The sequence below is a fragment of the bacterium genome, from assembly GCA_041649255.1.
In the GTDB taxonomy this organism is placed as follows: domain Bacteria; phylum Hydrothermota; class UBA3073; order JACQXS01; family JAQTXJ01; genus JAQTXJ01.
Genome location: JBAZNK010000014.1, coordinates 1 through 57,671, shown reverse-complemented (window position 1 = coordinate 57,671; position 57,671 = coordinate 1). Strand labels below are relative to the sequence as shown.

General features: G+C 38.8%; 51 protein-coding genes, 1 tRNA gene and 1 rRNA gene (1 of these 53 running past the window's edge). 31 read left to right on the top strand and 22 right to left on the bottom strand.

Features of this window, described 5'->3' with window-relative positions; translation table 11 throughout:
* From WC614_10190 to WC614_10120, 15 genes are all read left to right on the top strand, one after another.
* Positions 1-606: the 3' portion of a right-handed parallel beta-helix repeat-containing protein gene (locus tag WC614_10190; GenBank protein ID MFA5033376.1), read on the top strand. The gene continues 1,080 nt to the left of window position 1, outside the view; the window shows 606 of its 1,686 coding nt (coding positions 1,081-1,686); its start codon lies off the left edge, out of view; its stop codon occupies positions 604-606.
* Positions 607-736: 130 nt separating this feature from the next.
* Complete coding sequence (locus tag WC614_10185; GenBank protein ID MFA5033375.1) at positions 737-1,828, top strand: ABC transporter substrate-binding protein; 1,092 nt, start codon at positions 737-739, stop codon at positions 1,826-1,828.
* A gap of 2 nt (positions 1,829-1,830) precedes the next feature.
* Entirely contained in the window at positions 1,831-2,553 is a 723-nt protein-coding gene (lptC, locus tag WC614_10180) for an LPS export ABC transporter periplasmic protein LptC (GenBank protein MFA5033374.1), read from the top strand.
* 333 nt (positions 2,554-2,886) lie between these two features.
* Positions 2,887-4,947 (top strand): T9SS type A sorting domain-containing protein, encoded by a 2,061-nt coding sequence (locus tag WC614_10175; protein ID MFA5033373.1) that lies wholly within the window; start codon positions 2,887-2,889, stop codon positions 4,945-4,947.
* Between the two features lie 104 nt (positions 4,948-5,051).
* The gene (locus WC614_10170) at positions 5,052-5,933 is read left to right on the top strand and encodes a hypothetical protein (GenBank protein MFA5033372.1); all 882 of its coding nucleotides are present in this window, start codon (positions 5,052-5,054) and stop codon (positions 5,931-5,933) included.
* Positions 5,921-6,643 carry an LPS export ABC transporter ATP-binding protein gene (gene lptB, locus WC614_10165; protein ID MFA5033371.1) on the top strand — a complete coding sequence of 241 codons (723 nt, stop codon included), beginning with the start codon at positions 5,921-5,923 and terminating at the stop codon, positions 6,641-6,643. Before WC614_10170 ends, lptB begins: the two co-directional genes overlap by 13 nt.
* Positions 6,640-7,989, top strand: coding sequence for an RNA polymerase factor sigma-54 (gene rpoN, locus WC614_10160; protein MFA5033370.1), 1,350 nt, complete (start codon positions 6,640-6,642; stop codon positions 7,987-7,989). The genes lptB and rpoN overlap by 4 nt, the downstream gene beginning before the upstream one ends.
* Positions 7,990-8,318: 329 nt before the next feature.
* Complete coding sequence (locus WC614_10155) at positions 8,319-8,984, top strand: rhomboid family intramembrane serine protease (protein ID MFA5033369.1); 666 nt, start codon at positions 8,319-8,321, stop codon at positions 8,982-8,984.
* Between the two features lie 57 nt (positions 8,985-9,041).
* Positions 9,042-11,861: a hypothetical protein gene (locus WC614_10150; GenBank protein MFA5033368.1), complete on the top strand. Its 2,820-nt coding sequence runs from the start codon at positions 9,042-9,044 to the stop codon at positions 11,859-11,861.
* Between the two features lie 19 nt (positions 11,862-11,880).
* Complete coding sequence (eno, locus tag WC614_10145; GenBank protein ID MFA5033367.1) at positions 11,881-13,152, top strand: phosphopyruvate hydratase; 1,272 nt, start codon at positions 11,881-11,883, stop codon at positions 13,150-13,152.
* Positions 13,153-13,314: 162 nt separating this feature from the next.
* A tRNA-Trp gene (locus tag WC614_10140) sits at positions 13,315-13,385 on the top strand.
* Positions 13,386-13,573: 188 nt separating this feature from the next.
* The gene (locus WC614_10135; GenBank protein ID MFA5033366.1) at positions 13,574-13,888 is read left to right on the top strand and encodes a septum formation initiator family protein; all 315 of its coding nucleotides are present in this window, start codon (positions 13,574-13,576) and stop codon (positions 13,886-13,888) included.
* A gap of 45 nt (positions 13,889-13,933) precedes the next feature.
* A complete protein-coding gene (coaD, locus tag WC614_10130) occupies positions 13,934-14,413 on the top strand; it encodes a pantetheine-phosphate adenylyltransferase (GenBank protein ID MFA5033365.1) in 480 nt (159 codons plus the stop codon).
* Between the two features lie 83 nt (positions 14,414-14,496).
* Positions 14,497-15,318: a PHP domain-containing protein gene (locus WC614_10125; GenBank protein ID MFA5033364.1), complete on the top strand. Its 822-nt coding sequence runs from the start codon at positions 14,497-14,499 to the stop codon at positions 15,316-15,318.
* Positions 15,319-15,561: 243 nt separating this feature from the next.
* A complete protein-coding gene (locus WC614_10120) occupies positions 15,562-16,320 on the top strand; it encodes a class I SAM-dependent methyltransferase (protein ID MFA5033363.1) in 759 nt (252 codons plus the stop codon).
* A 307-nt stretch (positions 16,321-16,627) separates the two neighbouring features.
* Here WC614_10120 and WC614_10115 read toward each other — a convergent pair whose 3' ends face one another.
* The 12 genes from WC614_10115 to rpsF form a co-directional block, all read right to left on the bottom strand.
* Positions 16,628-17,068 (bottom strand): hypothetical protein, encoded by a 441-nt coding sequence (locus WC614_10115; protein ID MFA5033362.1) that lies wholly within the window; start codon positions 17,066-17,068, stop codon positions 16,628-16,630.
* Between the two features lie 67 nt (positions 17,069-17,135).
* Complete coding sequence (locus WC614_10110) at positions 17,136-17,969, bottom strand: hypothetical protein (GenBank protein MFA5033361.1); 834 nt, start codon at positions 17,967-17,969, stop codon at positions 17,136-17,138.
* Between the two features lie 367 nt (positions 17,970-18,336).
* A complete protein-coding gene (rpmJ, locus tag WC614_10105) occupies positions 18,337-18,450 on the bottom strand; it encodes a 50S ribosomal protein L36 (GenBank protein MFA5033360.1) in 114 nt (37 codons plus the stop codon).
* A 91-nt stretch (positions 18,451-18,541) separates the two neighbouring features.
* Positions 18,542-18,772, bottom strand: a complete 231-nt coding sequence (gene infA / locus WC614_10100) for a translation initiation factor IF-1 (protein ID MFA5033359.1) — start codon at positions 18,770-18,772, stop codon at positions 18,542-18,544.
* Positions 18,739-19,371: a nucleoside monophosphate kinase gene (locus WC614_10095; GenBank protein MFA5033358.1), complete on the bottom strand. Its 633-nt coding sequence runs from the start codon at positions 19,369-19,371 to the stop codon at positions 18,739-18,741. Before WC614_10095 ends, infA begins: the two co-directional genes overlap by 34 nt.
* Before the next feature lie 2 nt (positions 19,372-19,373).
* On the bottom strand, positions 19,374-20,684 hold the full coding sequence (secY, locus tag WC614_10090; protein ID MFA5033357.1) for a preprotein translocase subunit SecY: 1,311 nt from the start codon (positions 20,682-20,684) through the stop codon (positions 19,374-19,376).
* Positions 20,685-20,749: 65 nt separating this feature from the next.
* Positions 20,750-23,182, bottom strand: a complete 2,433-nt coding sequence (locus tag WC614_10085) for an ATP-dependent Clp protease ATP-binding subunit (protein ID MFA5033356.1) — start codon at positions 23,180-23,182, stop codon at positions 20,750-20,752.
* On the bottom strand, positions 23,179-23,655 hold the full coding sequence (locus WC614_10080; GenBank protein MFA5033355.1) for a bifunctional nuclease family protein: 477 nt from the start codon (positions 23,653-23,655) through the stop codon (positions 23,179-23,181). The genes WC614_10085 and WC614_10080 overlap by 4 nt, the downstream gene beginning before the upstream one ends.
* A gap of 131 nt (positions 23,656-23,786) precedes the next feature.
* Positions 23,787-24,239: a 50S ribosomal protein L9 gene (gene rplI, locus WC614_10075; protein ID MFA5033354.1), complete on the bottom strand. Its 453-nt coding sequence runs from the start codon at positions 24,237-24,239 to the stop codon at positions 23,787-23,789.
* 2 nt (positions 24,240-24,241) lie between these two features.
* Positions 24,242-24,502 carry a 30S ribosomal protein S18 gene (gene rpsR / locus WC614_10070; GenBank protein MFA5033353.1) on the bottom strand — a complete coding sequence of 87 codons (261 nt, stop codon included), beginning with the start codon at positions 24,500-24,502 and terminating at the stop codon, positions 24,242-24,244.
* Positions 24,468-24,893, bottom strand: a complete 426-nt coding sequence (locus WC614_10065) for a single-stranded DNA-binding protein (protein ID MFA5033352.1) — start codon at positions 24,891-24,893, stop codon at positions 24,468-24,470. Before WC614_10065 ends, rpsR begins: the two co-directional genes overlap by 35 nt.
* Before the next feature lie 19 nt (positions 24,894-24,912).
* Positions 24,913-25,257, bottom strand: a complete 345-nt coding sequence (rpsF, locus tag WC614_10060; protein ID MFA5033351.1) for a 30S ribosomal protein S6 — start codon at positions 25,255-25,257, stop codon at positions 24,913-24,915.
* Positions 25,258-25,319: 62 nt separating this feature from the next.
* Between rpsF and WC614_10055 the strand changes: the two genes are divergently transcribed.
* From WC614_10055 to WC614_10025, 7 genes are all read left to right on the top strand, one after another.
* Positions 25,320-25,463, top strand: a complete 144-nt coding sequence (locus WC614_10055) for a hypothetical protein (protein MFA5033350.1) — start codon at positions 25,320-25,322, stop codon at positions 25,461-25,463.
* A gap of 369 nt (positions 25,464-25,832) precedes the next feature.
* Positions 25,833-27,143, top strand: a complete 1,311-nt coding sequence (locus tag WC614_10050; GenBank protein MFA5033349.1) for a T9SS type A sorting domain-containing protein — start codon at positions 25,833-25,835, stop codon at positions 27,141-27,143.
* A gap of 130 nt (positions 27,144-27,273) precedes the next feature.
* Positions 27,274-28,251, top strand: a complete 978-nt coding sequence (locus tag WC614_10045; protein MFA5033348.1) for a PorV/PorQ family protein — start codon at positions 27,274-27,276, stop codon at positions 28,249-28,251.
* Between the two features lie 154 nt (positions 28,252-28,405).
* Positions 28,406-29,236 carry a hypothetical protein gene (locus WC614_10040; GenBank protein ID MFA5033347.1) on the top strand — a complete coding sequence of 277 codons (831 nt, stop codon included), beginning with the start codon at positions 28,406-28,408 and terminating at the stop codon, positions 29,234-29,236.
* On the top strand, positions 29,237-33,772 hold the full coding sequence (locus WC614_10035; protein ID MFA5033346.1) for a C25 family cysteine peptidase: 4,536 nt from the start codon (positions 29,237-29,239) through the stop codon (positions 33,770-33,772).
* A complete protein-coding gene (locus WC614_10030) occupies positions 33,772-34,713 on the top strand; it encodes a hypothetical protein (protein MFA5033345.1) in 942 nt (313 codons plus the stop codon). The genes WC614_10035 and WC614_10030 overlap by 1 nt, the downstream gene beginning before the upstream one ends.
* A 37-nt stretch (positions 34,714-34,750) precedes the next feature.
* Positions 34,751-35,614, top strand: a complete 864-nt coding sequence (locus WC614_10025) for a methyltransferase domain-containing protein (GenBank protein MFA5033344.1) — start codon at positions 34,751-34,753, stop codon at positions 35,612-35,614.
* Positions 35,615-35,799: 185 nt separating this feature from the next.
* On the opposite strand, the gene WC614_10020 is transcribed toward WC614_10025, so the two are convergent.
* The 6 genes from WC614_10020 to WC614_09995 form a co-directional block, all read right to left on the bottom strand.
* Positions 35,800-37,305, bottom strand: a 16S ribosomal RNA gene (locus WC614_10020).
* A 114-nt stretch (positions 37,306-37,419) separates the two neighbouring features.
* Positions 37,420-38,241 carry an FAD/NAD(P)-binding protein gene (locus tag WC614_10015; GenBank protein MFA5033343.1) on the bottom strand — a complete coding sequence of 274 codons (822 nt, stop codon included), beginning with the start codon at positions 38,239-38,241 and terminating at the stop codon, positions 37,420-37,422.
* An 11-nt stretch (positions 38,242-38,252) separates the two neighbouring features.
* Entirely contained in the window at positions 38,253-38,660 is a 408-nt protein-coding gene (locus tag WC614_10010; protein MFA5033342.1) for a hypothetical protein, read from the bottom strand.
* The gene (locus WC614_10005; protein ID MFA5033341.1) at positions 38,657-39,670 is read right to left on the bottom strand and encodes a 4Fe-4S dicluster domain-containing protein; all 1,014 of its coding nucleotides are present in this window, start codon (positions 39,668-39,670) and stop codon (positions 38,657-38,659) included. The genes WC614_10010 and WC614_10005 overlap by 4 nt, the downstream gene beginning before the upstream one ends.
* Before the next feature lie 120 nt (positions 39,671-39,790).
* A complete protein-coding gene (locus WC614_10000) occupies positions 39,791-41,659 on the bottom strand; it encodes a T9SS type A sorting domain-containing protein (protein ID MFA5033340.1) in 1,869 nt (622 codons plus the stop codon).
* Between the two features lie 52 nt (positions 41,660-41,711).
* Positions 41,712-41,927: a hypothetical protein gene (locus tag WC614_09995; protein ID MFA5033339.1), complete on the bottom strand. Its 216-nt coding sequence runs from the start codon at positions 41,925-41,927 to the stop codon at positions 41,712-41,714.
* 89 nt (positions 41,928-42,016) lie between these two features.
* On the opposite strand from WC614_09995, the gene WC614_09990 reads away from it, so the two are divergent.
* The 9 genes from WC614_09990 to WC614_09950 all read left to right on the top strand — a co-directional run bounded on the left by WC614_09990 (position 42,017) and on the right by WC614_09950 (position 54,082).
* A complete protein-coding gene (locus WC614_09990; GenBank protein ID MFA5033338.1) occupies positions 42,017-43,540 on the top strand; it encodes a PQQ-binding-like beta-propeller repeat protein in 1,524 nt (507 codons plus the stop codon).
* 249 nt (positions 43,541-43,789) lie between these two features.
* A complete protein-coding gene (locus tag WC614_09985; protein MFA5033337.1) occupies positions 43,790-45,271 on the top strand; it encodes a PQQ-binding-like beta-propeller repeat protein in 1,482 nt (493 codons plus the stop codon).
* Between the two features lie 262 nt (positions 45,272-45,533).
* Positions 45,534-46,106 carry a hypothetical protein gene (locus WC614_09980; protein ID MFA5033336.1) on the top strand — a complete coding sequence of 191 codons (573 nt, stop codon included), beginning with the start codon at positions 45,534-45,536 and terminating at the stop codon, positions 46,104-46,106.
* A 36-nt stretch (positions 46,107-46,142) separates the two neighbouring features.
* Positions 46,143-47,012, top strand: a complete 870-nt coding sequence (locus WC614_09975) for a FlgD immunoglobulin-like domain containing protein (protein MFA5033335.1) — start codon at positions 46,143-46,145, stop codon at positions 47,010-47,012.
* Positions 47,013-47,067: 55 nt separating this feature from the next.
* Positions 47,068-48,369 carry a T9SS type A sorting domain-containing protein gene (locus WC614_09970; protein MFA5033334.1) on the top strand — a complete coding sequence of 434 codons (1,302 nt, stop codon included), beginning with the start codon at positions 47,068-47,070 and terminating at the stop codon, positions 48,367-48,369.
* Positions 48,370-48,496: 127 nt separating this feature from the next.
* Positions 48,497-49,966 (top strand): PQQ-binding-like beta-propeller repeat protein, encoded by a 1,470-nt coding sequence (locus WC614_09965; GenBank protein ID MFA5033333.1) that lies wholly within the window; start codon positions 48,497-48,499, stop codon positions 49,964-49,966.
* A 167-nt stretch (positions 49,967-50,133) separates the two neighbouring features.
* The gene (locus tag WC614_09960) at positions 50,134-50,481 is read left to right on the top strand and encodes a hypothetical protein (GenBank protein MFA5033332.1); all 348 of its coding nucleotides are present in this window, start codon (positions 50,134-50,136) and stop codon (positions 50,479-50,481) included.
* Between the two features lie 274 nt (positions 50,482-50,755).
* The gene (locus WC614_09955; GenBank protein ID MFA5033331.1) at positions 50,756-52,819 is read left to right on the top strand and encodes a two-component regulator propeller domain-containing protein; all 2,064 of its coding nucleotides are present in this window, start codon (positions 50,756-50,758) and stop codon (positions 52,817-52,819) included.
* A 12-nt stretch (positions 52,820-52,831) separates the two neighbouring features.
* Entirely contained in the window at positions 52,832-54,082 is a 1,251-nt protein-coding gene (locus WC614_09950) for a YCF48-related protein (GenBank protein MFA5033330.1), read from the top strand.
* Positions 54,083-54,325: 243 nt separating this feature from the next.
* Here the strand turns inward: WC614_09950 and WC614_09945 are convergent, their stop codons facing one another.
* The 4 genes from WC614_09945 to WC614_09930 form a co-directional block, all read right to left on the bottom strand.
* Complete coding sequence (locus WC614_09945; protein MFA5033329.1) at positions 54,326-54,838, bottom strand: hypothetical protein; 513 nt, start codon at positions 54,836-54,838, stop codon at positions 54,326-54,328.
* A 78-nt stretch (positions 54,839-54,916) separates the two neighbouring features.
* Entirely contained in the window at positions 54,917-55,681 is a 765-nt protein-coding gene (locus tag WC614_09940) for a hypothetical protein (GenBank protein ID MFA5033328.1), read from the bottom strand.
* 78 nt (positions 55,682-55,759) lie between these two features.
* Positions 55,760-56,266, bottom strand: coding sequence for a hypothetical protein (locus WC614_09935; protein MFA5033327.1), 507 nt, complete (start codon positions 56,264-56,266; stop codon positions 55,760-55,762).
* Between the two features lie 42 nt (positions 56,267-56,308).
* Positions 56,309-56,857, bottom strand: coding sequence for a hypothetical protein (locus tag WC614_09930; GenBank protein ID MFA5033326.1), 549 nt, complete (start codon positions 56,855-56,857; stop codon positions 56,309-56,311).
* Positions 56,858-57,671: the final 814 nt, after the last annotated feature.

Below are 57,671 nucleotides of genomic sequence, written 5' to 3'. Positions count from 1 at the left end.
GTGGGAGAGCATATAAATTTAATAATGGACCACAGTTTAATTTATATATCGGGAAACAGCGAACAGCTGGAGGTTGGAGGAACAAGTTATGATTCTACGGATATGGAGACCGGAGTTCTTGGGAGCGGGAATCTTTGTCGGGCGCCGTTATTCAAGTCACCTGCATGGGGCAGTGATGGGAATTATCATTTACAAGTTGGAAGTCCGGCAATAAATAGCGGGACATCTTTGGATGTGCCGGCGTTTGATTTAGAATATTTTGGACGACCATACGGAAGCGCTTATGATATGGGATGTTATGAGTATCACCCCGTTAGTGTAGAAGAAAATGCAAAAATCAAAAATCAAATATCAAAATTAAAGATACTGAAAAACCCATTTTTTAGTTCGACTTCTATTCGTTATTCCGTTCCTGAATACACAAATACCAGACTGACGATTCACGATTTAACCGGAAGGACGATAAAGACAATCGTTAACGGAAAGAAAGAAGCAGGAAATTATACTGTTGGTTTAGATGGCAAGGAATTGTCGGCAGGGATTTATTTTGTAAGGTTTGTTGTGGGAGATTATAAAGAAACCCATAAACTAATATTGGTGAAATAAACATAAGCTGTAATTAACCTGTTACGACTGCCGTTTCCTACGAAGACAAGAAGATAAATACAATACAATAAAATTATTGTTGCAAATATTGAGAATCAGATATAATAACAAAATAAAGAGGAATGTGTTTATGAAAAATATAAAATTGGTACTCATAGTCTTGCTGTCGGTGGCAGGTATAACTTACGGACAGAGCATAAAAGTTGGAGTAGTTCTTCCTTTGACGGGAGCTTTATCGGAATACGGGAACGGTTGTCTGAACGGGATGAAACTTGCGGCAGATGAGTTGGTAATGGAAGATAAACATATTATATTGAGCGTGGAAGATGATTCCGGGAATCCATCCGCTTCGGCATCTGCAGTAAGAAAACTTTTTTACGGGGGATGCAAAATCATAGTAGGTCCTCTTACGAGTTCCGCGGTAATGGCGGTTGCCCGTTTAATAGACAGCTTGAATGTTCCGCTGATTGCGCCTGCGGCTACTGCGCCGAGTGTTACAATAATGTCTTCCCGTATATATCGTTTATGTTATAGCGACACAATGCAGGGGAAAGGAATGGCTGAGTTTATCCGTTATGCTATGGGGAAAACAAAAGCAGGAGTATTGCTTGACTATGATAATATTTATTCCAAGGAACTTGCATCGGCTTTTGAGAAGAGGTTCCAGGAAATAAACGGAGAGATAGCAAAAGAGGCGGTTTATACTTCAGGAGATACGGATTTTAGAACTCAATTACAGGCATTAATCGTAAAAAACGTTGACTGCATATTTGTTGCAAGTTATTATAAAGAAGCGGAAAATATAATCAAACAGGCAGCGCAACTTGGAATAACCTGCCCTCTTATGGGTGGCGACGGGTGGGATTCGCAGGAACTAATAAATATGACAAAAGAGTATAACGGGTTTTATTTTTATTCTTCTCATTTTTTCAAGAACGATGTTAAGGCGAAGAAATTCAGAAATTCTTATATGAATGCAACTTCGATGGAACCGACGAGTTTCGGCGCATTGGGATATGATGCGATTCGTTTGATAGGAACGCTGAAATTGAATGATACCACAAGCGCAGGGATAAGAGATGAGTTGAGGAAAGTGGATAACTTTACCGGAGTTACGGGAAAAGTAAGTTTTAAGAACGGGCGCGACCCGGTAAAAGAAGTTACGATTCTCAGGTTTTTCAAAGGGAATTCATCTTTACAGCAAAAGTTTATACCAAAATAAATATGATTAGATATTTTAATATCCTTATTTTGTTGCTTTTAACGGCAGGATGCAAGGGGCAGAAAAAACACGATTCGGTTTCCGATTTTGAAAAAAACCTGCCTGACGGCAGTCAGGTAATAATGAATTTCAACTTGACCGAATGTGCGAATGGGGAGACGAGTTTCAAGCTGGCAGCATCAAAAGCAATTGTATATTCGGAGACGACACTGGTATACAGGATAAAACTTAATTTCTTTAAGAAAGGCGCTTTTTATGGGGAGTTGTTGGCGGACAGCGGAACGCTTTTTACGGAGACTGATGATATGGAAGCATTTGGAAACGTGAAAGTTACGGGGATAGAGGGGGCAGTACTCGAGTCAAATGAACTGAAATGGTCAAACGCTCGCCAGAAAATATACACGGAAGAACAAGTTTTAATTACGACAAAAGACAAAAAGATTTCGGGGAAGAACTTTGAAAGCAACCCGGATTTAACTAATATAAAATTAAAAGAGACTTCCGGCAGTGGAGTGGGGACGTTAGGAAAGATTGACAGTATAGGAGTGAGCAAGCCTCCCTCTCAAGCGGAACAGAAGAACGAGATGAAAAAAGAATCGGAAATTGGGGGAATGAAAATAAGGGAATACACGACAAGAGCTGTGGCTAAAAAAGATACGATAATAAGAAAAGAAATACCGAATACAAAAACAAATACGGAGACTGAGAAGGATACGGTGAAGTGAGAAAAAGAGTTTTTCACCGCAGAGTCGCAGAGTACGCAGAGGAAAGAAAAACAGAGGGGAAATGTTGAACGAGACAAAAAGATTTAAAACAGGTGACCACAAAAAATAGGAAATTATAAAATGTGGGCACCCATAAAAGAGGGTATCAGAATATCAGCAAATCAGTGAGCAGGGAACAGAAAATAAAACATAGAAAAATAGGACATACCAAAAAGACTGGCAGGCAGGCAGGATAAAAAAGAGATAAAAGCAGGGGGAAATATAAAAAAACTAAATATATTAATAGCGGTTGTAGTTACAATACTGAATCAGTGTGTATGGGCGAAGGTATCGGTGGTTGACAGTATATTATTAAGACCGCAAGCAGGAAATGGAAAGTACCCGACTGCGGTAGCGGTGAACCCAACAACAAATAAGATTTATGTAGCAAATTCCGGGAGTGATAATATTTCGGTAATTGATGGAACAAATGATTCAGTTATTGCCACAATAAACGTCGGGTATTCTATTAACGCCATCTGTGTAAACCCGACAACAAATAAAATCTATACGGCAAATTGGAGCAGTAATACTGTTTCCGTAATTAACGGGGGGAACAATACAGTTGATGCTACAATAAGTGTTGATTCTTGCCCTTCCGGTATTTGTGTAAACCCGACGACGAATAAGATTTATGTGACAAATTATTATCGTAATAATGTTTCAGTAATTGATGGGACAACTAATTCCGTAGTTGATACAATACCTGTCGGGTATTATCCCCGGAGTATTTGCTTAAATCCAACAACGAATAAAATTTATGTAGCAAATAATGGGTGGGATGATATTTCAGTAATTGATGGAAATAACAATTCCGTAATTGATACAATATCTGCCAAGTTTGGTCCTTCCGGTATTTGTGAAAATCCAATAACAAATAAAATTTATGTAATATATAGTTACGATACGGTTATTTCTGTAATCGATGAGATGACTGCCTCAATAGTTGATACAATACCTATCGGATATTTTCCTAAGAATATCTGTGTAAACACAACAACAAATAAAATCTATACGGCAAATTCCTCATTTGATAATGTTTCAGTGATTGACGGAACAAATAATTCCGTAATTAATACTACAATCGTTGGACATTATCCTTCCGGCATATGCGTAAATCCAACAACAAATAAAATCTATGTGGCAAATAGTTATAGTGATAATGTTTCAGTGATTGAGGGAGTAACTAATTCAGTAGTTTCTACGGTAATTGTCGGGGCTAGTCCACGTGGGATATGTGTAAATACTGCCACCAATAGGATTTACGTAGCAAATGCAGGACAAAATAACGTTTCTGTAATTAACGGAGCAAATAATTCAATTGTTGCTACTATACCTGTCGGATTTTACCCTATAATTATATGTGTAAACCAAACAACAAATAAAATTTATGTGACAAATGGGATGATGAATAGTATTCCAGTAATTGACGGGACAAGTAACACCGTTGTTGCTACATTACCTATTATTGGAAGTATGCTGGGGTTGATTTGTGTAAATCCGACAACAAATAAAATTTATGTGGCAGATGATATCTCTGGCAATCTCTTAATAATTGACGGCGCAAGTAATTCATTAGTTGATAGTATCGTTGATTGTTATCCAAATAAGATTTGCGTAAATCCAATAACAAATAAAGTTTACGTATCGACCCTAGACAGTAGTGTTTTAGTGATAGATGGGGCAAGTGATTCAGTAATAGATTCAGTATTCGTTGAGTCTTGGCTTTCCGGTATCTGTGTAAATCCGACAACAAATAAGATTTATGTGACAAATTCTATAGATAAAACTATTTTAGTAATTGACGGAATAAATGATTCAATTGTTGCTACGATACCTATCGGGTTTTCACCCTTGCAGTTTGCTGTAAATTTTACAACAAATAAGATTTATACGGCAGGTCTTGGTAGTATTTTCGTAATTGACGGAGCAACTAATTCCGTAATACAAACGATGCAGGTAGGACAAAGTCCGGGGTCTATTGCAGTTAATCCGCAGGACAGTTTGATGTATGTAAGTTGTAGCGAAGCAGGCGGGGTTTGGGTACTTAAGGATGATGGGACAGGAGTGGAAGAAAATGCGGATTTTGGATCGCGGAATGCGGAATTGAAAATAAGTAAGAATCCGTTTGCTAAATCAACAGTTATTAGTTGCCAAATACCTGCTAAAAGTAACGTTTCGTTAACGATTTACGACTTGTCAGGTCGATGCATAAAGACATTAGTTAATGAAGAAAAACCGGCAGGAACTTATAGTATTTCATTAAATACAAAAGGGTTGACATCGGGGATTTATTTTGTGAGACTAACTGCAGGCGCATCCGAAACGACAAAGAAGATTACAATTATAAAATAGAAATTAAACAGTGATCTGAAGAGACGTTAAGAGACAAGAAGAAGAAATGAAAGTAAAGATGAGATTCTTCGTTACACTCAGAATGACAGAAAAAAGAAAGAAAAATGATAATATTTAAGATAATATTTTTGGTGCTTATTTCGGATTCGTTGCATTATAAAGAGGCAGATAAAAATATTGTAAAAGGAATGATAAGCAAAAGTGCCGTAAAAGATACGACGGACACCACTACAACAGACACAACAAATGCGCCTCGTTCTTATACGGTTAAGTCGGATAGTTCCAATCTTATGGATTCAACAGTCTACCTTTACGGGAACGTTCAGTTCAAATATAAAGATTTGATAATTAACTCTAACACCGGAATTATCACTACCGAAAAAGTTATTGCAAGAGATTCCGTTCATATAACAAAAGGAGATTCGCTTAAAGCGGTGAACATAGATTGTAATTTGAGTGAATATTTCTGGGATAGAGACATTAACATTTATAACGGGTTTAAGGCATATAGAGGAAACGAAACCCTGACAGGGGATATGTGCAGATACCTTGATGACAGCATGTGGATAAATAAAAATATGGTTTACTTAAACAACAAAGAAAAAATAAGAATTAGCGGGAATAAAGGATTTTACCGGGCTGACGTCAGCAAAGGTAATGTAAGGGACAGCGCCGTGTTCTATTCTTTTTCGGATTCTATGGAGATTACGGGAGATACGATTAAATTCGAAAGCGACACACTAAAAGAAGTCAACAAGACTGAAGTAATCGGTAACGTAGTAATCAAATTAGACAGCACCAATTGTTACAGCGGTTACGGCATATACTTTCCCAAAAAAGACATTGCGGAGCTTTATAATAATCCTTATGTTGTTTCAAAAGAAGACAGCATTATGGGGGAAAAGATAAAAATTTTATTGACTAATAGAAAAATTAAGCAACTAATAATAAGTGGAAATGTCAGAGGAAAAAGATGGCAACTTTAAGGGCAGAAGCGTTGGTTAAGGCTTATAAAAAGAGACGCGTAGTAAACGAAGTCAACATCGAAGTAAAAAACGGAGAAGTAGTCGGACTGTTAGGACCAAACGGGGCAGGAAAGACTACGACGTTCTATATGGTAATAGGTTTTATCCCGCCCGACTCCGGAAAAGTTTATCTTGATAATGACGCCATAACTTACGAACCAATGCATTTGCGCGCGAGGCGGGGAATCGGGTATCTTCCGCAGGAAGCATCCATATTCAGGCAATTAACAGTCGAACAAAACATACTTGCGGTGCTGGAGTTCGTTGAGAAAGACCGTACCGTAAGGAAAGAAAGATTAAAAGAAATAATGGGGATGCTTGGCATAGAGCGGGTAAAAGACCATTTAGGGTATCGGCTTTCCGGCGGAGAGCGGCGAAGAGTTGAGATTGGAAGAGCATTAGCGATAAAGCCGAGTTTTTTATTACTGGATGAACCATTTACCGGGATTGACCCGATTGCGAGAGCAGATATTCAAAACATACTAAGAAGTCTAAAGGCTCATAATATAGGCATTCTTATAACTGACCATAACGTAAGAGAAACGCTTGAAATAACAGACCGCGCCTACATAATATACGAAGGAAAGATATTAATATCGGGAAGCGCGAACGAACTGGTAAATGACCCACAAGCCCGTGAGCTCTATTTAGGCGAAAAATTTAAGCTATGAGACTTGAGCAGAATTTACAAACCAGATTAGAATTATCGCACGTTTTATTACAAAGGTTAGATTTATTACTTCTCCCATTACTTGATTTAAGACAACTTGTAGAACAAGCCATCGAACAGAACCCGGTGCTTGAGAATGATACGGAAAAAGAGAACGAGGAAAGCACAGAAAAAGAAGAACCCAAAGAAAAGGAAGAACCGACCGAAGACGTTGAGGACTGGGATACTTATCCTAAATTATCGGAAACAGCCGAAAAGAAAGAAGAGATGCCTGTTCCCGCGCCGCCACCCACGCTCAAGGAATCATTGATTTTGCAATCAAGGCTTACATTCACGGAGGAACGACTTCTTAAAATAAGCGAATGCATAATTTATGAATTAAACGAAGATGGGTTTCTTACTTCTTCTACCAAAGGGATTGCAGAAATATTGAACGAAGACGAGGAAACGGTGCTGTCGGTTCTGCGGAAGATACAGACTTTCGACCCGGTTGGCGTAGGGTCAAGGGACATAAAAGAATATTTACTTATACAACTGCACTTAAAAAATGATACTCCCGAAATAGCTTTTGAAATAATAGAAAAGCATTTTGAAGATTTAGTGCACAGCAATTACGAAAAGATATTAGAGAGTATGAACACAACTCAAGCCGAACTGGACGAAGTAATCGCACGTATAAAGTTATGCAATCTCAAACCCGGCGCCGGCATGGGCGGGGAAATAAGGTATGTGCTACCGGATTTAACGCTACAAAGAGTAGACGATAACGGGCAGGCAGTATGGATTGTTTATCCTAACAACGAATGGATACCGAAACTTAGGTTATCAAAGTTGTATCTGAATATGCTACACAATCAGGATAATGCAATAGATAAGGATGCGGGAAAATATTTACGCCAGAACATCGCTACTGCAAAATTATTAATCGAGGGCATTGAAAAAAGACGGGAAACAATAAATAAAATAGCCGGGTTTATTAAGGATTCCATACTGGATTTTCTAGATAACAAGACAAGGAATTTTAACTTTGTTACGCTGGAAGAAGTAGGTGCGGCAATAGGCAGGAACCCGTCTACGGTTTCAAGGGCAATACAGGACAAGTGGATACAAACGCCTTACGGGCTTCTTACGTTAAAAAGCTTTTTTTCTATGCATAAACCCAAAGCTTATACGGAAGTCACCAAGCGGCTGCAGGAAGTAGTGAGCGGGGAGGATAAAAAACATCCCCTACGAGACGACCAGATTTTAAGCATACTACAGAACGAGGGGTTCAAGCTTGCGCGAACGACGGTCGTAAAATACAGGACGTTACTGGGCATCCCGCCCGGGCACAAGAGGAAGCAGTAGGTAGTAGGTAGGCACAGAAAATAGATAATTTTTCACCGCAGAGACGTCCCGCCCAAGCGGGATAAACTCCGCTCGCAGAGAAAAAAAGAACAGAAAACAGAGAGATTACCACTAAAGACACGAAAAAAAAGAAAACCTACCAAACAAAACGTTTATTAGGGTAGGGAACGCATATATGCGTTCCCTACCAACAAATACAAAGCGGTCAGTCTAGCGGAAAAGCGCCCCTATAATAGAAAAAAGATAAGGCATCTTCGTAACAATTTACCTAGAATTATCAAATTAAAAAATGCTTGCATTAAATTTGGGCTAGTATATAATAGCGGGAAATGTTTCCATTAAGAACGGATATTAATTCAAAAAGATTCCCATTTTTTACTTATTTTCTTATACTGGGAAATATATTTTTATTTGTTTATTCTTTTTTTATGCCGGGGGGATTTGAAACGGTTCTTCGTAAATATGGATGCATCCCAAATGAACTTATATACGGGAAAGACATTGCACCTTATATTGATTTTCCCGTTTATTTAACAAGTATTACGTCTATGTTTTTTCATGCTTCGTGGATGCATTTAATAGGAAATATGTTATTTCTGTTCGTATTTGGAAAAAACATTGAAGATTGGTTTGGACACTGGAAGTTTTTGGGATTCTATATAGGATGTGGGATAGCAGCATGCATTGTACAGATATTGCTCTCGCCATTATCCAAAATACCTATGGTAGGAGCATCAGGGGCAATTGCGGGCGTTATGGGAGCATATTTTTTATTGTATCCTTCATCAAGAGTATCAACGTGGATACCGGTTTTTTGGGTAATAGAAATACCGGCGTTTTTATGGCTTGGGATATGGATAATCGAACAAATAATATCGTCAATGGGTGGGCCCGGGGGAAGTCCCATTGCATTTTTTGCTCATATAGGGGGATTTTTTGTAGGGTTATTCTGGGTTAAGAATTTAAGAGAAAAGAAAACGGGAAGCTGGAAGTGAAACGTTTTTTACTTGACTTAATTAAAAGGGGTTATAAAGAAAATTATTGATATAACTATGCACATATTTTCTCAAATAAAGAGAAGTTTCTGTCGGAACAGGGAAACCGTCAATCTTGACAGGGGATGGGTAATAGCGAACCATATATTGGTTTCCTTCCACGTAGCTTTTATTTCGTCAATTCTCTCTATTGCCAGCAATATAGCAAGCAGAGGAGAAGTTTTAAAGTTTATGTTTTTCAGTTATGAGACACTGATTTCCCTTTTATTTTTATATATAACATTCCATACGGGTATAGCCTTACATGAGGTGGCACACTACCTAAAAGCAGTTAAGTTAAATGCCCTGAACGAAACACTATTGCCGTCTGCCCAGGCAAAAATGGAACAAAACATTTTTGGAAAAATTTTCTGGTATCTGGAGATGTATTTTAAAATTCCATTAGGTTTATTCAAAGGTGTTACTAAAACAGGATTAGACTATCATCCTGATGCGCCTTATAATTTAGCAGTTGCGGCAGCCGGTCCGATTGGCAGTAGAAATTTGGCGATATTATCTTTACCTGTTGCCATTTTTTTACTCATTTTAGGATTAACAAAAGACGTCAGGTTCGCAGTATACGCAGGAAGATTATTCTTAGGATTAGGTTTAGTGGGATTACTTGATTTTCTGTTAGCGGACCCGGGAAAATACAAAGAATTCAATGAAAGAGAAGCAAAAGCAAAAAGGGCATCAGCTAAAATATCTTCGACCAGAGCAGTAAAAAGCAAGAAATGGGCAGACCGTGTAAAGAGAGTAAAGGACCTTATGATTTACACACGAATGGAAAAGATTATTCTTCCTGACGGGAGGGAGAAGTGGGCTCCATGGGAATTTCGAAACTGTGGTATGGGAGGACGGCATACGGAAAAAGAGTTTCCCGAAAGTAATATCAGCCCCCAGGAGAGCATGTTTGTTCCTTTAGGAGCAAGGGATTACGAGAATGCCCAGGAAATGACGGTTAATTTGCAAACCAGGCTAAAAGAAATAATAGAAAACGCGGAAGGTTGTGCAGTAAAAGGTATTGGAACGGAGGGAGGGATAGCGGCTTATATAAAAAAAGAAAAAGGAGATACGTTATCCGTGCAAAGGTTATGGAGAATGCAAAAACAAGCCATTCTGGATTGCGGTTATGTGCCGGGAAAAGACGTAGCAATAGCTCTTGACCCTGCGGCAAGCGAGCTGGAAAACGCTTATAAAGAAGAGAAGGGGTTATCCGGAGAAGAAGCGATAGGGATGTATCTTGATTGGAGAGACAAGGACAAAAAAATATTAAGCAGAGATGAGCTTCTTGAGATTTACAGAAGAGCAATGGATGAGGACGAGCTTCCGATAATCTCCATTGAAGATGGTTTTGCAGAAGACGATGATACCGGGTGGAAGTTATTGATGGAAAAGTTGGGGGACAAAATTCATATCATCGGGGATGACAATATTACGACCAAAGATTCATCAATAGAAGAGAAAGCGGATAAACGGCTAATTAATACAGCGCTTATAAAGTTAAATCAAATTGGCAGTGTAACCGAGGGAGTATTAGCTTTGCTTACTGCCATAGGAAAGGGGCTTCAAACCGTAGTTTCGCACCGGTCAAAGTCCCCGGTTGAGGATTTTGAAGCGCATATAGCTCTTGCTGCGCATTCATTAGGGTTAAAAGCGGGCGGAGGTTCCAACTCGGAAAGATTATTTAAGTATGAAGCCGTAGTAAAAGTAATGAAAGAAGCGATACATAACATATCAAAAGAGAAAGGGAGGCAGGTTATAACCGACAAAGAGGCGGAAAGATTAGCCGAGGATTTTATAAATAAAATTTGTATAACCAAGATTGTAGCACGTGAAGCATCAACAAATGCGGGGATACCGACGGTAGCCGTTGAAATAAAGGCAGGAATAGCGGGGAGTGAAAAATACGAGAAGCTTCTTGTATTTGAGGGAGCAACGCCTTTAGGAACATCCGCCGGGACGGACGAAGCAATTCATCTTATTGATAAAATTATTCCGGCAAGTTCTCCAATTGTAAAACAATATCCCGAATTCTTCCTTGAGCAAGAGGACAAAACTTATTTATTCAAAAAAGGATTAACCGAAACGGACATTGCGGGAAAGAACAGTCCCGAACTTTTAGAGATTTGGCAAAGAGCAATTCGATACAATGGAAAAGGGTGTCTTAATGCCGTTGACAACATTAACAACATCATATCCAAAGCATTTCTCGGCAAAAAAGTCTCAGAACTTCCGGAATTAACAGAATTGGATAACGTATTACTAAAGATTGAGAGGGAAACAGCCATACAAAGAGGCGTATTGGCTCCGAATGCTCCTGTGGAGGAATGTATAAAAATAATGCAACGGAAAGCTAATCTCGGGATGAATTCGATTCTTTCATTATCTTTAGCTCTTGCAAGGTTAAAAGGCGGTATAAAAGGCAAAGAATTATATGAAGTAGTGGAAGAGCAGATGGTTTCGACTATGGCAAAAGTATTTGCTTTTAACGGCGGAATAGATTTATTAGGGCAACTGGAAGAAAAAATAATTTTCAACAAGCTGAATGTATTAAGGTATGAGAAAGTTGCAAAACGCGGGAAAGAAAGGATATTTGATGTCGGGATGGAGGAGGTTTCTCTTTCTTCGGAAGAGAGGGCATCAACTACAGAGAAAATAACGCATACTATAGAAAGAATAAAAAGCGCAGGGGGGGAATTATGGGAAAGTTTGGCAAAGGAATTATCCTTTGAAGAATTAAGCATAGGTTTACAAATAGTAAATGAATACAGGAAAAAAGATATACCGTTGTACAAGTTAATAAGGGAACAACTACCCGTTTACAAAATCGATTAAATTTAATTGGAGGTAAGAAATGAGTAAAATTAAAGATATTAGGGCGAGAGAAATTTTGGATTCCAGGGGAAATCCCACAGTTGAAGTAGAATGCGAGCTTGAGTCGGGTTGTACAAAACGTGTTGGTGTTCCATCGGGAGCATCGACCGGGGCGCATGAAGTATATGAATTAAGAGACGGAGACGCGAAAAGGTATGCAGGAAAAGGTGTTTTAAAAGCAGTCAACAACGTAAACACGAAAATTAAAAAGGCGCTTATTGGGCTTGACGCAACGAACCAATGTGAGATTGACGATGTTTTAATTAAGCTTGACGGCACTCCGAACAAATCAAATCTCGGGGCAAACGCTTGTGTCGGGACATCTCTTGCGGTAGCAGTCGTACAGGCGAGAGAAATAGGGACTCCTTTATACAAATGGATTGGCGGAATACATGCGCATGTTCTTCCCGTTCCGATGTTTAACATTATAAACGGCGGCGTTCATGCTTATAATAACGAGCTTGACATCCAGGAGTTTATGTTAGTTCCTGCGGGCGCGAAAGATTTCAGTTCTGCTTTAAGAATGGGCGCAGAAATTTTTCATATATTGAAAAACGTACTTCATAAGGATGGTTTTTCATCCGGAGTTGGAGACGAGGGAGGATTTGCTCCAACGCTGCCTTCCAACCAAGCAGCGTGTGAATATATTATTAAGGCTATTTCCGAAGCAGGATATGTTCCCGGGAAAGACGCTTTTCTTGCACTTGATTGCGCGGCTTCCGGTTTCTATAATGACGGGAAATATACAATTGAAGGGAAGAAACTTTCTCCTGCAGAGTTGTCTGATGTTTACTACAAATGGATAGACAAATTCCCCTTAGTTTCAATAGAAGATGGTTTTGCGGAAGATGACTGGGAAAGCTGGATTAAGTTTACGGAGAAGGTTGGGAAAAAGATACTAATAGTTGGCGACGACATTTATGTTACGAACATCGCCCGTTTACAAGAAGGGATATCAAAGAGCGCAAGCAATGCAGTTTTAATTAAGCCCAACCAGGTAGGAACTCTTACGGAAGCGCTTGCGTGTATAGAAAAAGCAAAAAGCGCAGGATACAAGTGTGTAATTTCGCATCGTTCAGGGGAGACAACGTCTACTTTTATATCACATCTTGCGGTAGCAACAAACGTAGGGTTGATAAAGTCAGGTTCTTTATCCAGATGTGACAGGGTAGAAAAATACAATGAACTATTGCGAATAGAGGAAGAGCTGGGGAAAGCGGCAAGTTTTATGGGGAAAGGAATATTTCGTTAATCGGAAAGCCGGATAAAAAGATTAGAAAACAGTTGTTTTGGGGTCAAGGGAATAGGATGTTTTTCTGATTATGTTCGTTTGAATATTTTCTGACGGGCAACAAAAAATAGTGGACAAGTGAAGATTTGGGTGTTAAGAAAGGATAGTGTTTTTATATAAAATGGGCCTGTATGTCAATGGTAGACTATCGGTCTCCAAAACCGACTATGAGGGTTCGATTCCTTCCGGGCCCGGATTTTTAAAGAGGAGTAGAGTGGGTTAAGTAAGTAAAGTAGGTTAAGTAAGGGAAAAGAAAAAAGTAGGGAGTGGAGTAAAAACTGAAAAAGAACAAAAGAACAGTTCAGAAATTAAACCACAAGATTTCACACGATTTACACAAGAAACAAGGAAATAAAAACAGATTATAGCCGCATAAGATATTATGGAATACGGGGCAGAAGAAGAAAGGGACGAAAGGCAGGAAGAGAGAAGGGGTGTAGACAGTATTTTACTCCGGCTTAAAAAGTTTAGAAAAATAGGAATATTATTGATTGTTTTGTTGGTAGGATATTTATTAGTTTTCAGAACTTACGGAGCAGGGAAAATCGTGTTATTACGCTGGCAAATATGGAAAACGGAACAGGAAATAAACGTTATGCGAGCAAAAAGGCTTGTTATTAAAAGAGAAATAGATTTACTGATGGGAAGCAAAGAATACACGAAAAAAGTAGCAAAAGAAAGATACGGAATAGAGTGAAAAATAAACAACGCTTTGTTAACGATAAAACAGCAGGAGGTACGGATGCCTGAAATAGCCGTTTATCCCGGGACATTTGACCCTATAACCAACGGTCATATAGACATTATCCGAAGAGCTTCGGGATTATTTGAGAAGGTTATTGTTCTTGTGATTGAGAACAGGGAAAAATCTCCTTTGTTTTCTATTAACGAGCGGGTAAAATTTGCGAGTTGCGCCACCCAAAAATTCAAAGGGGTAGTTGTGGATTCCTATAAAGGGCTACTCGTAGAGTATGCCAAGATAAAAAAAATAAAAACTATTATAAGAGGGTTGCGGGCAGTTTCGGATTTTGATTATGAGTTCCAGCTTACGCAATTAAACCGTAAATTATATCCTGCCGTAGAGACTATTTTTATAATGCCCGGTGAAGAATACTTTTTCCTTTCGTCATCAAGCATAAAAGAGATAGCCGCTTATGGAGGTGATGTCAGTGGATTCGTGCCTGAAATAGTGGCAAAAGAACTAACATCACGCAACAGGTAAAATAGTTGTAACCCCCGTCTTGCGGGATAATCATCCTGAGGCGGACTAACCCCCACTTTAGTGGGAAAAGGAGTTGTAAATAAATGGGAATAGACCTACATATACATACTATATTTTCGGACGGGACGTTGTCTCCTTATGAGACTGTGGAAATGGCCAAGGGAAAAGGCATTGACGGGCTTGCAATAACCGACCATGACGAGATAGGCGGAGTAAAAGAAGGGCTGGAGGCGGGAGAAAAATTTGGAGTAAAAGTCGTCCCGGGGGCAGAATTTTCGGCGAAGTACAACGAGAAAACGCTTCACATACTGGGTTATTTTGTGGATTACGAGAATCCGAAACTGATTGAATTCGTTGCTCAAATGAAAGAAGCAAGGCTGAAGAGGACGATTAAAATCATTGATAAGCTTGCGGAGCAGGGTTTATATATAACACTTGCGGACGTGCAGGAAAACGCGGGGATAGGAGGGATTGGCAGACCGCATATAGCAACGGCACTCATAAATAAGGGTTTCATAAAAGATGCTCATACGGCTTTTAATTTGTATTTAGGGGACGGGAAACCCTGTCATATATCAAAATCCAATATCGGACCGGAAGTTATAATTCAACTAATAAAAGAAGCAAAAGGCGTTCCGGTGTTGGCGCATCCGAATTTAAATAAAATGGATGTATACATTCCTGAGCTTGTAGAAATGGGAATGAGAGGCGTGGAGGTGTGGACACCAAGTCAATCACCGAAGGAAGTGAAAAGGTATTTAGAAATAGTGAAGAAGTATAATCTAATTGCGACGGGTGGTTCGGATTCACACGGGACAAGGCCCGGATATCCACAAATAGGGGAATTCAGTCTGCCGTATATTGATATGATTGGGGAGTTGGAGAAGGAAAAACAAAGAAATTAGCCACTGATTAACACAGATTTACACGGATTAAAAAGGTTTTAGGGTTCAGAAATAACAGAGAACGGAAATTGAAACCGCAGATACCTGCCTGCGGTAGGCAGGAACACAAATAAACGCAAATAAAACAACGGAAAGTTCAAGATTTAAAAACGAAAAGAAAACAGAATTAAACCACAAGATTTTCGCAGAGAGCAGGAGGTAGGCAGGGTTAACAAGATTGATCATGTCTAACAAGGTTAAAATATGAAATTAAATAGTAATTTAATATCTTATTTTAAGAGAAGCATTACCGAAGTTCCAACATTTTGGGGAAGATTCCCGGGGAATATTTCTTTTACCGGGAAAACCGTTCTTGATATTGGCTGCGGTGATGGAGCACTATGTATTGACATTGCGCGCAAGGGAGCAAAAAAAGTAATCGGTATAGACACAAATAAAGCAATGATAGAATTTGCCGAGGGGAACCTTGACCAAAACTTTCCTGAATTAAAACATATCATAGAGTTTAGAGCAACCAGTATTGCTGAATTGCCAAATGAAACCTCAGGCTTTGATATAATTACATCTAAATCAGCTTTTGAACATATACTGGACCCTGCAGAATGTCTGAAAGAAATCAAGCTAAGGTTGAATCCCGACAGTAAAGCGTATATTGGATTTGGGCCTCTTTATAACAGTCCGTTAGGTGACCACGGAATAACAAAACTTATTTTCGGAATCCGAATCCCTTGGGCGCATAGCGTTTTTCCCGAGTCCTTTCTAGTGAGAAAGTGGAATAAAAAATATCCCGGCAACAAAATAAAAAGCATTTCAGAACTTGGGTTAAATATGTTTTCCCTGACTGAATTTAAGAATGCGTTTTACGAAAGCGGTTTGGAAGTCGAGTATTTCAAGGTTAACTCCAGCACGACTATAACTTCACAAATCTTTTCTTTGTTTCAATGTTTGCCGTTTATCTCGGAATATTTTTCACATAATATTTACTGTATCCTGAGGAAATAAGGCAAACAGAAGAACAGAGAATAAAAGCCCTGCCACTAAAACATAAAAGTACAAAATAACACTAAACAGAAAAGACTACCACGAAAACTTGAAAAACTAAGAAAAGAACACGAAAAACAGAAGAGAATTTTAGCCACAGAATTGCGCGGAAAAGAAAAACAGAAAGATATGAGAGCACGTGCTCTCATCTACCCAATGATAGAAAGGACTTGATAACATGCCTAACGGCAGTCAGGAATCAAGTCCCCACAAACTGATATTAGAAAAGGGCGAGGCAATGCCTCACCCTTTTTTCGAAGTAGATTTTTTATTTAAAGTTATAATTGAGAGAGAGTTCCATCCCGTACGCTTTTTTACTTCCAACGCCCAGTCCCAGGTCCATTTTTTTAGGCGTAAGATTCAACCCTAATTTTCCTTCGTTTATTTTATTCGCAACAATCACAGCATCTACTATACTGCAGACATGCGAGAGTGAACCAATGGCTATACCCGCTACGTATGTACCGGTATTAATCGTAGGCTCCCCGTAAGTATCAGTTTTTATAGAAGTCATTATTAAAACCGTACCCACGAGAGTTCCACAAAAGAACATACCTCCTTTAATGATTTCTCCATTGTAAACTTGACCAAGTCCTGTTAATAAACAAGACATACAACCTGCAATCAAAGGGTCTTTTTCTTTAGCGTAACTATTCACGCTAGTGCTTAAAACCACCAAAAAAGATATAAGTAATACTACTTTACGCATACTGCCTCCTTCCCTGTAATTTCACAGGGATTAAATATGTTTAAAGTATAAGTGATTATTATTTTTTTTAATATGCTCCGGGTATTTTAAAGCTATATATAATTCCTAATCTAATACTAATACTATTAGCCGCAGTTACGAAAGTATGGGCAATATCCGGCTTGGTCGTATCGGTTGGCGTATCTCCCGTATCATCATCCCTGAATTCACATTCTTTATCTCTTGTTGTCATATCCGGTAGTTGGTCTACGGTATCTTGTATGCATTTTGTAATTTTCCCAGAAGAAGCTTTAAATGAGAGTTCTTCTGCTTTTATTTCTCCGATTATCCATAGTCCACTGATTAAAGCATATTTTATTCCGACTGTTCCCCATTTTCCTATCCCAACATTATGAGAGAGTTCCCATACTGTCTCATCATTATCGCTGTTTTTCGATGTCATTATTGACTTTGGCATCAAAGCCAAAGTAAAGCCAAAGCCACAAAACGGAGTAATCCCCATTATATTTTTTTCTATTTGCATAGTAGGACTGACGAAAATGTAAGACGTCTTCATAGTGGTGCTTGAAGTATATACAGTAGAATCAAAAGCGCTATAAGTTTTAAACTTTGCTAAATCACCTTCTAATCCCATTGAATATCCCATATCAAGCCCAAAAGATATCCCTTCAATACTATACGCTGCGCCCAATCCTAATTTTATTCCCTGTCCGGCACTGTAATACAGGTTTTTATCCTTTGTCGTTTTACCTAGCTGGTCCGCTTCGTAATCTGTGCCTCCCATAAAGTTGGTTTTCCCGGTACCAAATCCATAGCCAACGATGGGTCCTACGGAAATCTCTGCCATTGCAGAGCCAGCAAAAAACAGCACTGATAGAGCAACTCCTAAAAAGTTTTTCATCTCTTCTCCTTTTTCCCCACTATGATTTATATTGATATCTTTACAGTTACTTGTTCCAACATAAATTATCTTCCCTGATTAGTCAAGTTTTTTAAAAGAAAACCTACCACGAAAAAACGAAACGCACCAAACAGAAAGTCTCAACCACAGAGGATAGAGCGAAAGCACAGAGTGCAGAATAGATTGAGGGGTAAAAAGTTGTACCGCCCACTCTTGCTTAAGGTGGACCAGGTAAAGAGAACAGATTAATTTTCAACAGTGATTAAAAGAGACTTCTATAAGAAAAAAACGATAGACCAGAGGCGTACTGCTATAGCAGAGACCATAAGCAGACCAACAATAAAACAATACGTTATGGATATAGTAATTATCCCTGTTTTTGTTTATGTTTGGGATTAGTGCAAATAATTCTTACTACACCTTTTCGGCGCACAATTTTACAGTTGGAACATATTTTTTTAACGCTTGCACGAACTTTCATATTCTTTTAATCCTCCGAAAAACCTTAGCGGAATATAAAATTCCACCCTTAATTACAGTCAGACAAGAATGCCCGACCTACCAAACGAAAACTATTTAAATCTAAAGATTATTCTGCCGCGAGTAAGGTCATAAGGGGAGAGTTCCAACGTAACTCTATCTCCCGTAAGAATACGAATAAAGTGCATTCTCATTTTACCTGAAGCGTGGGCAAGGACTTTATGTCCCGAATCCAGTTCTACCCTGAATATTCCGCCCCTGAGGCATTCGGTAATTTTGCCTTCGACTCTTATGGCTTTTTTGTTATCTTGTTTATCAGACATTTTATTTTAGAACGAATGTTTTCTATTTTATCAGCTGCATTGATTTCGTCAAGAACTGTTTTTTTATTATAAAAATCTATTAAAGGGAAAGTTTCTTTTTTATATACTTCAATCCTGTTCTGAATGACTTCGGTTTTATCGTCTTTGCGTTGAAATAGCTCAGTTTTGCAGTCATCACAAGTCTCATTATTTTGGGGAGGGTTAGTAACAAGATTATAAACTTTATTACATTTCGGGCAGGTTCTGCGGTTTGATAATCTTTCAAGAATGAGTTCTGCCGGACAATTAAAGTAAATAACTTTATCTATTTTTGTTACAGTATCGAGCATTTGAGCTTGTTTTACGGTTCGCGGGAAACCATCCAGAATAAAAGAATCGCCTGTCAGATTTTTTTGAATTAACTGAATAACGAGTTCATCCGGGACGAGCGCACCCGTTTCGACATAAGATTTTATTTGTAAACCGAGGGGAGTTAGTTCTTTAATTTCTTTTCTAAGGATATCCCCCATAACGACAAGGTTCAAATTAAATTCTTTGGCAATCGTTTCGGCTTGAGTACCTTTACCTGAGCCCGGAGGCCCTAAGAATATTATACCCATAATTATCTTCTCCCTCTAAGGTGTCCTTTTTTAATAAAGCCCTCGTAGTGTCTCATTAACATTTGAGCTTCAACTGCGCGCATAGTATCAAGAACAACACCGACAACGATAATTAAGCTTGTGCCTCCAAAATACCAGGGGACTCTCAAACTATTCATAATATACATCGGAATAATAGCAATAAGTGCAAAGAATAGAGCGCCCGGGAGAGTAATTCTCGACATAACCTTATCAATATAAGCAGCGGTTTGAGCCCCCGGTCTGAGACCCGGTATAAAACCACCGTATTTTTTCATATTTTCAGCCATATCGACAGGGTTAATAACCACAGCGGTATAGAAGTAAGCAAAGAAGATTATAAGTATGGCATATATCAAATTATAAGCCCACATACCCGGTGTAAAGGCTTCTGCGAAACCTTGCGCCAAAGGGCTATTGGAGAAAAATCTTGTAATCGTTCCCGGCACCATAAGTATTGACTGGGCAAAAATGATAGGGATAACACCGGCAGCATTGACATTTAATGGTATATGAGTACTTTTACCACCGTAGACTTTCCGTCCGATAACTCTTTGAGCATACTGGACCGGAATTCTTCGTTGTGCTTGGGTAACAAGTACAACACCGGCAGTCATCAAAACTATTACAGCAAAGAAAGCAACGCAAGCAACGATACTAAGAGCGCCGGCGGCAACCATTCTGCCGGTGCTAACAATTTCAATAGGGAAGCGAGCAACGATACCAATCATAATGATAAGAGATGTACCATTCCCGATACCTTTCTCGGTAATAAGTTCACCGAGCCACATAACGCAGATAGTTCCGGCAACAAGAGTAAGAGTAGTAATAATCTGGAAAGCTATTCCCGGATTAAGGACAACGGGAGACCCATCCGCGCCTGTAAGACTGGAGAAGAAAATAGAAACACCGAGACCGTTAATAAAAGCGACAAGAACGGTAAGGTATCTTGAATACTGCATTAACTTTCGTTTACCTTCTTCGCCTTCGCGTTGTAGTTTTTGTAATGCAGGGATAGCGGCACCGAGCAATTGGAAAATAATCGAGGCAGAAATATAAGGCATAATACCGAGTCCGAATATAGCGCCCTGGGACAATCCTCCGCCGGAGAAAATATCATAAAGACCAAGGATAGTTCCTCTTGCTTTATCAAAAAAGCTCATAAGAGCGGCGGTACCGATTCCCGGGCAGGGGATATGAGAACCGAGTCTATAAACGGCAAGGATACCAAGCGTAAAGAGCAATTTATTTCTTAAATCCGGAATTTTAAAAGCATCTCGAATTTTACTTAGCATAATATCTCCATTTTTTTAGAAGCCCTTTCCCGCCATGGCGGGATTATCCCACAGAAAAAAGGGCATCAACATTTCACTGTTTTCGGTTTATAAAAAGATTCCACAATAAAATTAACTTTCTCATTTTCTCTGACAACTTTTAGAATTATACCTTTTTTATTATTAAGTTCAAGGATTTTTTCTGACAACGGGTCTTCAATGATTTTTTCTATAGCTCTTTTCAACGGTCTGGCGCCAAATTCCGGATCAAAACCTTTTTCCAGAAGAAGTTCTTTAGCAGATTTATCGATAACAAGCTGGATACTTTTTTCGACAAGACGATTTTTCAGTTCCGACAATAAGAGGTCAATAATTTTTTCCATCTCTTCAAGCCCGAGAGATTTGAATACAACGACTTCGTCTATCCTGTTAATGAATTCCGGCCTGAACATTTTTTTAACTTCTTCAAGTAATTTTTTCCTCATTTGTTCGTAATCTATATTTGCGTTTGTAGTGCCTTCAAAACCTATACTGGTACGTTTAATTTCAGAAGTTCCAATATTAGAAGTCATAATAAGGATAGTATTTTTGAAATCAACTTTACGACCGAAAGAGTCTGTAAGAGTTCCTTCGTCAAGAATCTGGAGCAGCAAATTAAATACATCGGGATGAGCTTTTTCGATTTCGTCCAATAATATGATAGAGTAGGGTCTTCTCCTGACGCGTTCCGTAAGCTGTCCGCCTTCTTCGTAACCTACGTAACCCGGAGGTGCGCCGATAAGTCGGGAGACATTAAATTTTTCCATATATTCGCTCATATCAAATCTAAGCAAAGCGGTTTCCGAGTCAAAGAGGAATTCGGCAAGCTTTTTAGCGAGATAAGTTTTCCCAACGCCAGTTGGACCGAGGAAAACAAAGCTACCGATAGGACGCGAGTGTTCTTTCAGACCGGTTCTTGAACGTCTGATAGCCTGAGCGAGAATTTTAATTGCCTGATTTTGTCCGACGACTTTAGCACCGAGAATATCTTCAATTTTCTGCAATCTTTCCTGTTCTTCTTCTTTAAGTTTAACAAGAGGGATGCCGGTCCACAGGGACAAGACTTCCCTTATATCTTCTTGATGGATATGTCCCGACACTTTAGTAGTTTTAGCGATTTCCAATTGTTTTTCGAGTTCTTTTTGTTTATCTCTCAATTGTGCGGCTTCTTCAAATTTTTGAGTATTCACGGATTCTTCTTTCAAGGCGGTAATTTTTTCCAATTCAGTTTCCAGATTATCAATTTCCGGGACAGTATAATTAGATTTTTTTAATTTCATTCTGCTCCCGGCTTCATCAATGATATCGATAGCTTTATCCGGAAGGCATTTATTAGTTATATATTTATCCGAAAGGACAGCAGCGGTAGCAAGGGCATTATCGTCATATTTAACGTTATGATGTGCTTCGTATCTAGGTCTAAGTCCTTTAAGTATTTTAACGGTTTCATCAACGGTAGGCGGTTCAACGGCAACCTGCTGGAATCTTCTTTCGAGCGCGCCATCTTTTTCGACATATTTTCTATATTCATTCAGAGTAGTAGCCCCGATGCAATGAATTTCGCCTCGAGCAAGGGCGGGTTTAAGAATATTAGACGCGTCAATAGCGCCTTCAGCGGCACCTGCGCCAACAATAGTATGAAGTTCATCTATAAAGATTATTAAGTCCTGAGATTTTTGTATTTCTTTTAAGATAGATTTAAGTCTTTCTTCAAACTGCCCTCTATATTTAGTTCCTGCAACAAGCGCGGCGAGGTCAAGGGCAAGTATTCTTTTGTTTTGCAGTAAATGCGGAACATCGGAAGAGACAATTCTTTGAGCAAGACCTTCAACTATGGCAGTTTTACCGACACCCGGTTCGCCGATAAGCGCCGGATTATTTTTTCTTCTTCTGCAAAGAATTTGCATTACACGTTCAATTTCTTTTTCTCTACCTATAACCGGATCAAGTTTATTTTCGGCCGCAAGTTTAGTAATATCGCGTGAGAAGTGTTCAAGAGTAGGAGCAGTTTTCGGTTTATTTGTTTTTGATTTAGAGGATTCCTCCTGTATAGACAGGATAGTAAAGATTTCGTCCCGAATTTTATCAATATTAACATCAAAGCTAAGCAAGATTTGAGCAGCGGTACATTGTTCTTCTCTAAGGATACCAAGAAGAACGTGTTCGGTGCCGACATAATTATGCCCCATTTGCTGGGATTCTTCTTTAGCGAAATCCAGTATTCGTTGGATTTCCTCGCTAATAACAGAATTTTCATTAGCTTCAATCCCGCCTGGATTTAATTTTGTTTCGTATATAAATTTCAGAATTTGATTAGGGTCAACTTCGGTATTTACGAGAGCTCTCAAGCCAACTCCGCCGCCTTCTTTAATCAAACCAATCAGAAGGTGTTCGCTTTTAACGACAGAATCCCCGAGTCTGGAAGTTTCTCTTTTTGCAAGGAGAAAGACTCTATTTAATCTATCCGTAAATTGGTTCATAGGTCAATTTTACCGAAATCTTCAACTTTCATCTCCTGCAAGTAATGTTGAAGCTCGTCATCGTTTTTAATTTTGAAAGTGCTTGCATTATCAAGAACATGTTGAGATATATAAACAGGAGCTTTGCAACGAACAGCAATAGCGAGGGAGTCACTTGGGCGAGCATCAATTTCAATAATTTCATTATTTTTTTGTATATAGATACGAGCATAATAAGTAGCATCTTTAATATCATTAATGACGACTTTATTTACTTTAGCATCCATTCCTTCGAGAATATTTTTGATAAGATCGTGAGTAAGAGGGCGTTTATGAGCAGTTTGAGTAATACCGCGAGCAATGGAGATGCATTCTATAGTCCCGACCCAGATAGGCATAATTCTCTCGCCATCTAATTCTTTAAGGAAAACGATATGTTGTTTATTAAGCGGATCATATCCTACACCGGAAACTTTTGTATAAATTTCGTTCATATTCCAATTAAAAAATCAATTTTTCTCTTTCAAAAGTTTTTAATCGTGCCTACCTTTTACGGGTAGGATTTTTGGTCAAATCAGGAGGTTATACTATAAAAAAGTGGCATAGAAGAGATTTCATATGTGTATTATTTCATTTCTTCTGACACGACCCACAATTTCACGGTAGCCATAATATCCGGGTGAATTTTAATTTCAACGGGATAAACGCCAAGTTCTTTAATATGTTCCGGCAGAGTAATATCTTTTTTATCAATATCGAATTTTTCTTTTTTCAATAATTTTTCGATATCAAGATTTGTAACGGCGCCAAAGAGTTTGCCATCTTCCCCGACATATATAGGGAAAGTGAGGGATATTTTTTCAAGTTGTTCTTTGAATTTCAAGGCTTCCTCTCTATGTTTTTTCTGTTTTTGGGAGTCTCTTTTTTTCAATTCTTCTATTACTTTCATATTGGAAGGCGTACAGGGCATAGCGAGTTTTTGAGGAACAAGTTTATTGCGAGCGAAACCTTTTTTTACATTAACGACATCACCGTACTGGCCGAGAGTTTCTACTTCTTTTAATAGTATAATTTTCATAGTTAGTCACCTCGAGTACTATAAGGCAGGAGTGCCATTATTCTTGCTCTTTTAATAGCATTAGTAAGGACTTTTTGGTGTTTAGAACAAAGCCCCGTAATTCTGCGCGGTAAAATTCTACCACCTTCGGTAGTAAAGTTTCTAAGGGTATCCGGTGCTTTATAGTTCATTTTTTCGACTTCTTTTTTACAGAAAAAACATTTTAGTTTTTCTTTCCCGGCTAATTTATTAAAACGGGAGCTCGTTCTCTTTCTTTGTATCATCTTCGCTTACATCCTCCTCTGTTGTACTTTTTTCACCCGGTGCTCTGGTAAGGTTCTGGACACGATTAGCAATTATTTCTATTGAGCTTCTTTTATCTCCTTCCGGTGTTTCCCAGGAGCGGCTTTGCAGTCTACCTTCAACGAAGACAGCATAGCCTTTTTTAATTGTTTCCCCAAGTCTTTCTGCGGATGGGCCAAAAACCGCGATTCTAACGAAAGTAGGTTCGCCATCAACCCATTGATTAGTTTTCTTATCCAGGTATCTCGAACTGTTTGCAATTCTGAAGTTACATACAGCTTTACCGTCCGGCATATATTTAAGCTCCGGTTCAGCAACAAGGTTGCCGGTAATTCTCACTTCATTTATTTTTGGTACCCTATATTCTTGCATTTTGTTTAATTAATAGCTCTTATTCTTTTTTGGGAGCTTTGTCTGTTTTTGCGGATGCAGAGGAAGGTTTTTTGGGGGGTTCCATAACATCAATAGAGTATCTCATAATTTCACTACTGAGCTTAAGTTCACGAATAAGTTCAGGTAGCGCATCAGGAATAACACTGAATTTGAGAAGGACGAAGAACCCTCTATCTTTCTTCTTTATAGGATAAGCAAGCGTTTTGAGTCCCCATTTGTCAATAGCAAAGCTCATTTTATCATCTTTCTGAGATAAAAGGTCTTTAAGGACAGTTATCTTCTTATCAACTATTTCCTCATTAATATCCGGATCAAAAATAACAAGGTTTTCATATTCTTTCATAATGAGATATAAAATATACAAAAGTTTCATCTTGTCAACAAGTTTTTCTTAAAAGGGGGAAAGTGGGAAAAAATGAACAGATAGAAAGAAAAAAAGAATTAACCCCGGAGGCTAAAAACAAAGAGTCTGCCACAAAAGCACTAAAACACACCGCCAACGAGTTGCGCCCAACAAGAAGAGCGCGGTGGGCAAGGAGGATTAATTAAAATGCGAGACCTGCATATCGACAGAAAAACTGGCAACCAAGTGTTTTAGAGATACAAGATACAAAACGGGCGAAGCGAGTAGCCCTTATGGAAGAAATCGGACATACGGCCAGTCCGCTCACCGCCAAAACGGGATGTGCCATCTTTGACAGGGTGGAAGAAACTCCAGTCTGCCCCTACAAAATGACAAAACTGTATATAGAGTTTTTAAGCTTGACTTTTATGTAACAAATAATAAAATGGGGGGGTAATGTAAGTAGTAAAAAACCGCCATGGCGGGAAAGAGTTTCTTATAACGAACAGATTGTAACGGACGGGAAATAGGCATAGTGCGCTATGTCGCGTTAAAAAAGAGGTGGACAGGAACAAATGTTCTTAATGTTTTTGATTTTGAGTTGGTCTTCGGATGTTGCCATTGATACGGGTTATACATCCTACCCGAACCAACACAACATAGTTTGCGATAAAAATAATAATGTCCATATAACTTATTTCAACAGAAACCCAACCAGCGGATACGATTTTCTTGTCTGGTACAAAAAATATAACGGGACTTCATGGACAACAAGAGAATTCATAGACAGGCAATGGCTCACGACTTATCCCTGTATCGCCACAAACAGAGCAGGAAACGACATATACATATCGTTTCAATATAACAACAACTATTCAAATATCGCATTCCGCAGGTTTCATAACGGACAATGGGACGATACTGTAACCACCGTTTCATCAGGCTCGAATTTTAGTTACACTCCTTCTATGGTTTGTGATACTAAAGGGGCATTACATATCGTATGGGAAAAAGATTATGAGATTCATTACAGGAAATTTGATGTTACTTTATCTACGGATACAAAAATATCAAACAGTAATATGTATGCGGCATACCCGACTATAGCAGAATTTGACGCTAAAGTATTTGTTGTGTGGGAAGATTTACGAACAGGAAATTTTGAAATCTACTTAAAAGAATTTGTTGCCCAAACGTGGCAGAAAGAGATAAAAGTAACCACTTCTTCAACGGCTTCTATTTTTCCGTCAATATGCATTGATTCGGCAGGAGTGCTCCATATCGTTTGGCAGGAAGAACAACAATACGGCGGGTATAAAATATTTTACACGAGTTACTCTAATGGCAGTTTCGGGAATACAATCCCCTGTGTGGAATCCCCGGGCGAAGCAATCAGTCCTTCCATCGTAACCAAAGGAAATAAATGCTGGCTTGCGTGGGCAGATTCGAGGGACGGAGGATGGGAAATATATTATAAGGAGCTTGTTAATGGAATCTGGGGAGAGGACATTAAATTAACTGATTCTTCCGTGAACGCTTCAAACCCTTCCATAGCAGTGGATAATAATGAAAATCTGTACGCGTTGTTCTGGGATACGAGAGACGGTGTGGCAAAAGTATATTTCAAGGAAAACATTTCTAAAAAGGGCACACCGCCAGAGACGGAGAATACGTTGCTGGCTAGTCCGAATCCTTTTTACGGATCAACAAGGATTTACAGCGAAGAAAACAGCGTGAAAATATACGACAAGACGGGAACGTTCGTTACGGAAGTAATTAATGGTGTCTGGAATGGCAAAAATATAAGGGGAAAAGAAGTGTTGGCGGGGATATATTTTGTGAAGTCCGTGACGAATAAAACAATGAAAGTGGTGAAAATAAGATGAAAAGAAAACAGAATGAAACCACGAGATTTCACGAGATTAACACACGAAAAGAGAAACAGACAATAAAAAGACAACGAATGAATAAAAAAAAGATTTTTACAAGATTAACACAGAGTAGAATATAAAAAAGATGGGAATGATTTTACTTGTTGTTATAAATTTTTTCAGTGATGCCGGAGGAGAATTTCTTACAATAAATCCGGGGGCAAGGCAGGCAGCTATGGGGTATGCGTTTACGGGTGTTGCGGACGACATTACCGCAGTTTATTATAATCCCGGCGGACTTGCTTTTTGCAAGAATTTAGAAATTGGATGCATGCCTCCATCGGAAGGGCTATTTGCTTATGCTCTAAAATACACATATGTTGGTGGGATAACTCCACTTCCTTTCAAAATAGGGAGTTTTGGGTTGGGATACAGCTGTTTATTTACAAGTCCAACAGATGGGATAATAGATGATACTGGCAATAAAATTGGGTGGAGAACTTACGACTATACGTTAATCTTTTCTTATGGAAAAGAAGTTATCAAAAACATAGGTTTAGGTTTATCGCTGAAATACTTTTATGACACCCCTTATTGTTTCATTTATGATACTACCCATTCAAAGACCTTTGTGTTTGATTTTGGGGGGCTTTATAAAACTCCTATACCGGGGTTATCTTTGGGAATATCCTGTCAAAATTTGGGAGACAGCATGCATTATGCCAATAGTAGACATACTTGGAGCAAGCAAATGCCATTTCTTGTTCGTACAGGTTTTGGATTTAACAGCGTCCCGTTTAAAAAGAATTTACCTTCATTTATTCCGGGTATAAATCTTTCCGGGAATATAATCAGGGATTTAGTGGGCACAGAACACGAAAATTGGTATGGCGGAGGGATTGAACTTGCATTTAACAAAGTATTTACGTTGAGAGGGGGATATTTTAATGATACAAGAGGGTGTCGTTCCGGAATAACTTATGGTTGCGGATTTAATATCGGGTTTCTACAAATAGACATATCAAATGATGGTGACGTATATGAATTTTTGTATGAAAACTGGAGAATGCAGGTAAATGTGAAGCCGTTGTATTTTTATAACAGAAAGAATAACAGAATTTAACAGGGATTGTAAGAGAACTTAAGAGATAGAAACAAAAAATGAAAAGAGAACAAAATACAACAAACAAACTTGCCACTAAAACACAAAGGCACAACCACCGCCAAGACGGGGTGTCTCTTCGCGCCAAATTAGACGAAACACAAGGGGAAGGGAAATGAGAAAGATTTTTTATCTTGGAATTATAATGTGTAATTTGACTTTTTTAGAAACAACTTCCGGCAGAGAAGTGGATTTTTTAATTGATAATGGAGTAAAACAGATACCTCCTTTGGAAGAAAATAACGGGAAGAAAATAGAGATAAAAATATCTTTAGATAAAAACACTTTTCTTGTTGGAGAAACTATATGGGTGAACGTGCATTGCAAGAATGACGGGCTGGAAATTAACGACAAGACGTTTATTTTAAAGAATTCAAAAGATGAAACACTTCCAAAAATCGGTATTCATGGCGATAGTCCTTCTCGCGATGTAAAACCCTCGGAGACTGAATTTACAGAAAATTTGATGGAGTTGGAAGAGAAAGATAGTCTCCCGCCAGACGAATATGTTTTAAAGAAAGTTTATGACGAATTTTTCTCGAATGAGGTAAAATTTAGAATAGTAGCGCCTACCGGGGAAGAAGCAAAAGCATATGAACTAATGAAAAAAGAGAAAGAATTAATGTTCCAAAGAAATTACAAGGATACAACAATTCAACAACAAAAAGAATTCATAAAATTATATCCCAACAGTATATATACACCAAAAGTATATGAGGATTTAATAAATACACTTATGTTAAAAAACGAGAACAGTAAAGCGCTTGAAGTATGCAAAGAATTAATTGATAGATATCCAAATTCCTGGCCTGCATGTCGTGTAATACAATATGAATTAATTCAGTGTTTAAGAGAACTTGGGAAATCACAGAAGGAAGCAAATATTTTAGCGCAAAAACATAAAGGGACAAAAATAGAAACAAAGATTGTAAAAATAGACTATTAAATGAATATACTTATATTTCTTATAATAAGTTTGCAGGGTAGGGTTTTAGATGCGGGTAAAATAAGTACGCAGGCGTTAAATCAGCATCAGGAGATGCTTCCCACACAAAAGAATTCAACATTGGGAAATGCCTCCCACACAAACACCCGACAGACAAGAATGTCTGTCCTACCACTGCAAGAAAAAAAGGCAAGGATGCCTGTTCTACAAGATAATGGGATTCGTTTAATTTCATCAAGTTCTGCGGGGTGTGTGTTTGAAGTTTCAGAACCTACGGCAGAATATAAAGGTTCAAGCTTAGAAGAGAAAAATCCAAACGGCAAACAGGCAAGGATGCCTGTTCTACAATCACAAAATACGACATTAGCAGATACGCAATTTGTTCTTGTTGGAGTTCCGCCGACGGGAAATGTTACGGTAGACGGAGGTGTATTAGTTGATACGGTTTGGATTAGAAGACACCGCATAGCAAAGGTTATGGTTCTCCCGGATGGGAATAAAAAGCAGGTACGCGTTCATTGGAATAACGCGAGAGAAAATCCCGGATTATCGGAAACAAATTCCATAGAAGATATTTTAAAAACCTACGTAGTAAACTACGAAACCTCAAAATACTGGTTAGCTAAGCCGGACGTTGAATTATTTTCCGAAAGTAAAGAATCTCCCGGAATATGCAAGATTCTTGTTGATTCGGAAGGTGTATACAAAATAAAGTATTCGGATGTTATTAACGTAGCGCCGGAAATTGCAACTGCAAACCCGCAAACGATAAAAATCACTCACAACGGGCTTGAGCTTCCTATATTCGTTCAAGGGGAAGATGATGGAGTTTTTTACACCGATGACTGGATTGAATTTTATGCCAAGCCTGTATCGGGAGAAAAATCATACTTAAATTTATACACTTATACAAACGTATACTGGTTGAGTATTGGCGGGCAGAAAGGCGCAAGAATGGTCAACAAGAGCGGAATTCCGAGGCAGGGAACGATTCCTTCAAGTTATCCGTTTTCAATACATTTTGAAATAGACAGCATTTTTGCAGTTTTCAAGTTATATCCTGATACGATTGCACCGTGGTTCTGGGCAAGTTTCGATAAGAAACATAGTTTTAATTTAAATACGCCGGCTCCTATAGATTCGGGGAATTGCGGCATTAAAATTGATTTGCAGACATATGGTGGTCCCGGAAATTTAAAAATATATTTAAATAACAATTTAATAAATACTACATATTTTGCGAGCACCCCGGGCTTACAAAAAATTATAAATATATCGACTCCGCAATCTCTTTTGAAAGAATCAAACGTTCTTACTTTTGAGCCGAACGGAGGTGGAATTGTAGTATATTTAAATTCCATTGATATAAATTATTTAAAGTCTTATGTTTCGCAAGGAGGAAAAATAAAGTTCACGCCTCCATCTACGGGCAGGCACAAATTCCAATTAACAGGTTTCAAGAACCCGGATATTTTCGTATGGCAACCGGGAACGGCATTTATAAGCGGCGGGAAGGTTGACACGCTGGATTCGACTTATACTTTTAGTTTTGAAGACACCTATTCGGACAGCACTTTTTATGCAGCGCAAGATTACGTAATGCAGCCGATTTTAGAAAAAGGCAGCACGGCAAATCTTCGCAGTCCGTCAAATACGGCAGATTACATTATCATAACGTCTCCGAAACTTTATGACTGCGCGGTTCGTTATGCAAGCTGGGAAGAGACAAAGGGATTCACATGCAAGATAGTAGAAGTCCAGGACATATATGATGAATTTAATTATGGAATTCCATACAATATGGCGATAAAAGAATTTTTAAAGTATGCATATAACCACTGGGCGAAGCCGCCTGTTTATGTGTTATTGCTTGGAGATGCTAGTTATGACCACAGGAATATTGCCAGGTTTGACGAGGACATAGTGCCAACCATATCCATATTCGATATGTATTATATTCTCATCCCTTCCGACAATATGTATGCCTGTGTAAGCGGGACAGACCCCATACCGGATATGTTAATAGGACGATTGCCCGTTAAAAACACCGGTGAGTTTGAAATCGTATTCAACAAATTGCAGAGACAGTTTTCTTTTTCGGACTGGCGCAGGAATCTTATATTCACAAGTATGGAAACGGGAGAAAATCCAATAGCGGCAACGAATCAACTTATCGAATTAATTGCACCCGAATACAAAATAGAGAAGCTGTATTACCCTACAGACGGCGCACAAGCAGAACTCGTAGATTTAATTAACAAAGGGGCAAGCTTTTTAAATTATATCGGACACAGCGGTCCGCGGGAATGGAGCGGAGGGCTTTTATGGAACGAAGCAATACCGGGACTAATGAATGTCGAAAGATTGCCTTTCGTATCTATGCTTGGCTGTTATAACGCAATCTTTGATATGCCGGGCGAACATTATATGGGAGAAAATTTCATACTGGCGCCGGGTGGGGCATTTGCATACTGGGGTTCTTCGGGCAGTTCATATTTGCGGGACAAAGGATTGGTAGAAGGGCCGTTGTTAAAGGCTATTGAAAGTCCAAACAATACTGTAGGCGAATTAGTTTTTAACGGAATAATGCGTTGTTTTACAAACAGTCCGGTAGTAAAATCCATAGAGCAGCAAACATTATTTGGGGATCCGGGAAGCAATTTTTCCCTTCCACAGAAACTAAGTCTTTCTATTTTACCAACTTCTTTCACGGCAGGAGAAACGTGTTCTGTAAACGGGAGTCTTTCGTCCACAATAAACGGGGAAGCGATTATTACTTTATGCGTAAACGATACTATAGAAATCACAAAAATAAAAACTACGGCTACTAACGGGAATTTTAGCGCGCGATTTTATTTGCCGGATACAATTAACCTGCCAATGAATAAGGGGAAAATGTTTGCATATATATACAACGGGAATACGGATTTCGTTACAGTAACAGATTTTTCCATAAACAGAACAAACATAATAATATCCACAATGCCGGAGTTACCAACGCATAACGATTCGGTTTATGTAAGGGCGAAAATCTTTGACCCAACAGGGATTAGGTTAGTAAAGTGCAACTGGGGAATATCGCCACCACCGTGGAACCAGATAAATATGGAACTCGACACATCAGGTTATTTTATTACAGAAAGTCCTATTCCGAACCAGCTTCCGGACAGTATTGTAAGCTTACAGGTTTATGTTGAAAACAATGACGGAGAAGCATTTACAGAAGTTGATTCATATAAAGTGGCATCCTTACCTGATATAGAAGCGATTAAGTCCAAGATAGAATTATACGGCACAAAATCAGTTTTATTAAACATTCCTATACTAAATAGCGGAGACGAAAACACGGATTCGTTTGACGTAATAGTTTATGCAATAGATTCATTGAATGATACTTTTTTATTATGGAAATCTCTTTTATCGTTAAAGGGGAAAGAAACGCAAAACATAGATGTTCCTTGGGATATGAAGAAAGGTAGCATATTTATTTTTATAGATTCGGCTAATGTAATTGAGGAAAGTGACGATATAAATAATATTATTCCCAAAACCGTAATGTCGGTGAAATTATTCAATGCCAACGTTTTACAGGGAACAAAAGGCTGGTGTACCAGTACTGACAATCGCCTGAAATGTCTTGTATCGCCTTACGGGGTTTCGGATTCTACGGTTCTTGAAATCCGAAGCGACACGTCCGGGGAATTTTTAGCGCTAAGACAAGAAGGAGTAAACATACTTAAAGATATAACGATAACAATGCCTAACTATGATTCGTTATCAAAACCTGCCGTTCATAGGTGGTGCGAAGAATACAAACAGTGGGTAGTAGTGAATGCCGGGACAATAGCATATACAAGAAAATTAGGATTATTCACACTTTTAGAGAGAATAGACACATTGGCTCCCGAAATAACTCTTGATATCCCGGACAGCAGTGAGTTTATAATTTCAGGGCAAGAAATGCCATTAAAAATAAATGCCATAATAAAAGATAAAGATGGTGTAGATATTTTAGATAAAGGAATTGTCATTGAACACGATACGGTTTTGGGCGCGCACGATACGATTTCCCGTAATTTATACACTTATCCGACGGAAGACAATAGTTTATACGCAGTGCCGTTGATTTTCCAATCAAGCATAGGTGTAGGGAAGCATACTTTCTTTTTTATAGCTTATGATTTGCAAGGGAATAAAACGACTAAGAGAGTTGTAATCGTTGTTAAACCAATATATGCGCCGAGCAAATCTTATTGTTGGGGAAACTATCCAAATCCGGTAAAAGGCGATAGGACAGAATTTAGGTTCGGATTCACGGACGTACCGGATATATGCCAGGTAAGAATATATACCTTATCGGGGAAACTCGTAAAGACTCTTATTCCTTCAGGTCTAAGCAAGGACATATCTATTGTATGGGACTTGCGGGCAGATAACGGGACATTGTGCGGGAATGACGTATACTTCTATAAAGTATTTTCGAGACAGGGGAAAGTGATAATTGAGAAACTAATGAAACTTGTAATACTAAGATAATGTTGAAAAAAATATTTGGGATTTTTATATTTTTGCTGTTGTTTCGTAACGTTTATGCGAGCGAATACACGGGCGAAATACTGAACCTGGAGATAGGGGGAAGAGCGTGTGGATTAGGAGGAGCGTATTGTTCTATTTTAGATGGCAACGCTCTAAGTAGTTGGTGGAATCCCGTTAACATACTGCAAAGGCAGGGAGTTTCCGTAGGAGCAATGAAAGGGAAGGAGTTTGGGTTGTTTGATTTTAATTGTTTTGGAGCCGGAATAACTAAAAGAAACTGGGAAATAGGAAGCTATCCTAACGTATATATAATAAACAACATTGCCGCGAGCATATTATTCGGGACTATAGGGTTGGATTCCATACCTGAATTTCCGGATACGCTTGTTGCGCAGCCAACGGGATATTTCGGGGTAAGTGAACAGGTGGTACTGTTTACCATGGCTTCTTCAATACCGCAAATAAAAAATTCAAAAGTAGGATTGAACGTAAAATATTTAAGGTATGACATATTTAATACACAGGCCAACGGGATAGGTCTGGATTTGGGCGCTAATTATAGATATAAAAAGATGTCTACGGGAATAGTCATTAAGAATGTAGGCGGGACAAACATAAATTGGGCAACGAATAAACAAGATAAACGACCGATGAGCATAATCGCCGGAACAAATTACAGGACAAAAGAATCATTGGTAGCTTTAGATTTAGGATACGAGTATGGCAGTATTATTTATAGACTCGGGATGGAATATACGATATGGGATTTAATATCCATACGAATGGGAATAAATAAAGGATTGGCTTTTGGAGTGGGCTTAAAGCCAGACATACCGGAAAGTTGGGGAGCTACAAGAATTAAAGGATTAACCATTGATTATGCTTTTACAACAAAAGAGTTAGGTTCTGTATCTCACATAAGTATGGGATTGAATTTTTAATCTGTCTATACAAACACCTTTTACATAAGAGATCATAATGAAAAAAATTATTGTTAAGAGTTTGTCTAATATGGGATATTCCGTATCAAAAATAAAAAAAGAAGATATGGATTTATATTATCAAATTTATGATAAAAAAGATATTGAAGAAAAAAAGTTTTACAACATAGGCGCGGGAGCGTTCAGGCATCCTGCGTGGACAAACATTGATTATTATTCGGAATGGTTTAAAGAAAACAAAATAGATATCAGTTTTAATTTGTTAGAATGCAAACCGCTTCCGCTAGATGATAATTCCGCAAATATTTTTTATTCAAGTCATACGGTTGAACACATAACTGATAAATCGGCGCAAAATATTTTCAATGAAATATACAGGACATTAAAAAAAGAAGGATATGCACGATTAACAACCGTAGATATTGATTTGTGCTATAAAGCAGTTTTGAATAATGATATTCATTTCTGGCAAAGAGAAAGAGAGATGTATAGTGATAAAAAAAATATGGACACAGTAAAAATAGCAATCCCAATGGGAAGGGCGTCTATCAGACAATTGTTTTTATTTAGTTTTGCATCACAAACGTCATTGTTACATATTGATAAAAATACATACAAAATTAGTGATAAAGAGTTTAACGAAATATTTTCAAAGTTTACATACGAAAAGGCTTTAGATTACTGTAAATCCAAATGCAACATTGAATTACAAAGCAAATATCCCGGCAATCATATTAATTGGTGGAACAAAGACAAGTTATCCCGGATGTTACAATTTGCGGGTTTTAAGAAAATTTATTTATCGGGATATGGACAAAGTTTTTGTCCTGTTTTAAGAAACACAACATATTTTGATAATAGCCGTCCCAATTATTCCATATATGTAGAAGCAAGGAAATAGCAAATATATTATCCTCTTTTTATAGATCAACATTGTCGGATAACTTCTAAGACATATTACCAAAAGATTTTATGGAATAAAAAGAAGAAAATATTATTTATCAATTGTCTTTGAGAAGAGGAAACAAAAAAAGGTATGCATTATTTTTGAGTTCATAAGTTAATATTCACAAAAAAACTCCACAGAAAGGAGGTGATCCAGCCGCACGTTCCCGTACGGCTACCTTGTTATGACTTAGCCCCAGTCATCCTGTTTACCTTCATTCCGTATACACGGAGCTTCGAGTCCCCAGAACTTCCATGGCTTGACAGGCGGTGTGTACAAGGCCCGAGAACGTATTCACCACGGCGTACTTATCCGTGATTACTAGCGATTCCGACTTCATGGGGTCGAGTTCCAGACCCCAATCTGAACTGAGACCGGCTTTGAAGGATTAGCTCCACCTTGCGGTTTGGCAACCCGTTGTACCGGCCATTGTAGGACGTGTGTGGCCCTGGGCATAAAGGCCATGCGGACTTGACGTCATCCCCCCTTCCTCTGAGTTGACCTCAGTAGTCCCTTTAGACAATCCCGATTGCTCGGAAATAATTAAAGGCAGGGGTTGCGCTCGTTATGGAACTTAATCCAACACCTCACGGCACGAGCTGACGACAGCCATGCAGCACCTGTGCTAGCTCCCTTTCGGGTCCCTTCCCTTTCAGGTCAGTACCACTAGCATGTCAAACCCAGGTAAGATTTTTCGCGTATCATCGAATTAAACCACATCCTCCACCGCTTGTGCGGGCCCCCGTCAATTTCTTTGAGTTTCAACCTTGCGGCCGTAGTCCCCAGGTGGACCATTTAACGCGTTAGCTACGGCACTCCCGAAAATTCAGGAACACCTAATGGTCATCGTTTACAGTTAGGACTACCAGGGTATCTAATCCTGTTTGCTCCCCTAACTTTCGAGCCTCAGCGTCAGCATTGAAATAGAAAGCCGCCTTCGCCACGAGTGTTCTTCCTGATATCCACACATTTTACCGTTACACCAGGAATTCCACTTTCCCCTTTCAAGCTCAAGATTTACAGTATCAAAGAATATCTATGAGTTGAGCCCATAGTTTTAATCTCTGACTTTTAAATCCGCCTACGCTCCCTTTACACCCAATGATTCCGGACAACGCTTGCCCCTCCCGTATTACCGCGGCTGCTGGCACGGAATTAGCCGGGGCTTCCTCTGGGGGTACCGTCATCATCGTTCCCCCTGACAGAGGTTTACAATCCGAAGACCTTCATCCCTCACATAGTGTCGCTGGATCAGCCTTTCGACCATTGTCCAAATTTCTAGACTGCTGCCTCCCGTAGGAGTTAGGGCCGTGTCTCAGTCCCTATGTGGCTGGTCACCCTCTCAGGCCAGCTACCCGTCATAGGCTTGGTGGGCCATTACCTCACCAACTACCTGATAAGATACAGACCCCTTCTTAAGCTCCTTGCGGATTTATTCTATCGAACATAAGTCCAATAGAACACATGCGGTATTACCCTTGATTTCTCAAGGCTATCCCCCACTTAAGAGCAGGTTGTCTGTATATTCCTCACCCGTTTGCCACTTTCTAACACTCTTATTGCTAAGAATGTTAGAGTCGTTCGACTTGCATGTCTAATACACACTACCAGCGTTAGTCCTGAGCCAGAATCAAACTCTTCAAAAGATTGAACTCAAAAATAATGCATACCTATAAAAATCTCAAAGAACGATTTTACAAAATTAGAAGTGTATACTAATCTTATTATTCGTAACTTGTCAAGAACTTTATTTCAAAAATTTATATAAAGGGGTCTTTTATATGTTTTATTTGGTCCCACGTAAAAACCGGACCATCTTTACACGAGTATAATTCACCAATCCTACAGTGATTACATTGACCTATTCCGCAAGACATATTAGATTCCATTGACAAGTATATATTACTTCCGGGAAATCCCAATTCTAATAATTTTTTCGTAACGAATTTAATCATTATCGGCGGTCCACACACTATAACCGAAGAGTCCGTTATGCTTACAGGAATCTCATCAAGCAACACAGTTACTACCCCGACTTTTCCGCCTGAGGCGGACCAATCTTTAGTTCCGACATCCACTGACATTTTAATATCTACTTTATCAAGTTTACTCCATTCCGGTATAAATTGTTTATATATAATATCATCCGGAGTTCTCGCTCCATATCTTATATATATTTTTTTGTAATCTTCAATCTTATGAAGAAGCGTTAGAAACAGCGCTCTCAGCGGCGCAAACCCTACTCCTCCACCTACGATAAAAATTTCTTTCCCTTTGAATTTCTCAACAGGATAAGGTTTCCCGTAAGGCCCTCGAACTCCCACCGTATCACCCGGTTTCAGGTTGAAAAGCGCCGACGTCAGTCTTCCAACTTTCATTATCGTAAATTCCATTTTTTCTTTATCATATTGTGAAGATGATGGCGTAAATGGTGCTTCCCCGATTCCCGGCACGGCAAGTTCGGCAAATTGTCCTGCTTTAAATTCTATTGGTTTGGGTTCTAATCTAAAAGTTCGTATCGTCGAACTCTCGTCTACGACACTTATTAATTTAGTTGTATTTACTTCGTATGGTGTTTTCATTGTTATTTCCTTTATTGAAACCACAACCCTGAAATTAGATATTTACCATCTGTTTCAGACACTACAAGTTTTATTAAAATATCATCTTGACTCTTGCTAAAAAATCCTTTCCACAAAAACATAGTTGTTTTCTTCTGATTCAAAAAACCAAGATATTCACTATTTTTATATTCCCCGAAAAGTTCAATTATCTGTTTATTAGTTGCAATGAATGCCTTTTCCGGCAGCGCATCTTTCATTGCAACGTCAAAATCCCTTGAGTATTTCGCATAGTCATTTATTTTCATCCCGTCCAAAACATTATTCAAAAGCGAGTCTCCGATAATTTGAATTCTCTCTTTTGTTCCACTAACTACATTCGCGTTAGCAGTAGAAAATACCAACATTCCCACAAAAACGCTCCATACAAGCTTTTTCATATTTCTTCTTTTTGCGAAGTTGCATTCACCAACTGTGCCAACACTTTTTTGATATCTATTTTAGCCATACACCCGCTGATACATCTTCCGCAACCCGTACACGCAAACAAATTATGATTTTTCGGTGAATACTCAAACTTGCACGCAAATCTATTTTTAAATCTTTCCATCACATCAGGTCTCGGGTTTGCGCCTCCGCCGACTCTTGCATAAGCCGGATAATAGCACGCATCCCAGACTCTCATTTTTTCTTTTGTCGGTTCGTCATAAAGCAAATAACAATAACAGGTAGGGCAAATCATCAGACACGCGCAACATTCCACGCAGTTCATCGGCTCACCTTTTTTTGCCGCCATTTTTTCCGTATCCAGAGCTTTGTCCAGCTTTATATTACTGTACTCGGAATTTATTTTTCCAAGTAATTCCGTTGCTTTTTGTCTCTTCTCCGCACGCTGGTCCAAATCGTTTTCGTCCACCGTTTGCAACCAATCTTTGCTGCTTCCAAAAATTAAATTCCCTTTTTCCGTTATGATATCAACAATATACCCTTTTTTAATCGGCGTTAAATTAATATCGCTATCCTTGTCGCTCCACGGTTCTAAACCCATTATGTTGCAAAAACAAGTTTCTGTCGGTTCCTCGCAATCTACCGAAATTATAGTAGTCTTTTCTCGCCTCTCTTTATAAAACGGGTCAATGACTTCGCCTTCAAGGAACACCCTGTCATAAATTTTCAACGCCTGCAAATCACATCTTCTCGCACCTATAATCACCTGCGGAGAAATTTCTTTTTCAAGTGGTTCCCCGAACTTAGCGACCATTTCTTTAGCTTGCATAAAAAAGTGCTTCATAGGCTCTACTGCGCGGAACCCATCAAATATAGGCGGTTCTTTGGCTTCCAATCTGAATTTACGTATATGTCTTTTTGACTGTCCAAAAACATCGTTCTCTTCAGTAAGCCTCAATACGAATGGGAAAAATCGTTCCTCAGGTAAAAAATAAGTTTCCATATTCTCCTTATTTATATTATCAATTTATAAAAGTCAAGGGGAAAATATTTATCACATTAAATCATCCATATAGCCTCAATCAAATCTGTTTGAAGAATCTCCCTGCCTACTACCTGCTTTCTACTTTAAATAAGATGTCTTTACTACCTTTATCGGCTTATACCCGTCCACTTTCACAAAATAAATTCCGCTCTTCAGGTCTTTCCCTATAATATTATTTTTGGTTTCTTCCAATAACTTCCCGCTTATATCATAAATCCTTATTTTCTTTTCCTTTTCACTGAACGCTGACCACTTTATGTTTGTGATCCCCACAAACGGATTCGGACTTGCCCTGAGCGTAGTCGAAGGGGTTTCGATATTCGACTGTTCTTCCACCCCGACCTCCGTAATCTGGATATCGTCTATATAAAAATTATTGTACGCATATGCTGACCAACCCGATGTAGCCGTAAACCCTCCATAAGAATAAGAAGAAAAGCGTATGCCACTGACGGGACCTATTACGGTAGTACATATTTCTGCCCAAGTAGTCGCAGAATAATGACGATAAATCTCTTCCCAATTGCCATTTATATAAATACAAATATCCGAATATCCATTACCTTCTACGCCCCAGCTAGTATCTATTACAGATGCTTTAATTAAGCAATTTGAAATTGGCTTAAACGTTTGATTTATTGATGCCGAAGCATTAGCGTATGCCTCTCCATATGTTCCACCGTCATGCCCGCAAGAAATAAGTGTTCTTAAGTTACAGCTTCGTGGCGGGGAGACAGCAGAATTACTTGCTTGAATCACAGAAGTTGCCATTGCATGTCCATTCCCCGCAATGCTTGAATCCATGTGTGTATATTTCACCCATCCCGTATCCCACGGCGTCATATCAAAACTAGGATTTATAAATTCATTTGTCCTCGGATTACATATAATCCTTACAAGATAACTATAATAAGAAATACAACCTGCAACTATAAGCCCCTCATCATAAGTTTGTTGGACGGAATAACCTATCCCATTGGCCCCACCGCCATAATTTTTTGTCCACAAAATGTCCCCATTGGCATTTACCTTTATAAAATAAAAACCGGACCGAGCTCCTGCTATTACAAACCCGCTGTCTGTAGTCTGGCATACAGAGTGGCTTTCAGAGCCATTAAATGCCCTTGTCCATAAGGTGTCCCCATTGGAATTTGTTTTTATTAGATAAATGTTCTTGCCGGTGCTAAAAGAAAATGTCCTCCCCGTTACAATGTATCCATCATCAAAGGTCTGCTGAACCGAACTCCCCTCATCCGAACCTGAACCGCCATAAGTCCTTGTCCATAGTGTATCGCCCGAAGAATCCGTTCTGATTAAATAAACATCATAATTGCCTGCCCCGAAAGACATTGTCCTTCCTACAATTATAAATCCGCCGTCCACTGTTTGCGAAACCGAACAGCCCAAATCTTCGCTACTTCCACCATAAGTTTTTGTCCACAAGGTATCCCCATTGGGATTTGTTTTTATGAGATAAACATCCCCATTGATATCGCCGAAAGAATCTGTAAAACCTACTATTGCAAGTCCACTGTCTGCAGTTTGACATACAGAATAACCACAGCCGCTACCATAAGCTCTTGTCCATAAGGTATCCCCATTTGAATCTGTTTTTAGGAGATAAATATCCGAAGGATTTGAACCTGCTATTACAAAACCGTCATCTTTAGTTTGGCATACAGAATAACCATATTTGTAGGTACTCCCGCCGTAAGTTTTTTCCCATAATTTATCACCATTAGGATTTGTCTTTATAAGATAAATGTTATAAGGACCTCCGGTATATACATAACCTGCTGTTACAAATCCACTATCTTTTAGCTGGCATACAGAACGACCGTAACCCAAATAAGTCCTTGTCCAGAGCGTGTCCGGCGTTTGCGCTTTTGTAATTTGAGAAGCTGTAAGTAAAGTGAGAAAAAAGTATGTTATCAAAAGTTTATGCATTATCTCTTCTTATTTATCTTATACTCAAATTCTTAATACTTATATAAATATTTTAAGAAGTATTGTCAATGAAAAAATAACAGATTTTAAATTTGTTTTTTATTATCTGTATTCCATAGATAAATATGGCTATAGTTTGTTTCTCAGTCCTTATTTTTTTCGCTATGATTTTCTTGTTATCTGCGGAACACCTCTCTGCCTCAGGTGGAGTACCTGCCTCTAAAATTCTTTCTGTAGGCAGTCCCCTCTTATTTAAATCTCTTGACAATTCCGCATATTTGAGACATTATAAAAGATTAAGTTGGTTAATTATCATTGAAAATTAAAAAATTCGTATTTGTAAATCAAGGAGACAAGATGAAAAAAAATATCGGACGTTCTACTTTAACAGTAATATTTTCGGCACTTTTTGTCGGTCAAACAATTTTCGCAGATGTTTGGCCCGGTTATCATAACACCCAACAACGAACAGGGCTAAGTACAAATTATGGCCCGGACTGCTGTTCTACAGCTTGTGACATAGATATCCAGTTTAGTCTCGCTTCTCCTGTCATAGATGGAGCAAACCAAAAAGTATATATGCAGGGCGCAGTCGGACCCTCAGGCCCCTGGAATCTTTGGTGTATAGATGCTAACAATTGCTCGATTAAATGGACATACCTTTTAAGCGATTCAATGCCTACAAATGGATTAATAATACACTCTTCCTGCGCTATATATGGAGACAGCCTTATTTATGTCGGCAGTCCTGCAGACAGCACTTTTTATTGTATTGACTCGTCCGGCGCATATAAGTGGAAATACAAAACCGGTGATAGAATACGTCCGTCTCCTGCCGTTTCTTCGGATGGTTCGGTAATATATACTATGTCTGATGACGGATATCTTTATGCAATAAATTCGGACAGCACGCTGAAATGGAAAACTTTAACAACCGCAAGCTCTTCCAAATATTCTTCTCCAACGCTCTCTCCGGACGATAGTACCGTATATGTAGGCTCTTATAATAACAAACTTTACGCTATAAAAGCAGATAGTGGTTCCATAAAATGGAGTTATGTAACGGGCGATGAAGTACGCACCTCTCCTGCTATCGGAATATATACGGATACCGCAACTTTAATAACGGATACCATTATATATGTAACTTCCTACACCGGCAGACTTTATGCGGTAAAACAGGATGGAATCTTGAAATGGAGTCGTGTATTAGGCGGAAATGCCAATTCCTCGCCGGCTTTAGACGTGGGAAGAGGAATGATTTATATCGGTTCGGATTCAACTACAAATAATCGCCTTAATGCACTTAATATGTCTGACGGCACGATAAAGTGGAGAATGGCTCTTGCCGGAGGTTCCAGATATTCCTCTCCTGCAATTGCTTCCCCGAATAATTTGATTTATATAGGGGATGCTTCTAATACAATTAATATCATAGCAAATTGGGTGGATTCAGGAGTGATGGTATGTCAAAAAACTTATGATTGGCCAATTACTTCCCCCGTTATAGGCGCAGATACAAGTATTTGGTTTAACGGGTATTCCTATCTGCATAAAATTAAATGCTGGGCAGCGCCATCTTCCATAGAAGAAAACAAACTTGATTTTAAAATAAATTCCGGAAAAAACTGGCCGAATCCTTTCTCTACCAAAACAAGAATATCTTTTGCCCTTCCTGAAAAATCCTTTGTCAACCTCGACATATACGATATAACGGGGAAATTGGTTAAAACGTTGTCCGGCAATTATGCTTCAGGTCAGCACTCAATAATCTGGGACGCTAAAGATAATCGCAGTAATAAAATAAAAACCGGAATATACCTTTGCAGATTGAAAACTAACTCCTACTCGGTTACACGCAAAATCACCGTAATAAAATAATAAACAATTTGGTAGGGGCGACTCAACCGAGTCGCCCCTTTTTGTTTCTTTTTGTTATCCGTTTTTCGTGCCCTTCTATATTTCGTGCTTTCGTGGTTTTGTGGCAAATTCTTTTCTTTTTTCCTAAAAATTGCATTTTTTATCTTTTTTGACTTGACAAGAGCATATATTTGAATCACTATAATATTATAAAGGTTGGAAGTGTATTGTCTATTAGTTAAAAAAGTTATTATTTTGTAAGGAGGAAAAATGAAAAAAATGTTTATGTTAGTTTCTTTTGTTGTCCTTTTCATCGGACAGTCAATCTCTGCATCCGTATGGCCAAGTTACCATAATACGGATATTCGACGAACAGGCTTTAGTCCAAATTTCGGACCGGACTGCTGCGATACTTCTTGCGAAATAGATATTGAATATAGTTACGCTTCGCCTGTTATAGATGGAGCAAATGAAAAAGTATATATGCAGGGCGGAGTTAATGCTAGCGGCCCTTGGAACTTATGGTGCGTAGGCGCTCGCGATTGTTCAGTTAAATGGACATACCAGTTAAACGCTACTAACCCCACAGGTGGATTACAAATGCACTCTTCCTGCGCCATATCTGGCGATACTGTTGTTTATGTCGGCAATCCGGCAAACAATGCTCTTACTTGCATTGATTCTTCCGGCGCATATAGATGGAAATATATAACTGGTGGTAGAGTACGTGCATCTCCTGCTGTTTCCTCGGATGGTTCGGTGATATACACTATGTCCGATGACGGTTATCTTTATGCAATAAACTCGGACAGCACAATGAAATGGAGAACGTTAACAACCGCAACCGGCGCCAAATTCTCTTCTCCAACACTTTCTCCCGATGAAGGCACTATATTCGTAGGTTGCTCAAATAACAGACTTTACGCTTTTACAGCAAGCACTGGTGCAATAAGATGGAGTTATACGACGAGCGATGAAGTGCGCGGCACTCCCGCTGTTGGCGCAGATACCACTATATATGTGGGCAACTATGCCGGCAGACTTTATGCAATAAACCCGGGCGGAACTGTGAAATGGAGTCTCGCCTTGGGTGGCACTGCCAACTCCTCACCGGCTTTAGATGAGGGGAGAGGAATACTTTATATCGGTTCAAACAATAATAAACTTAACGCCGTAGATATAGCAACGGGCGCTCTAAAATGGTCATTCACTCTCGACGGCAATCCGGGCTTTTCTTCTCCTGCAGTTGCTTCTCCAAACAATTTGATTTATATAGGAACCGGCAATAATTCAATTTATATCATAGCAAATTATGCAGACTCCGGACATCTAATATGCAAAAATACTTACTCCTGGCAGATTACTTCTCCTGCCATAGCGGCAGATACGAGTATCTGGTTTAATGAGTATTCCCGAAGATTACACAGAATTCATTGCTATAAAACACCTACATCAATAGAAGAAGGCAAACTCGATTTCAAAATAAATTCCGGCAAAAGCTCGCCGAATCCTTTCTCTACGGAAACAAGAATATCCCTTACCCTTCCTGAAAAATCTTTTGTCAACCTCGATATATACGATATAACAGGGAAATTGGTTAAATCTTTATCCGGCAATTACACTGAAGGCCAGCATTCAATAAAATGGGATGCTAAAGATAATCACGGCAATAGAATAAAAACCGGAATATATCTTTGCAGATTAAAAACAAACTCCTACTCGATTACACGCAAAATTACGGTAATAGAATAATAAATAATTCAAAAAGGGGCGACTCAACGAGTCGCCCCTTTTTGTTTACTTAGAGTTTGTGACATAGGAAATAATAGCAAGCCCTTTTCAGCTATGTTACAGTCTCTTTGTCGGAAGTATTAGAGACTGGTTATCCAGCTGTGCTGGGTATTTGTACCTACATTAAATAAGATATATCTAACTGTCTGTTTCCTGTCCAGTTCTGCCGGACAGTTTATAGAATAAATAAACGGTTTTTGTTTTAATGTTTGAAGGAGGAAAAATGCGTAACATCTTGTTTTTAGGGCTTTTAGGGCTATATTTTGTTCCCTTGAATGCCCAGAATATTAATGATACTCTGACCCCACAACTTGAACCTCCCTTTCTTTATTGGGATAGCGCAAATAGAATAAAATATGAAGCGGTAAAGTTTTACCCTGAGCGCGCCTGTTCTGTGTTTGCAATTATGCACGGCGTGATTGCTCCGGGCGCAGCCTCCAAGCAGTGCAGCCTTTTTATATGGAATGATATAAACGGGTACCCCGGGACAAAATTATTAGAAGTTCGTACTACTGCGGAAACGGACTCAACGGGTATTTCGTGGAATGTATATACATTGCCTTCGCCGATATATATAAAAGTTCCGTTCTGGGTGGGAAATTATGAGATGGATACACTTTTTCCTACGACCCGTTTTGATACTATGAAAAGCTTACCTTCCCAATACAATTTTGGGACAGGTTGGTTCTATACACGAAATGACTATTTTCTTGGCGCTGTTGTGAAATACGACACGGGTGGGGCTTCACCGGTACAAAGAACAGTATTACTGGAAGAACTAACAAGTGTCGGGTGAGGGAACTGCCCTTATACAGCGGGTGCGCTGCATCAATTGGAAGAAGAAGCAGGAGATTCAATAATTATTCTTGGATATAATGGAAATACACCTTTTGTAAATTCACCATCAACCCAAAGGATTATGCATTATTTGCCGGGAGTATATCCTACGACATGGTGCGATGGAAGCATTAGAAGAAGAGGTATGAGCTGGTATCAAATTTATCGCAATGATTTTGATTTCCGCAAAACAATTCCGGCGTTATTAACAATTGGACTTACAGGTTCTTATGACCCGTCAGCAAGAACCGGAAGTGTAACAGCTCGTATTGCCAATACTACCGATAATACAATAAATGCGTTAGCTCATTGCGTAATTGTTGAAACTGATATCCCATATGCATGGCAGGGAGAGGATAGTTTATTCCACGTAGTAAGAAATATGATGCCGATAAGCGGTATGCCTATCTCAATACCCGGTAATAGTTTTATTGATGAAACAAGAAGTTTTACAATGGATCCGACCTGGGTATATCATAATTCTTATATAGTCGTTTTTGTCCAGGACTCATCCGATGAAATTTATCAGGCGGCTAAAATGCCTCTTTTGAGCATAAGCGCAGAAGAAAATAGCGTCCCCCGGACAATTGTTACTCTGAATAATTCGCCTACTCCTTTCGCCTCCGGCACAACTATTCATTATTCAATAACTAACGGGAAAACAAAAGATATCCAAATAGGTATTTATGATATAACAGGCTCTTTGGTGAAACAACTTGTAAACGGCAAACAAGGATCGGGTAACTATACTATATACTGGGATGGGAAAGGCAACAACGCAAACAAATTAAAATCAGGAATATATTTTGTGAGATTGACAGTTGGCGGACACAACGAAACTAAAAAGATAACGCTTATAAAATAAGTAATTGTTGTATATTTGATTTTTGATATTTAATATTAAATTTGGTAGGGGTATTATGAGAAATTTCTCGTTGGTTGTTGCAGGTTTAGTTATGTTCACAAAATTAAGCTATGCGGGGTGGACAATTGGTACGATAGATAGCGTTGGCGATGTCGGAAAATATACCTCTTTGTGCTTTTGGATGGGAGGAGTTGCTGCAAGTTATTACGATGAAACTAACGGAAATCTCAAGTGCAGACTTGATTTGTTGGATAAAACATCTCAATCCTTTGACAGTGAAGATAGCGCAGGAAACGTAGGAAAGTTTACTTCTATAGGCGGGTGTGGAGACACTTTGTTCATTAGTTATTATGATGAGACAAACGGAAATTTGAAAATCGCAAGGACAGAATGCTGGAAGGACGGTTTTTTTCAAACATATGCCATAGACAGTGTCGGTAATGTCGGATTATTTACTTCGCTTTATATAGACAAAACTCATGATGTCCCTTATATTAGTTACTACGATGAAACCAACGGAGACCTAAAATTAGCTTGTTTAAAGGATTCCGTATGGACTGTTCAAAAAGTAGATACTGCCGGAGACGTGGGGAGATATAATTCTATTGCAGGACATTCGGATACGATTTATATCAGTTATTATGACAGCACTAACGGAGACTTGAAACTTGCAAAATACAACGGAACAAACTGGCAAATTGAAAAAGTCGACACGATGGGAGATGTAGGAAAATACAGCTCCGTTTCTTATTTTTATTCCGATGTTTATATTTATTATTACGATGAGACTAGTGGAGATTTGAAGTCTGCGCACTATAATAACATCTCCTGGAGTATTGGAATAATAGATAGTACGGGAGATGTAGGAATGTTTTGTAATGGCAAGGGTTTCTTAACATACTATGATAAAACCAACGGGAATTTTTTAAGTTTGGGAGTAAGCAGCTGGCTGGTTGATACCGCCGGAGACGTGGGTGGATATTCTTCGAGTGTAGCAGAGACGGAATTATTTTTTGCAATATACTATGATTTTACAAACAAAGACCTCAAATGCGCATATGTGCGTGGCGCAGTGGAAGAACAAGCAACTGCCTTAAATAATACTTTCTTAACCGTTACTCCTAATCTTTCAACTAAAAACTTTTCCATTTCTTATACCTTGCCCTCAACTTCTTCCGTTAACTTAAAAGTATTTAATGTCTCGGGTAAAGTAGTTGACGTTTTATCAAATGAAAAACAAAATGCCGGCAAACACCAATTATTCTGGCAACCTAACAACTTACCAAACGGATTATATTTTCTGCAATTGAATGCAAACGAAACAAAATTAACAAAAAAATTAATTTTAATGAAATAAAAAAATTATGGGATATCTTCTTACTACAGGCAGAAAAAGAGAATTTATGAGAGAAAATAAAAAAATCTCTTGCTTTCTCTTGAAATCCCTGTTAGTAATAAATTTCTTTGTGAAAAAAGGGGGTAAAATGAAAAATGCATTTTTCTTAATTTCTGCTTCTGTCTTTTTAATGTGGCAGCCAGTCTTCGCAGATGTATGGCCAAGTTTTCACAACAATAACCAAAGAATAGGCTCGGTTAACCGTTACGGTCCGGATTGCTGTACTACGACATGTAACACACAAATTGAGTGGAATTACGGTTCTCCCGTTATAGATGACTTCGGTCACGCATATATACAGGGTGCCGAACACGGGCAGGGGCCTACGGGAAAATGGTATTTTTGGTGTGTAAATGAGGATTGCACCGTTAAATGGAAATTGCTTATGAACAACTCTAATCCTCCATTTGTTTTTCCTCACTCGTCCGGAGCCATATACAATAATGAAGTAGTTTATGTCGGTAACTCGGGCGACTCTTCCCTCTGGGCGGTCGATACTAGCGGTGTAATGAAATGGAAATTCAGAGTCTACACCCCGGTTCGTTCTTCTCCGGTCGTTACTCCCGATGGAGCTGTTATTTATGTGATGTGCGATTCGGGATACCTATACGCAATTAACTCGGATAACTCATTAAGATGGAAATACTTCACTTCCTATACCGGCACCGAACAAACATCTTCCCCGGCTATCGGCAGCGATAATACCATATATGTCGGTGCAAGAAGCGGTAAACTTTATGCAATTAATCCTGACGGTAGCTTGAAATGGAGTTACGCAACAGGACTCGATGTGTGGTCTTCCCCGGCTATTCACAACGATGTCATTTATGTAGGTTCGCAAGATAACAAACTTTACGCCATAAACTCTGACGGTAGCTTAAAATGGAGTTACTCGACAGGAGGTAACGTTATGTCTTCTCCTGCCGTTAATTATGCGCTAAATATGGTTTATGTCGGCTCTAATGACACCTATTTATATGCCTTGACTACTGACGGCGTATTCAAATGGAGAAGAAAATTATCCGGTATGCCGGGAATATCTTCTCCGGCAGTAGCTATGTCAAATAGTATGGTCTATATCGGAGATGATGCGAATAAAATATATATGGTAGAAGACTGGGTGGACTCCTCCGTATTAAAATGTTCTCTAACACACGACTGGGACATAACTTCTCCCGCAATAGATAAAGATACAAGCATCTGGTATAATGAATATTCTCACTACTTACACAAAATTAAGTGCAAACTTCCTCCCCGGGCAATAGAGGAAAAATTTGACATAAGGGTCCGTTCGGAAAGAAGCTGGCCGAATCCTTTCAGGAAAGAAACAAAAATATCTTTTATCCTTCCGGAAAAGTCCTATGTCAAACTCGATATATATGATATAACCGGAAAATTGGTTATAAAACTAATGGACGGGAGCTACGCATCCGGGCAGCACTTAATCAAATGGGACGGCATAGACCAACATGGCAATAAGATAACTGCAGGAACATACCTCTTTATGCTAAAAACAGACACTTACACAGTCACGCGTAAAATGACAGTACTAAAATAATAAATAATTTAAAAAGGGGCGCCCCTGTTTGTACAGGGACGCCCCTTTTTATTTTATGTTCAGGTTTTATCGGCAGGTTTTTGAAAAACTTGACTAATAAGGCAAGACAATTTATATTAAAAATAGCAATATAAAATAATGGAGATTTAATATCCCGGGGAGGCAGTATGCGTAAGTTGGCATCACTTATATCTCTTTTGGCGGTTTTAAGCATTAGCGCGAATAGTTACGCCAAAGAAAAAGACCCTCTAATAGCAGGATGTATGTCTTGTCTTATCGCTGGACTCGGACAAGTTTATAATGGAGAAATTATGAAGGGATGTATGTTCTTTGGTGGAACTCTTTTAGGTTCAATGATAACGTTAAGCGCTTATCAAATAGAGCTGAACGGTCCTACAGTTGACCCGGGACCATTCTGGACAGGCATAGCTATTAGTTCCGCTACCGGTATTTTAAGCATAGCTGATGCTGTTATTGTCGCAAATAAAATAAATGAAGGAAAGGCTTACCTCTAAAACAATTAATCTCGGACTGGGCATTGAAAGTAAAAAAGCATACGGAATGGAACTCTCTTTCAATTATAACTTTAAATAAAAAATAGGGGGCGAGTCTTTGACACTCTCCTTTCTTTGTTTTAATCTCTTTCCCGTCTACCGCAGGCAGAAAATCTCTATTAAATTATCTGTTTTTCTCTTCGTGTTATTATATTAGGATAAAAATATTGACAAATATCGTTTTTCAGAACATTAATTGTAAAGATAGTCATTGTTATAAGATTTAGGAGAGAAAATGATAAAATTAAAAGTAATAATATTTTTTGTTTTTGTTGCAACAATTGTTAATGCGCAACATGCAGGATGGACAAATTATATCAACGGGCAATATATTACAGCTATTGCTGATAGCGGTAATGAATTATGGATTGGCACTGATGGTGGGGGACTCGTAAAAATGAACAAAACTACAGGGGAAATGACATTTTATAACACCTTAAATTCAGGCTTACCCTCTAACTATGTCCAGACACTTGCAATACAGGGGAGTGATATCTGGGTTGGCATTAGTACTTACTATTATGGTGGTCTTGCAAAGTTTGACGGCACGAACTGGACTGTGTATAACACCTCAAATTCCGGTTTGCCTGATGACCGTGTCTATGCTCTTGGAATAGAAGGAAGTAATATCTGGATTGGTACATGGAATGGCTTAGCAAAGTTTGACGGCACAAACTGGACTGTGTATGACACCTCAAATTCAGGTTTGCTTTCTAACCATATCACTGCTATTGCAATAGGAGACAGTAATAAATGGATTGGGGCTTCTGGTGGTGGTCTTGCGAAGTTTGACGATACTAACTGGACTGTATATAATACCTCAAATTCCGGTTTGCCTTCTAATTATGCCGGGGTTCTTGCAATAGAAGGAAGTAATATCTGGATTATCAGTGGTGGTCTTGTAAAGTTTGACGGCACAAACTGGACTGTGTATAACACCTCAAATTCAGGTCTGCCCGATAACGCTCTCAGCGCTCTTGCAACAGAAGGTAGTAATATCTGGGTTGGCACTCATTATTATGGACTGGTGAGGTTTGACGGCACGAACTGGACTGTGTATAATCCTTCAAATTCCGATTTGCCTGATAAAAAAATCAGCGTCCTTGTAATAGAAGGAAATAATAAATGGATTGGCACTCAAGATAGTGGTCTTGTTAAGTTTGACAGTACTAACTGGACTGTGTTCAATCCCTCAAACTCCGGGTTGCCTAATAACGATGTCCGCGCTCTTGCATACGATGGAAGTAATATCTGGATTGGCACTGATGGTGGCATTGCAAAGTTTGATAACACGAATTGGACTGTTTATGACTCCTCCAATGTGTGTTTACCTACTAACGATATCTGTGCTCTTGCGATAGAAGGGAGCAATAAATGGATTGGAACCGGTAATGGTCTTGTTAAGTTTGACGGCACAAACTGGATTGTATTTAATAGCTCAAATTCCGGGTTGACTGACAGCTGGGTCACTGCTCTGGCAATACAAGGGAGTAATAAATGGATTGGTACTCGTGATGGTGGTTTTGCGAGGTTTAACGGCACATGGACTGTGTTTCATCAAGACCATGTTTATGCTCTTGCAGTAGAAGGAAGTAATGTATGGGTTGGCACTTTTGAGGGGCTTGTGAAGTGTGACGGCATTGGCCGGACTGTTTATAACACCTCAAATTCAGGCTTGCCTGCCAATAGAGTCAATGCTATTGCAATACAAGGAAGTACTAAATGGGTTGGCACTAATGGTGGTCTTGCAAAGTTTGACGGGGCGAACTGGACTGTTTATAACACCTCAAGTTCAGGTTTGCCTTCTAACGGTGTCTCTGCGATTGCAATAGAAGGAAGTAACAAATGGATCGGAACTAATAATGGCCTTGCAAAGTTTGACGGCACGAGCTGGACTGTGTATGACACCTCAAATTCTGGTTTGCCTTCTAACGGTATCTCTGCGCTTGCAATAGAAGGAAGTAATATCTGGATTGGCACTTATAACGGGATTGCAGTATATACTAAGACAGGAATAGAAGAACCATCAAATTCGGATTTAGGTCGAAGATTCACCTCAGGCGGAAATGCAGATTTTAAAATAATAAAAAATAAAATTTATCTTTTTGTTTCAAACACTATAAACGCAGATATAAAATTATATGATTTATGCGGGAGGGTGAAAGAGATTATGCATGCAGGTACTTTAGCTAAAGGTAATTATATATTTACTCCTAATATTCACAATAACGGTATTTACTTTGTAAGTTTTGCAATAGGCAATTATAAAGAAATAAAAAAATTAATCTTGATAAAATAATTAGGAGAACCTATGAAAAAATTATTACTTTTAATAATCTGCATTTCCCCATTAAACTCATTTGCAGGTAACAGTTGGGTAACGCAATATTCCAGCGGTAAGGTTAGGGACATTAGTTTCCCCGATTCGCTTCACGGCTGGGCAACGGAAATCAACACGCTTAGTAAAATACTATTTACTAACGACGGCGGGAAGATATGGAACGAAAAAACAACAGCTATTACGGCAGACTCTAACTATTTTTTTGGCTGCACCTGTTTTGCTAATTCTTCTAAAGGATGGGTAGGCGGATCTTGGAGAAGCTATAACACTAGTTCGCCCTGGGCCGGTTATGGTTGGGTATTATTATCTACAACAAACGGATTTAACAACTACACTATTACAAAACATGAGATAATCTCACATTATGAGAGTGGAGGCGTTTTAACTATTGAAACGATAGGAGGTATGTTATTATGGGGATATTGGGAGTGTGACATAAACGGGTATGATACTTATATGAACGGGACACGTATATGCCAGTGGCCGCCAGCCTCAATGCCAATATGTTTTATAGACGGTACTCACGGATGGGTTCTTTGCCAGTCTAAGTTGTTTAAAACTACTGATAGTTTATCCCTTTTATATACTTTATACGTAAATGACATAGACTTCATAGACACCCTTCACGGCTGGGCAGTCGGAGATACCGGGAAAATATTATACACCAACAACGGGGGAGTTGATAGTATATGGGACACCCTGATAAGTGGAGTAACCAATAACTTAACTTGCGTAAAATTTGTTGACTCCCTGAACGGTTGGGTAGGCGGAAACGGAATCATTTTAAGAACCCGTGACGGCGGACAGATATGGACATCTGAAGGTTCGTACACTGTATCTAAAATATGTGCCATAGATACAACTTATGCCTGGGCGCTAAGTGGCGGAAATATCCTGAAGTATAAACCCTACATCGGCATAGAAGAACCCTTTGCAGGCACCCCCGTAGAGACAGATTATAATCTGTCTCTCTCCCAAAATCCATTCTCTCGCTCAACAGTTATCACTTATTCTGTGGGAGAGGTTTCCCAACCTCGATATGTCTCCCTTAATCTTTACGATATATCAGGAAGTTGTGTAAAAACATTAATCAACGAACTCAAACCCGCCGGCTCTTATTCCACAACCCTCTCCGCAAACGAACTAAAAACAGGCATTTATTTTCTAACCTTAAATGCAGGTAAATACAAGAAAACTACAAAACTCATCCTGATGAAATAATTTTGGGTATTTGTTTGCAGAATGACACCCATCTTTGTAGTCAAAATAGTTGGCTATTCGTGACATCCAAAGCTTTTTATCTTTCAACTTGCCTGCAGACAGGTTTTTGGGGTTGAAGGCAAAGAAGAAACCTTTCTGTTTAATTAATTTCCAAATAACCCTAATTACCACCCAATTATTAATAATTTATCCGGTTGAACTGCTATTTCCGTATTCTATTTTTTTCTTTGCGACTTAGGGCGGCTACTTCTTCCCTTTCGTTTTTCCCTTTGCTTTAGGATTCTCTGCGTCTTTTTTCATTGCGTTTAACCTTGCAGACAAAGTATCTATCATAACGGCAGCTTTCTTGAATTCCCCTATTTCTAAAAGAGCAGTTGAGAGCGCTTGGTTACAAGCTCTTATAGTCGTGAGATTTGGATCTTTTGCTTTTTTATCAAGGGCCGCAAGGATTTCAAGAGAATCTTTTATATCTATTAATTTGCTTTCCAACGACACTATTCCAGGAACAAATCCGCGGATTTTATTAAGCTCTATGTCAAGGCTGTCTATTTCTCTTCTGCTTATTTTGTCAGTCATCTGCTCACTTGCGGCATCAATTACTCCAAACACGCTTTTGGCGTTGGCAATTCGTCCCATTATGTCTTGTATTTGTGGCACCATTCCGTCTAATGCCTTTTTTATTTTTGGTCCTTGACATCCTAATACAAATACTCCTAATATGATTAAAATACCGCTTCCCTTTAATATGTTTTTCATTTTACCTCCTTTCCCCATAAATTAATTAAAATAAAGGGGCAGGAAAATCCCGCCCCCATATTATAAATATTCGATTTTTTACTTAAGTAACCTGAACCCGGCTATCTTCTGGAAGCCATACTTAAAAGTGATTTTTAATGTCCCTGATTCTGTTCCGGTAGTTATCTGCATCTTTGCGTAATATTTGTTCTGAAGCCATAACACATAAGTTGCGCCGTCAACCAAACCTTCATAAGTTGCATATCCGGTTATTGGAGCTTGTGCAAGATTATCGTATGAGTATGATATATCGTAAGCAATCCCTGTTGAATGAGCAAATTCAGTGTCAAAGGTACTTGGAGATGTTAATGTGCTGTCAACATCAAGAACAAAGTCTACTTTGTCTGTGTTCTGTCTACTGCCGTCTGCCCCGAGAGAATATTCTGCTCCCGTTCCATCAGAAGCCCAACCATATCCACTTGGACCTAAAGGCGAAGGGACTATGTATACAGGCCCTTCATTTGTAGCTGTTTCAATGGCCGATGATTTCTCTGCCGCATCGCTTATTGTCCCACCAATATATGCCTTTACTTCATAGTCTCCTAATTCTGTTGGTTGATGAGTATATTCACAAGCCGTTACCGTATCAAGCACCTCATCATTTAAGTAAACAATATATCCGGTCGCAGTATCAGTAGAAGCGGTCCACGTTAATTTAAGAGAAAGAGAATCCGCGCCAGCCACCGCAAGAGTAAGCGCTGTTGGTGCAGCAACACTGGTAGGGTCACCCGGATTGTTTTTGCCGCAACCGGAAAGCCCGACAACCAATCCTATGCACAGAAGCATTCCTAGCATTTTTTTCATAATTAGTTCCTCCACGTTAATATTTGAGTGCACAAGAAATATTTTCATACTACTTATGCACTCAATATTGTGTTCTATTTATTTAACTTTTGCTTTTATTGGTTTGCTGGCTTTCTTTTCTACTTTCACAGGGGCTTTCATTGTTTCTAATTTCCCCTTCAAGCCATCTGCAACTCCGCAAGCCATTTTGACTTCACCTAAACTTGCTACGACTGCATCTAATTTGCCGTTCAATTCGGTTATCTCTGTCTTGACTTCTTTAGACGCTTTTTTATCAAGCACTGCTAAAGAATCTTTCATTACCGTAACCTGTTCTTCAATTGCCAATAATGAAACTAAATTCCCTTTTAAACCGTCTATCTGAAGGATAAGAGAATCTATCTGTGTCTTTTCTACTTTACCTTCTACTTTTTTTCCAATTTCAGTTAACTGCCCGAGAGGTGTTTGCATAGCCGCAACCTGGTTCTGTAATTCATCAACCTGTGGTTTTAAAGCATCTATTGCCTGCTTTACTTTCGGACCTTCACAACCCATAATTAATACGCCCGTTACTACTACTGCCAAAAGCTTTATACTATTTTTCATTGTAATTTCTCCTTCCTTTCTCTATATTTTACTATTTGATCTTTACTTTTTTCCTTTTTTCGCTGGTTTTTCTGGCTTTGCCGGTGCTTTCATGCTTTCTAATTTTGCTTTTAAACCGTCGAGGGAAGCAATACCATTTCTTATTTCACCCAAACTTGCTGCAACTGCATCTAATTTGCCGTTCATTTCGGTTATAACCTTTTTGTTTTCACCTGATGCTTTTTTATCAAGAACCGCTAATGAATCCTTAATCATTGTTACCTGTCCTTCTAATTCTACAAATGCTACTAAACTTCCCTTAAGACCTTCTGATTGAAGAATTAAAGAATCTATCTGTGCTGCTTCTATTTTCGGTGCCTTTACTGCTTTTTTACCTTTTTCTGGCTTTGCTGCCGGTTGTGTCATTGTTGCTACTTTGTTCATAAGTTCAGCTGCCTGTCCCATTATTCCCTGGACGCCTGAAACTTTACCTTCTAATTCGCTTACCTGTGGTGTGAAAGCATCTAACGCCTGCTTTATCTTCGGACCTTCGCAGCCCAAAATGATTGCCCCTGCGAGTATGACTCCCAAAAGCTTTGTTCCGTTTTTCATCTTCTTCCTCCTTAAAAATTTCCCGCCATCGGCGGAATTACTTTATACTGTTAATATTCTAATTACAACCCCTTGCCTGCTTGTCTGTTATCACCTCCGCAGTAATATCTGCAGTCTCACTTCTCCTTCTGAAATGGAGAACAAAATCTATCTCTTTTTTATGATACTTCAAATACCTGTTGCCTTTATCCATACCTTGTAACAATAGAATTTAACAGGAATGTGTAGTGAGACACTCCAAAGTCCTTCACACAACTTTACTCGCTTTTTATATGTAAACACAAAATTATTATTGTGCATTGAAACTCCGAAATCAAAGTTTGTCAAGATAAAAGTTTTGCCAAAACCTTTCTATTTCTTAATTGTTTCCCCTTACCAAGAAACACATTAACTCGCCCCATAGCGATAAAACAAGAAATCGTTACTCTGGTTACACTAAACGCCACCCCACTAACTGTTTACCCAATAATTTCAACTTACATTCTTTTCCGACAAAACTGATTATCGAGTTTTATTTTCTTTTTCTCATTCCTATCCCTTAAATATAAGAAATGTTATTATTGCCCTATCCGCTATTTTACTTCACCCCTTTCTCTTCAACGTATCTGGCATATTTGCCTTTTTTATCACTTATCTCCTTACATATCAATAACTTACAGATACTTTTACCTGTAAATTCCGATATCTTCTGGAAAATAAAAATAAAAAAAATTAAAAATAATGCTTGACAAAGGTTTTAGATGTGTTAAAGCTCGAGACAGTTAATAAAGGAGGTGATTCACAAATGAATAAATCAGACCTTGTTGCCAGAATG

Bases quoted from the DNA above. Each gene is read 5' to 3' on its own strand.
- WC614_10185 (MFA5033375.1), top strand. From the start codon at position 737: ATGAAAAATATAAAATTGGTACTCATAGTCTTGCTGTCGGTGGCAGGT.
- lptC (MFA5033374.1), top strand. From the start codon at position 1,831: ATGATTAGATATTTTAATATCCTTATTTTGTTGCTTTTAACGGCAGGA.
- WC614_10170 (MFA5033372.1), top strand. From the start codon at position 5,052: ATGATAATATTTAAGATAATATTTTTGGTGCTTATTTCGGATTCGTTG.
- lptB (MFA5033371.1), top strand. From the start codon at position 5,921: ATGGCAACTTTAAGGGCAGAAGCGTTGGTTAAGGCTTATAAAAAGAGA.
- rpoN (MFA5033370.1), top strand. From the start codon at position 6,640: ATGAGACTTGAGCAGAATTTACAAACCAGATTAGAATTATCGCACGTT.
- WC614_10155 (MFA5033369.1), top strand. From the start codon at position 8,319: ATGTTTCCATTAAGAACGGATATTAATTCAAAAAGATTCCCATTTTTT.
- WC614_10150 (MFA5033368.1), top strand. From the start codon at position 9,042: ATGCACATATTTTCTCAAATAAAGAGAAGTTTCTGTCGGAACAGGGAA.
- eno (MFA5033367.1), top strand. From the start codon at position 11,881: ATGAGTAAAATTAAAGATATTAGGGCGAGAGAAATTTTGGATTCCAGG.
- WC614_10135 (MFA5033366.1), top strand. From the start codon at position 13,574: ATGGAATACGGGGCAGAAGAAGAAAGGGACGAAAGGCAGGAAGAGAGA.
- coaD (MFA5033365.1), top strand. From the start codon at position 13,934: ATGCCTGAAATAGCCGTTTATCCCGGGACATTTGACCCTATAACCAAC.
- WC614_10125 (MFA5033364.1), top strand. From the start codon at position 14,497: ATGGGAATAGACCTACATATACATACTATATTTTCGGACGGGACGTTG.
- WC614_10120 (MFA5033363.1), top strand. From the start codon at position 15,562: ATGAAATTAAATAGTAATTTAATATCTTATTTTAAGAGAAGCATTACC.
- WC614_10115 (MFA5033362.1), bottom strand. From the start codon at position 17,068: ATGCGTAAAGTAGTATTACTTATATCTTTTTTGGTGGTTTTAAGCACT.
- WC614_10110 (MFA5033361.1), bottom strand. From the start codon at position 17,969: ATGAAAAACTTTTTAGGAGTTGCTCTATCAGTGCTGTTTTTTGCTGGC.
- rpmJ (MFA5033360.1), bottom strand. From the start codon at position 18,450: ATGAAAGTTCGTGCAAGCGTTAAAAAAATATGTTCCAACTGTAAAATT.
- infA (MFA5033359.1), bottom strand. From the start codon at position 18,772: ATGTCTGATAAACAAGATAACAAAAAAGCCATAAGAGTCGAAGGCAAA.
- WC614_10095 (MFA5033358.1), bottom strand. From the start codon at position 19,371: ATGGGTATAATATTCTTAGGGCCTCCGGGCTCAGGTAAAGGTACTCAA.
- secY (MFA5033357.1), bottom strand. From the start codon at position 20,684: ATGCTAAGTAAAATTCGAGATGCTTTTAAAATTCCGGATTTAAGAAAT.
- WC614_10085 (MFA5033356.1), bottom strand. From the start codon at position 23,182: ATGAACCAATTTACGGATAGATTAAATAGAGTCTTTCTCCTTGCAAAA.
- WC614_10080 (MFA5033355.1), bottom strand. From the start codon at position 23,655: ATGAACGAAATTTATACAAAAGTTTCCGGTGTAGGATATGATCCGCTT.
- rplI (MFA5033354.1), bottom strand. From the start codon at position 24,239: ATGAAAATTATACTATTAAAAGAAGTAGAAACTCTCGGCCAGTACGGT.
- rpsR (MFA5033353.1), bottom strand. From the start codon at position 24,502: ATGATACAAAGAAAGAGAACGAGCTCCCGTTTTAATAAATTAGCCGGG.
- WC614_10065 (MFA5033352.1), bottom strand. From the start codon at position 24,893: ATGCAAGAATATAGGGTACCAAAAATAAATGAAGTGAGAATTACCGGC.
- rpsF (MFA5033351.1), bottom strand. From the start codon at position 25,257: ATGAAAGAATATGAAAACCTTGTTATTTTTGATCCGGATATTAATGAG.
- WC614_10050 (MFA5033349.1), top strand. From the start codon at position 25,833: ATGTTCTTAATGTTTTTGATTTTGAGTTGGTCTTCGGATGTTGCCATT.
- WC614_10045 (MFA5033348.1), top strand. From the start codon at position 27,274: ATGGGAATGATTTTACTTGTTGTTATAAATTTTTTCAGTGATGCCGGA.
- WC614_10040 (MFA5033347.1), top strand. From the start codon at position 28,406: ATGAGAAAGATTTTTTATCTTGGAATTATAATGTGTAATTTGACTTTT.
- WC614_10035 (MFA5033346.1), top strand. From the start codon at position 29,237: ATGAATATACTTATATTTCTTATAATAAGTTTGCAGGGTAGGGTTTTA.
- WC614_10030 (MFA5033345.1), top strand. From the start codon at position 33,772: ATGTTGAAAAAAATATTTGGGATTTTTATATTTTTGCTGTTGTTTCGT.
- WC614_10025 (MFA5033344.1), top strand. From the start codon at position 34,751: ATGAAAAAAATTATTGTTAAGAGTTTGTCTAATATGGGATATTCCGTA.
- WC614_10015 (MFA5033343.1), bottom strand. From the start codon at position 38,241: ATGAAAACACCATACGAAGTAAATACAACTAAATTAATAAGTGTCGTA.
- WC614_10010 (MFA5033342.1), bottom strand. From the start codon at position 38,660: ATGAAAAAGCTTGTATGGAGCGTTTTTGTGGGAATGTTGGTATTTTCT.
- WC614_10005 (MFA5033341.1), bottom strand. From the start codon at position 39,670: ATGGAAACTTATTTTTTACCTGAGGAACGATTTTTCCCATTCGTATTG.
- WC614_10000 (MFA5033340.1), bottom strand. From the start codon at position 41,659: ATGCATAAACTTTTGATAACATACTTTTTTCTCACTTTACTTACAGCT.
- WC614_09990 (MFA5033338.1), top strand. From the start codon at position 42,017: ATGAAAAAAAATATCGGACGTTCTACTTTAACAGTAATATTTTCGGCA.
- WC614_09985 (MFA5033337.1), top strand. From the start codon at position 43,790: ATGAAAAAAATGTTTATGTTAGTTTCTTTTGTTGTCCTTTTCATCGGA.
- WC614_09980 (MFA5033336.1), top strand. From the start codon at position 45,534: ATGCGTAACATCTTGTTTTTAGGGCTTTTAGGGCTATATTTTGTTCCC.
- WC614_09970 (MFA5033334.1), top strand. From the start codon at position 47,068: ATGAGAAATTTCTCGTTGGTTGTTGCAGGTTTAGTTATGTTCACAAAA.
- WC614_09965 (MFA5033333.1), top strand. From the start codon at position 48,497: ATGAAAAATGCATTTTTCTTAATTTCTGCTTCTGTCTTTTTAATGTGG.
- WC614_09960 (MFA5033332.1), top strand. From the start codon at position 50,134: ATGCGTAAGTTGGCATCACTTATATCTCTTTTGGCGGTTTTAAGCATT.
- WC614_09955 (MFA5033331.1), top strand. From the start codon at position 50,756: ATGATAAAATTAAAAGTAATAATATTTTTTGTTTTTGTTGCAACAATT.
- WC614_09950 (MFA5033330.1), top strand. From the start codon at position 52,832: ATGAAAAAATTATTACTTTTAATAATCTGCATTTCCCCATTAAACTCA.
- WC614_09945 (MFA5033329.1), bottom strand. From the start codon at position 54,838: ATGAAAAACATATTAAAGGGAAGCGGTATTTTAATCATATTAGGAGTA.
- WC614_09940 (MFA5033328.1), bottom strand. From the start codon at position 55,681: ATGAAAAAAATGCTAGGAATGCTTCTGTGCATAGGATTGGTTGTCGGG.
- WC614_09935 (MFA5033327.1), bottom strand. From the start codon at position 56,266: ATGAAAAATAGTATAAAGCTTTTGGCAGTAGTAGTAACGGGCGTATTA.
- WC614_09930 (MFA5033326.1), bottom strand. From the start codon at position 56,857: ATGAAAAACGGAACAAAGCTTTTGGGAGTCATACTCGCAGGGGCAATC.